The organism is Ciceribacter sp. T2.26MG-112.2, assembly GCF_900492205.1.
Classification (GTDB): domain Bacteria; phylum Pseudomonadota; class Alphaproteobacteria; order Rhizobiales; family Rhizobiaceae; genus Allorhizobium; species Allorhizobium naphthalenivorans_A.
In genome coordinates this window covers 1-56415 of record NZ_UEYQ01000023.1, presented here as the reverse complement: position 1 = coordinate 56415, position 56415 = coordinate 1, and the positions used below count along the sequence as shown (strand labels likewise).

General features: G+C 65.0%; 50 protein-coding genes, 2 tRNA genes and 1 riboswitch (1 of these 53 only partly in view). Of the genes, 22 read left to right on the top strand and 30 right to left on the bottom strand.

Going from position 1 to position 56415, the window contains the following annotated elements:
* A protein-coding gene (locus DYZ14_RS20415; protein ID WP_232365620.1) for a GNAT family N-acetyltransferase crosses the window boundary here: on the top strand, positions 1–356 show its 3' portion. Its footprint begins 154 nt before the window's first position; 356 of the gene's 510 nt are visible here — the last part of the coding sequence; its start codon lies off the left edge, out of view; the stop codon is at positions 354–356.
* 234 nt (positions 357–590) lie between these two features.
* On the opposite strand, the gene DYZ14_RS20410 is transcribed toward DYZ14_RS20415, so the two are convergent.
* The 4 genes from DYZ14_RS20410 to DYZ14_RS20395 form a co-directional block, all read right to left on the bottom strand.
* Entirely contained in the window at positions 591–2807 is a 2217-nt protein-coding gene (locus DYZ14_RS20410; protein ID WP_154722396.1) for an FAD-dependent oxidoreductase, read from the bottom strand.
* A gap of 175 nt (positions 2808–2982) precedes the next feature.
* A complete protein-coding gene (locus tag DYZ14_RS20405; protein WP_154722395.1) occupies positions 2983–4191 on the bottom strand; it encodes an acetyl-CoA C-acetyltransferase in 1209 nt (402 codons plus the stop codon).
* Positions 4192–4357: 166 nt separating this feature from the next.
* On the bottom strand, positions 4358–6151 hold the full coding sequence (locus DYZ14_RS20400; protein ID WP_154722394.1) for an acyl-CoA dehydrogenase C-terminal domain-containing protein: 1794 nt from the start codon (positions 6149–6151) through the stop codon (positions 4358–4360).
* A 202-nt stretch (positions 6152–6353) separates the two neighbouring features.
* Positions 6354–6530 (bottom strand): hypothetical protein, encoded by a 177-nt coding sequence (locus DYZ14_RS20395; RefSeq protein WP_154722393.1) that lies wholly within the window; start codon positions 6528–6530, stop codon positions 6354–6356.
* A gap of 57 nt (positions 6531–6587) precedes the next feature.
* Here DYZ14_RS20395 and DYZ14_RS20390 point away from each other — a divergent pair, with 57 nt between their 5' ends.
* The 3 genes from DYZ14_RS20390 to DYZ14_RS20380 all read left to right on the top strand — a co-directional run bounded on the left by DYZ14_RS20390 (position 6588) and on the right by DYZ14_RS20380 (position 12295).
* Entirely contained in the window at positions 6588–10361 is a 3774-nt protein-coding gene (locus DYZ14_RS20390; RefSeq protein WP_154722392.1) for an SEL1-like repeat protein, read from the top strand.
* 210 nt (positions 10362–10571) lie between these two features.
* Positions 10572–11489: a sulfite exporter TauE/SafE family protein gene (locus DYZ14_RS20385; RefSeq protein ID WP_154722391.1), complete on the top strand. Its 918-nt coding sequence runs from the start codon at positions 10572–10574 to the stop codon at positions 11487–11489.
* A gap of 2 nt (positions 11490–11491) precedes the next feature.
* Complete coding sequence (locus DYZ14_RS20380; protein ID WP_154722390.1) at positions 11492–12295, top strand: TIGR02186 family protein; 804 nt, start codon at positions 11492–11494, stop codon at positions 12293–12295.
* Here DYZ14_RS20380 and DYZ14_RS20375 read toward each other — a convergent pair.
* Entirely contained in the window at positions 12292–12801 is a 510-nt protein-coding gene (locus DYZ14_RS20375; RefSeq protein ID WP_154722389.1) for a winged helix-turn-helix transcriptional regulator, read from the bottom strand. The genes DYZ14_RS20380 and DYZ14_RS20375 overlap by 4 nt on opposite strands.
* 100 nt (positions 12802–12901) lie before the next feature.
* Between DYZ14_RS20375 and DYZ14_RS20370 the strand changes: the two genes are divergently transcribed.
* Both DYZ14_RS20370 and DYZ14_RS20365 read left to right on the top strand, forming a co-directional pair.
* Positions 12902–13462: a dihydrofolate reductase family protein gene (locus tag DYZ14_RS20370; RefSeq protein ID WP_154722388.1), complete on the top strand. Its 561-nt coding sequence runs from the start codon at positions 12902–12904 to the stop codon at positions 13460–13462.
* Positions 13463–13562: 100 nt separating this feature from the next.
* The gene (locus DYZ14_RS20365; protein WP_154722387.1) at positions 13563–14000 is read left to right on the top strand and encodes a universal stress protein; all 438 of its coding nucleotides are present in this window, start codon (positions 13563–13565) and stop codon (positions 13998–14000) included.
* Between the two features lie 63 nt (positions 14001–14063).
* On the opposite strand, the gene pdeM is transcribed toward DYZ14_RS20365, so the two are convergent.
* From pdeM to DYZ14_RS20335, 6 genes are all read right to left on the bottom strand, one after another.
* Entirely contained in the window at positions 14064–14786 is a 723-nt protein-coding gene (gene pdeM / locus DYZ14_RS20360; RefSeq protein WP_154722386.1) for a ligase-associated DNA damage response endonuclease PdeM, read from the bottom strand.
* Between the two features lie 284 nt (positions 14787–15070).
* On the bottom strand, positions 15071–17578 hold the full coding sequence (locus DYZ14_RS20355) for a ligase-associated DNA damage response DEXH box helicase (RefSeq protein ID WP_232365619.1): 2508 nt from the start codon (positions 17576–17578) through the stop codon (positions 15071–15073).
* Positions 17579–17740: 162 nt separating this feature from the next.
* Positions 17741–18379, bottom strand: a complete 639-nt coding sequence (locus DYZ14_RS20350; protein WP_154722384.1) for a YitT family protein — start codon at positions 18377–18379, stop codon at positions 17741–17743.
* A 106-nt stretch (positions 18380–18485) separates the two neighbouring features.
* Complete coding sequence (locus DYZ14_RS20345; protein WP_154722383.1) at positions 18486–18788, bottom strand: hypothetical protein; 303 nt, start codon at positions 18786–18788, stop codon at positions 18486–18488.
* Positions 18789–18850: 62 nt separating this feature from the next.
* Positions 18851–19489: a YitT family protein gene (locus tag DYZ14_RS20340; protein WP_115668526.1), complete on the bottom strand. Its 639-nt coding sequence runs from the start codon at positions 19487–19489 to the stop codon at positions 18851–18853.
* A gap of 116 nt (positions 19490–19605) precedes the next feature.
* On the bottom strand, positions 19606–20550 hold the full coding sequence (locus tag DYZ14_RS20335; RefSeq protein WP_154722382.1) for a class I SAM-dependent DNA methyltransferase: 945 nt from the start codon (positions 20548–20550) through the stop codon (positions 19606–19608).
* 147 nt (positions 20551–20697) lie between these two features.
* Here DYZ14_RS20335 and DYZ14_RS20330 point away from each other — a divergent pair, with 147 nt between their 5' ends.
* Genes DYZ14_RS20330 through DYZ14_RS20320 form a run of 3 tightly spaced genes read left to right on the top strand, consistent with a single transcriptional unit; the run spans position 20698 to position 22851 of the window.
* Positions 20698–20964 carry a DUF6460 domain-containing protein gene (locus tag DYZ14_RS20330; RefSeq protein WP_028738887.1) on the top strand — a complete coding sequence of 89 codons (267 nt, stop codon included), beginning with the start codon at positions 20698–20700 and terminating at the stop codon, positions 20962–20964.
* Between the two features lies 1 nt (position 20965).
* Positions 20966–21472: a CAP domain-containing protein gene (locus DYZ14_RS20325; protein ID WP_154722381.1), complete on the top strand. Its 507-nt coding sequence runs from the start codon at positions 20966–20968 to the stop codon at positions 21470–21472.
* Positions 21473–21510: 38 nt separating this feature from the next.
* The gene (locus DYZ14_RS20320) at positions 21511–22851 is read left to right on the top strand and encodes an MATE family efflux transporter (RefSeq protein WP_154722380.1); all 1341 of its coding nucleotides are present in this window, start codon (positions 21511–21513) and stop codon (positions 22849–22851) included.
* Here the strand turns inward: DYZ14_RS20320 and DYZ14_RS20315 are convergent.
* Positions 22827–23915 carry a quinone-dependent dihydroorotate dehydrogenase gene (locus DYZ14_RS20315; protein ID WP_154722379.1) on the bottom strand — a complete coding sequence of 363 codons (1089 nt, stop codon included), beginning with the start codon at positions 23913–23915 and terminating at the stop codon, positions 22827–22829. The genes DYZ14_RS20320 and DYZ14_RS20315 overlap by 25 nt on opposite strands.
* Positions 23912–24259: a DUF952 domain-containing protein gene (locus DYZ14_RS20310; protein ID WP_154722378.1), complete on the bottom strand. Its 348-nt coding sequence runs from the start codon at positions 24257–24259 to the stop codon at positions 23912–23914. The genes DYZ14_RS20315 and DYZ14_RS20310 overlap by 4 nt, the downstream gene beginning before the upstream one ends.
* A 120-nt stretch (positions 24260–24379) precedes the next feature.
* Here DYZ14_RS20310 and DYZ14_RS20305 point away from each other — a divergent pair, with 120 nt between their 5' ends.
* The 5 genes from DYZ14_RS20305 to DYZ14_RS20285 all read left to right on the top strand — a co-directional run bounded on the left by DYZ14_RS20305 (position 24380) and on the right by DYZ14_RS20285 (position 27660).
* The gene (locus DYZ14_RS20305) at positions 24380–24811 is read left to right on the top strand and encodes a hypothetical protein (RefSeq protein ID WP_445292579.1); all 432 of its coding nucleotides are present in this window, start codon (positions 24380–24382) and stop codon (positions 24809–24811) included.
* Positions 24812–24900: 89 nt separating this feature from the next.
* Positions 24901–25548, top strand: a complete 648-nt coding sequence (locus tag DYZ14_RS20300; protein WP_154722377.1) for a response regulator — start codon at positions 24901–24903, stop codon at positions 25546–25548.
* A 150-nt stretch (positions 25549–25698) separates the two neighbouring features.
* Positions 25699–26361: a S24 family peptidase gene (locus DYZ14_RS20295; protein WP_115668532.1), complete on the top strand. Its 663-nt coding sequence runs from the start codon at positions 25699–25701 to the stop codon at positions 26359–26361.
* Positions 26362–26373: 12 nt separating this feature from the next.
* Complete coding sequence (locus tag DYZ14_RS20290; RefSeq protein WP_154722376.1) at positions 26374–27177, top strand: thermonuclease family protein; 804 nt, start codon at positions 26374–26376, stop codon at positions 27175–27177.
* Positions 27178–27246: 69 nt separating this feature from the next.
* The gene (locus tag DYZ14_RS20285) at positions 27247–27660 is read left to right on the top strand and encodes a tellurite resistance TerB family protein (RefSeq protein ID WP_115668534.1); all 414 of its coding nucleotides are present in this window, start codon (positions 27247–27249) and stop codon (positions 27658–27660) included.
* A 138-nt stretch (positions 27661–27798) separates the two neighbouring features.
* Here the strand turns inward: DYZ14_RS20285 and DYZ14_RS20280 are convergent, their stop codons facing one another.
* Complete coding sequence (locus tag DYZ14_RS20280) at positions 27799–28674, bottom strand: transporter substrate-binding domain-containing protein (protein ID WP_154722375.1); 876 nt, start codon at positions 28672–28674, stop codon at positions 27799–27801.
* Between the two features lie 58 nt (positions 28675–28732).
* On the opposite strand from DYZ14_RS20280, the gene DYZ14_RS20275 reads away from it, so the two are divergent.
* Both DYZ14_RS20275 and DYZ14_RS20270 read left to right on the top strand, forming a co-directional pair.
* Positions 28733–30742: a glycosyltransferase gene (locus DYZ14_RS20275; protein ID WP_154722374.1), complete on the top strand. Its 2010-nt coding sequence runs from the start codon at positions 28733–28735 to the stop codon at positions 30740–30742.
* A gap of 88 nt (positions 30743–30830) precedes the next feature.
* Positions 30831–32069 (top strand): MFS transporter, encoded by a 1239-nt coding sequence (locus tag DYZ14_RS20270; RefSeq protein ID WP_154722400.1) that lies wholly within the window; start codon positions 30831–30833, stop codon positions 32067–32069.
* A gap of 53 nt (positions 32070–32122) precedes the next feature.
* Here DYZ14_RS20270 and DYZ14_RS20265 read toward each other — a convergent pair.
* Together DYZ14_RS20265 and DYZ14_RS20260 are read right to left on the bottom strand one after the other, a co-directional pair.
* A tRNA-Gly gene (locus DYZ14_RS20265) sits at positions 32123–32196 on the bottom strand.
* 66 nt (positions 32197–32262) lie between these two features.
* Positions 32263–33360, bottom strand: coding sequence for a 2'-deoxycytidine 5'-triphosphate deaminase (locus tag DYZ14_RS20260; RefSeq protein WP_154722399.1), 1098 nt, complete (start codon positions 33358–33360; stop codon positions 32263–32265).
* Positions 33361–33435: 75 nt separating this feature from the next.
* Positions 33436–33514, top strand: a riboswitch (SAM riboswitch).
* A gap of 46 nt (positions 33515–33560) precedes the next feature.
* On the opposite strand from DYZ14_RS20260, the gene DYZ14_RS20255 reads away from it, so the two are divergent.
* Entirely contained in the window at positions 33561–34745 is a 1185-nt protein-coding gene (locus DYZ14_RS20255) for an O-succinylhomoserine sulfhydrylase (protein ID WP_154722373.1), read from the top strand.
* A gap of 201 nt (positions 34746–34946) precedes the next feature.
* Entirely contained in the window at positions 34947–35339 is a 393-nt protein-coding gene (gene apaG / locus DYZ14_RS20250) for a Co2+/Mg2+ efflux protein ApaG (RefSeq protein WP_115668559.1), read from the top strand.
* Positions 35340–35390: 51 nt separating this feature from the next.
* Here apaG and DYZ14_RS20245 read toward each other — a convergent pair whose 3' ends face one another.
* From DYZ14_RS20245 to DYZ14_RS20235, 3 genes are all read right to left on the bottom strand, one after another.
* Positions 35391–36380, bottom strand: coding sequence for an Hsp33 family molecular chaperone (locus tag DYZ14_RS20245; RefSeq protein ID WP_154722372.1), 990 nt, complete (start codon positions 36378–36380; stop codon positions 35391–35393).
* A gap of 147 nt (positions 36381–36527) precedes the next feature.
* Positions 36528–37445: an ornithine carbamoyltransferase gene (gene argF / locus DYZ14_RS20240; RefSeq protein ID WP_154722371.1), complete on the bottom strand. Its 918-nt coding sequence runs from the start codon at positions 37443–37445 to the stop codon at positions 36528–36530.
* Positions 37446–37453: 8 nt separating this feature from the next.
* Complete coding sequence (locus DYZ14_RS20235) at positions 37454–38665, bottom strand: aspartate aminotransferase family protein (protein ID WP_154722370.1); 1212 nt, start codon at positions 38663–38665, stop codon at positions 37454–37456.
* A gap of 438 nt (positions 38666–39103) precedes the next feature.
* Between DYZ14_RS20235 and DYZ14_RS20230 the strand changes: the two genes are divergently transcribed.
* Positions 39104–39640: a GcrA family cell cycle regulator gene (locus DYZ14_RS20230; protein ID WP_154722369.1), complete on the top strand. Its 537-nt coding sequence runs from the start codon at positions 39104–39106 to the stop codon at positions 39638–39640.
* A 158-nt stretch (positions 39641–39798) separates the two neighbouring features.
* On the opposite strand, the gene phoB is transcribed toward DYZ14_RS20230, so the two are convergent.
* From phoB to phoR, 7 genes are all read right to left on the bottom strand, one after another.
* On the bottom strand, positions 39799–40482 hold the full coding sequence (gene phoB, locus DYZ14_RS20225) for a phosphate regulon transcriptional regulator PhoB (RefSeq protein WP_115668563.1): 684 nt from the start codon (positions 40480–40482) through the stop codon (positions 39799–39801).
* Positions 40483–40513: 31 nt separating this feature from the next.
* A complete protein-coding gene (phoU, locus tag DYZ14_RS20220) occupies positions 40514–41227 on the bottom strand; it encodes a phosphate signaling complex protein PhoU (RefSeq protein WP_154722368.1) in 714 nt (237 codons plus the stop codon).
* Positions 41228–41273: 46 nt separating this feature from the next.
* Positions 41274–42089, bottom strand: coding sequence for a phosphate ABC transporter ATP-binding protein PstB (gene pstB / locus DYZ14_RS20215; RefSeq protein WP_115668565.1), 816 nt, complete (start codon positions 42087–42089; stop codon positions 41274–41276).
* A 15-nt stretch (positions 42090–42104) separates the two neighbouring features.
* Entirely contained in the window at positions 42105–43442 is a 1338-nt protein-coding gene (gene pstA / locus DYZ14_RS20210) for a phosphate ABC transporter permease PstA (RefSeq protein ID WP_154722367.1), read from the bottom strand.
* Positions 43439–44899 carry a phosphate ABC transporter permease subunit PstC gene (gene pstC, locus DYZ14_RS20205; RefSeq protein ID WP_154722366.1) on the bottom strand — a complete coding sequence of 487 codons (1461 nt, stop codon included), beginning with the start codon at positions 44897–44899 and terminating at the stop codon, positions 43439–43441. The genes pstA and pstC overlap by 4 nt, the downstream gene beginning before the upstream one ends.
* A 70-nt stretch (positions 44900–44969) precedes the next feature.
* Positions 44970–46001, bottom strand: a complete 1032-nt coding sequence (locus DYZ14_RS20200; RefSeq protein ID WP_154722365.1) for a substrate-binding domain-containing protein — start codon at positions 45999–46001, stop codon at positions 44970–44972.
* Positions 46002–46195: 194 nt separating this feature from the next.
* Complete coding sequence (gene phoR, locus DYZ14_RS20195; protein ID WP_154722364.1) at positions 46196–47419, bottom strand: phosphate regulon sensor histidine kinase PhoR; 1224 nt, start codon at positions 47417–47419, stop codon at positions 46196–46198.
* Between the two features lie 246 nt (positions 47420–47665).
* Between phoR and ppk2 the strand changes: the two genes are divergently transcribed.
* Positions 47666–48559, top strand: coding sequence for a polyphosphate kinase 2 (ppk2, locus tag DYZ14_RS20190; protein ID WP_154722363.1), 894 nt, complete (start codon positions 47666–47668; stop codon positions 48557–48559).
* 12 nt (positions 48560–48571) lie between these two features.
* Here the strand turns inward: ppk2 and DYZ14_RS20185 are convergent, their stop codons facing one another.
* Positions 48572–49768 (bottom strand): hypothetical protein, encoded by a 1197-nt coding sequence (locus DYZ14_RS20185; protein ID WP_154722362.1) that lies wholly within the window; start codon positions 49766–49768, stop codon positions 48572–48574.
* 295 nt (positions 49769–50063) lie between these two features.
* Here DYZ14_RS20185 and DYZ14_RS20180 point away from each other — a divergent pair, with 295 nt between their 5' ends.
* Positions 50064–51023 (top strand): NAD(P)H-dependent flavin oxidoreductase, encoded by a 960-nt coding sequence (locus DYZ14_RS20180; RefSeq protein ID WP_154722361.1) that lies wholly within the window; start codon positions 50064–50066, stop codon positions 51021–51023.
* A gap of 135 nt (positions 51024–51158) precedes the next feature.
* Positions 51159–51234: transfer RNA gene (locus DYZ14_RS20175), tRNA-Thr, on the top strand.
* 77 nt (positions 51235–51311) lie between these two features.
* On the opposite strand, the gene cysG is transcribed toward DYZ14_RS20175, so the two are convergent.
* The 3 genes from cysG to nirD all read right to left on the bottom strand — a co-directional run bounded on the left by cysG (position 51312) and on the right by nirD (position 56346).
* The gene (cysG, locus tag DYZ14_RS20170; protein ID WP_445292575.1) at positions 51312–53123 is read right to left on the bottom strand and encodes a siroheme synthase CysG; all 1812 of its coding nucleotides are present in this window, start codon (positions 53121–53123) and stop codon (positions 51312–51314) included.
* Positions 53095–55752: a nitrate reductase gene (locus DYZ14_RS20165; protein ID WP_154722360.1), complete on the bottom strand. Its 2658-nt coding sequence runs from the start codon at positions 55750–55752 to the stop codon at positions 53095–53097. Before DYZ14_RS20165 ends, cysG begins: the two co-directional genes overlap by 29 nt.
* Positions 55753–56016: 264 nt before the next feature.
* Positions 56017–56346 (bottom strand): nitrite reductase small subunit NirD, encoded by a 330-nt coding sequence (nirD, locus tag DYZ14_RS20155; protein WP_154722358.1) that lies wholly within the window; start codon positions 56344–56346, stop codon positions 56017–56019.
* Between the last annotated feature and the right edge of the window lie 69 nt (positions 56347–56415).

The window sequence follows — 56415 nt, the reverse complement described above, 5'->3', positions numbered from 1 at the left end:
GCGGATGGCACTATCTGGGGTTCGGTTATTTCTCCATCGAGGAGCGCGAGACGAAGCGGTTTGTCGGGCAGATCGGGTTTCAGGATCTCAGGCGCGAGATTTCGCCTTCGCTGACAGGGTCGATGGAGGCCGGGTGGACGATCCATCCGCAAGCGCAGGGGCTCGGCTATGCCAGCGAGGCCGCGAAGGGGCTGTTTGACTGGGGGGCCGAGAAATTTGCTGGGAAGAGAGCGACCTGCATCATCGCGCCGGAGAACGGGCCTTCGTTGCGGATCGCGGCGAAGATGGGGATGACGGAGTTTGCCCGCAGCACCTATCAGGACAAGCCGGTGGTGATGTTCGAGCGGGTGTTGTGAGGGCGTGACCGGGGGAACTCCGCGCGTGCGGCCCCCTCATCCGCCCTTCGGGCACCTTCTCCCCGTGGGGGAGAAGAGGAAGTCGAGCGAGACGTAGCGCCTCAGATTAAAAAGAAACCGGCATCTGGCCTTGGGCCAGATGCCGGATGATGTGTCTCACGGACGCGTTGGTGCCTGGCCCCTCATCCGCCCTTCGGGCACCTTCTCCCCGCAGGCGGGGAGAAGGAAGCGGCGTCACGCTGCTTTGGCGCTTTCGCCGTAGGGGTTGAACCGGCCGTAGAAGGTTTCGCCCTTGGCGGCCATGTCCTTGAGGAGCGGGGTCGGCTGGAAGTGGTCGCCGTATTCCGCGGCGAGCTTTTCGCAGAGTGCCACGAAGGTCTTCACCCCCATGCCGTCGATGTAGGAGAGCGTGCCGCCGGTGTAGGGGGCAAAGCCGAAGCCGAGGATGGAGCCGACATCGGCTTCGCGCGGGTCGGTGACGATGCCCTCTTCCATGGTGCGGGCGGCCTCCAGCGCGATGGTGACGAGCAGGCGCTGCTTGAGCACTTCGACATCGACCTCGTCGGCCTTCTTCTGGGCGAACATGTCCTTCAGGCCCGGCCAGAGGAACTTCTTGGCGGGCTTCGCCGGATATTCGTAGAAGCCCTTGCCGTTCTTGCGGCCGCGGCGGTCGAGGTCGTCGACCATCTTGTTGATCAGCGCCATGTGCTTCGGCTCGACCGAGGCTTCACCCAGATCGGCGATCGAGGCCTTGAGGATCTTCTGGGACAGATCGATCGCCACCTCGTCGTTGAGCGACAGCGGGCCGACCGGCATGCCGGCGAACTTGGCGGCATTCTCGATCATGATCGGCGGCACGCCCTCGATCAGCATGTCATAGGCTTCGTGGATGTAGCGGAAGACGCAGCGGTTGACGTAGAAGCCGCGGGTGTCGTTGACGACGATCGGGGTCTTCTTGATGGCCGCGACGTAGTCGAGTGCGACGGCGAGCGCCTTGTCGCCGGTTTCCTTGCCGAGGATCACTTCCGTCAGCATCATCTTCTCGACGGGCGAGAAGAAATGCACGCCGATGAACTGGGCCGGGCGCTTCGAGTTCTTCGCAAGCCCGGTGATCGGCAGGGTCGAGGTGTTGGAGGCGAAGATCGAGCCCTCGGGGAGCACGGCTTCGACCGCCTCGATGACGGACTTCTTCACGTCGCGGTCCTCGAACACGGCCTCGACGACGAGGTCGGCATCCGAGAGCGAGGCATAGTCGGCGGACGGGGTGATGAGGGAGAGCAGCTTTTCGCCGTCTTCCTTCGACATCTTGCCCTTGCCGACGGCGCCGGCGACCAGGCCCTCGGAATGGGTCTTGCCCTTGGTCGCGGCTTCGATGTCACGATCGATCAGGGTGACCGGGATGCCGGCGGCAGCCGTCACATAGGCGATCGATGCGCCCATGAAGCCGGCGCCGACGACGCCGACCTTGTTGAATTCGGACTTCGGCACACCGGCCGGGCGGCGGGCGCCCTTGCCGAGCTCCTGCATCGAGACGAACAGCGAGCGGATCATCGAGAAGGCTTCGGTGGTCTGGACGATCTCAGTGAAATAGCGCTGCTCGACCTTGAGCGCGGTATCGAAGGGCAGCTGCAGGCCCTCATAGACGCTCTTCAGGATGGCGAGGGCGGCCGGATAGTTGCCGGCGGTCTCGCGGCGCAGGATGGCGGATGCGGCCGGCCAGAGCTGGGCGGCAGCCGGCGTCCAGATGCCGCCGCCGGGAACCTTGAAGCCCTTCTCGTCCCAGGGCGCGACGGGCTTCAACCCGTCCTTGATCATCTGTTTGGCGGCCGGGATCAGCTGGTCGGGCTCGACCACCTGGTGGACGAGGTTCATCGCCTTGGCGCGCGAGGCGGTGAGCGACTGGCCGGTGGTCATCATCTGCAGGGCGTCCTGCGTGCCGGCGAGGCGGGCGACGCGCTGCGTGCCGCCGGCGCCGGGGAAGATGCCGACCTTGACTTCCGGCAGCGCCAGCTTCACCGACTTGGCATTGGAGGCGACGCGGCCGTGGCAGGCGAGCGCCAGCTCGAAGGCGCCGCCCATGCAGGTGCCGTTGATCGCGGCGACCCAGGGCTTGCCGTTGGTCTCGACCTTGCGCCACAGCCAGGACATGCGGCCGGCGGCGTCGAACAGCTTCTTGACGGCGCTGTCCGGGTTGTTAGCCTTTTCTTCCTCGAGCATGGCGAACATGCCCTTGATCATGGTGAGGTCGGCGCCGCCGGAGAAGGTCGACTTGCCCGAGGTGAAGACCACACCCTTGACGGCGGCGTCGGCGACGGTTTCGTCCACGATCTTCTCGATCTCGTCCATCACCTCGACGGTGAAGACGTTCATCGACTTGTCGGGCATGTTCCAGGTGACCAGCGCAATGCCGTCGGCGTCGGTCTCGATGGTGAAGTTCTTGTAGGTGCTCATGATGGGATTCCTCTTCCCTTGAAATTCAGTGTTGTGCAGAGCAGCCCCCTCACCCGGCCTCCGCTTCGCTCGGCCACCCTCTCCCCGAGGGGAGAGGGGGAGCGGAGGCGCTGCGGCAGTTGCCCTTCTCCCCAGCGGGGAGAAGGTGCCGGCAGGCGGATGAGGGGGTGCCCCATCAAACCCGTTCGATGATCGTCGCCGTACCCATGCCGGCGCCGATGCAGAGCGTGACGAGCGCGGTGTTGAGGTCGCGCCGCTCCAGTTCGTCGAGCACGGTGCCGAGGATCATGGCGCCGGTGGCGCCAAGCGGATGGCCCATGGCGATCGCGCCGCCGGCGACGTTCATCACGTCGTGGCTGACGTTGAAATGCTGCATGAAGCGCAGGACGACGGCGGCAAAGGCCTCGTTCAGTTCGAACAGGTCGATGTCGGAAATCTTCATGCCGGTGCGGGCGAGAAGCTTCTCGGTGACGTCGACCGGGCCGGTGAGCATCAGGGCCGGATCCGAGCCAATATTGGTGAAGGAACGGATGCGGGCGCGCGGCTTCAGGCCCATCGCCTCACCACCGGCCCTGGAGCCGACGAGAACGGCAGCCGCGCCGTCGACGATGCCCGACGAATTGCCGGCATGGTGGACATAAGTTACCTTCTCGATTTCCGGATGGGCCTGGATGGCGACGGCTTCGAAGCCGCCCATCTCGCCCGGCATCTGGAAGGAGGGATTGAGGCCGGCCAGCGATTGCATGTCGGTGGTCGGGCGCATGTGCTCGTCGCGGTCGAGGATGACAAGGCCGTTCTGGTCCTTCACCGGGATGACCGACTTGGCGAAATGGCCCTTTTCCCAGGAGGCGGCGGAGCGCTTCTGGCTCTCGACGGCATAGGCGTCGACGTCGTCACGGCTGAAGCCGTATTTGGTGGCGATCAGGTCGGCGGAGACGCCCTGCGGCATGAAATAGCCGGGGAAGTTGACGGAAGGGTCCATGTACCAGGAGCCGCCCGCCATGCCCATGCCGATGCGCGACATGCTTTCCACGCCGCCGGCGATGACGATGTCGTCGGAACCGGCCTGGATCTTACCGGCGGCAAGGTTGATCGCGTCGAGGCCGGAGGCGCAGAAGCGGGAGATCTGGATGCCGGGGGCGGAGAAGGCATAACCGGCCTCGAAGGCGGCGGCCTTGGGGATGACGGCGCCGGCTTCCATGACCGGATCGACGCAGCCGAAGATGATGTCGTCGACGGTCGAGGTGTCGAGACCGTTGCGGTCGCGCAGCGCCTCGAGCGTCTTGGCGGCAAGGCGCGGGGTCGGCACTTCGTGCAGCGATCCGTCCTTCTTGCCGCGCCCGCGGGGGGTGCGCACGTGGTCGTAGATGAAGGCTTCAGTCATGATTCTCTCCCTTGGGGCGCGCGGGCGCCGAAATTTCCTTGTCCCTCTTCTCCCCAGCGGGGAGAAGTGCCGAGCGAATGCGAGGCGATGAGGGGGCCGGATGCGCAAGCGCCCCCTCATCCGGCCCTACCGGGCCACCTTCTCCCCGGTGGGGAGAAGGGGAGGATCAGAACGCTTCTGCCGCCATTTCCATGACGCTGTCGGCGCCGGCCTCGATGCGGATCTTGCGCAGCGCGGTTTCCGGCATGATCTTCTCCATGAAGAAGCGGCCGGTCAGAAGCTTGTTCTTGAAATAGTCGGCATCGCCGGTGCCGGCGGCCAGGTTTTCGTTGGCGGCCTTGGCCATTTTCGCCCACATGTAGCCGAGGGTGACGAGGCCGAAGAGGTGCATGTAGTCGGTCGAGCCGGCGCCGGCATTGTCGGGCTTGGCCATGGCGTTCTGCATGAACCACATGGTCGAGGCCTGCAGGTCGTTCAGGCCCTTCTTCAGCGACTTGGTGAAGAAGGCGAGGTTTTCGTCATTGCGGTTTTCTTCGCAGAAATCGCCGATTTCCTTGAACATGGCCATGACGGCGCGGCCGCCATTGGCGCCGAGCTTGCGGCCGACGAGGTCGAGCGCCTGGATGCCGTTGGCGCCCTCGTAGATCATCGCGATGCGGGCATCGCGGACATACTGGCTCATGCCATGTTCTTCGATATAGCCGTGGCCGCCGAAGACCTGCTGGGCCATGACGGCATGATCGAAGCCCTTGTCGGTCAGGACGCCTTTCAGGATCGGGGTGGCGAGGCCGAGCAGGTCGTCGGCCGTCTGCTTTTCGGTCGCGTCACCCGAACGGTGGGCGATGTCGGACTTCAGCGCGGTCCAGAGCGTGAAGGCGCGGCCGGCTTCGGTGAAGGACTTGATGGTCAGAAGCGCGCGGCGGATGTCCGGGTGGACGATGATCGGGTCGGCCTTCTTGTCCGGCGCCTTGACGCCCGACAGCGAGCGGCCCTGGATGCGCTCGCGCGCATAGTTGACGGCGTTCTGGTAGGCGACTTCGGCGATCGACAGGCCCTGGAGACCGACGCCGAGGCGGGCCTCGTTCATCATGACGAACATGGCGGCAAGGCCCTTGTTCTCGGCGCCGAGCAGATAGCCGGTCGCCTCGTCATAGTTCATCACGCAGGTCGAGTTGCCGTGAATGCCCATCTTGTGCTCGATCGCGCCGCAGGAAACGGAATTGCGCGCGCCGACCGAACCGTCTTCGCCCACCATGAACTTCGGCACGATGAAGAGCGAGATGCCCTTGGTACCTTCCGGGGCGCCCTCGATGCGGGCGATCACCAGATGGATGATGTTGTCGGTCATGCCGTGTTCGCCGGCGGAGATGAAGATCTTCTGGCCGGAAATCTTGTAGGAGCCGTCTCCCTGCGGAACGGCCTTGGTGCGCAGCAGGCCGAGATCGGTGCCGCAATGGGGTTCGGTGAGGTTCATGGTGCCGGACCATGTGCCCTCGACCATCTTCGGCAGGTAGGCCTGCTTCTGCGCGTCGGAACCATGCACGAGGATGGCGGCGATCGCGCCCTGGGTCAGGCCCGGATACATCATCAGCGCCATGTTGGCGGACGACATGTATTCGCCGACGGCGGCGTGCAGCGTGTACGGCAGGCCCTGGCCGCCGAATTCCTGCGGCACGGCGAGACCGATCCAGCCGCCCTGACAATAGGCGTCATAGGCCTCCTTGAAGCCCTTCGGCACCGTCACGCTTCCATCGTCGTGGCGCTTGCAGCCTTCCTGGTCGCCGGAGAGATTGAGCGGGAAGAGCTGTCCTTCGGCCAGCTTCGCGGCCTCGCCGACAATGGCCTCGATCATGTCGGGCGTCGCATCCTCGAAACCGGGCAGGTTGTGGTAGCGTTCGAGACCGAGCACGTCGTTCAGAATGAATAGGGTGTCGTTTACCGGGGCCTTGTAGACGGGCATGAATCATCTTCCTCCGAGACTGGATACCGGACGGGGTCCGGGTGGCTTCAGGCTATATATAAAATATTGACGTTTGCGTAAACGTCAATATTTGCCGTCACGTCGATTTTTTGGTGTCCGCTCGATCGACCAACCGCTTCCCCGCCGCCTGCCCCGACGGCTCCCCGGTCGCCAGCCCGACGGCTCCTTGCGACGAAGATAGTCAGCAATCGTTAAAAGTTTTTTCAGGCCGGTTAACGGGTTGTTTACCACGTTTCGTGAATTGTTGCGGGTGAAAGGTGATGATCCGCACTGCGTCGCGCCGCCACCCGGACAACCGGTCGACGTCGATGCCGCGCAGCCCTTCCGGGACACGCCGGAAGGAAGCGACCATCGCCACGTCCGACACTCCGCAGGGCCCATGTGCGGGACGACCTGAACCGAAGCGAGCAAGACCATGAACGGATCGCGATCTACTCCTTCCCGCCAAGGCGGCGCGTCATCGCTCGATGCGTTGAACCGCACGATCGAAGGGCTGGAAGCACGCATCGAGGGCCTGATGGGAACCACGGCGCGCCCGCGCCCGACGGAAGAGCCACGCCGCGAGGGTGTGCGCGAACGGGTCGAGGATCGGCTCTCGCGGTCCGAGCCAGACCATCGACCCGATCCGCTGGCCGAAATCCGCAAGCGCCAGCGCATGCTCGAGGAAAGCCGCTTTCGTCCCGCCGATCGCTCCACCGATCGCCTCGCTGCGCCTGCCCGTAGCGAGCGCATGGCCGAGCGCATCGACCCGGCTGCGGCCATGACGCAGCCCCGTGCCGTTGCCGCCCAGGCACCGGCCGCCTATCCGGCGGACGCCATCACCCGCGAAATCACCCAGGCCCTGCTGGGGCTGCGCCAGGAGCTGAAACAGGACATTTCCGAGGGCCTGGCGCGCGAGATCAGCGGCCTGCGCAACGAAATGCGCGGTATCCGGCAGATCGCCGAAGAGCAGCGTCCATCGGCCGACATGCGCGAGGACATCGCTCGCCTGGCCGAGAGCATTCATCATCTGGGCCAGGTCAAGGCGCCTGGCGCCGACGGCCTGCGCGCCGAATTCGAGGACCTGCGCTCGCTGATGGACGGGCTGGCTCGCGAGGATTCCGTGCGCCACATGGAAAGCCGCTGGGAGCAGATCGAGGAGCGCCTGGAGGACATCGATCCCGCAGCGTTGCGCGACGAACTCGTGCGCCTGGCCGAACGGCTCGACGACATCAAGGCCCATCTCGGCAAGATGGGCGACAATCGCGCCATCCATGCGCTCGAGGACAAACTCGTCACGCTCGCCGCGGCGCTCGAACATATCGGCGCCCATATCGATCCGAGCGAGCGGATGATGCAGGAGCAGTTTGCCGGCATCGACATGCGCCTCGACGAGATCACCCGGGCGATTGCCGCAGGCACGCGCGGCGCCAGCGCCAATCCCGACAACTCCACCTTCCAGCGCATCGAGGACCGGATCGCCGGTCTCGCCCGGCAGATCGAGATTCTCGCCCATAACCCGCAGCCGGAGACGGATGTCGCCGGCGAGCTCGCCAACCGGATCGAAACGCTTGCCGCACGCATCGAGGAACTGACCGCCGAACAGGCCGCCAACCGGCTCGAGGAGCGACTCGACCACCTGTCGCAGCTTCTGGAGCGGGCACAGACGCCGATGCCGCAGCCGGAACTGACGGGCTATCTGGCCGATATCTCGCGCAAGATCGACGCCCTCGACCACGGGGCGATCAACGACCGGCTGGCCGACCGTCTCGACATTCTTGCGCGTCGCATCGAAGAAATTGACGTTGCGGAACCGACCCCGGCACGGATCGACGACAGCGTGCTTCGCCACTTCGAGGAGCGCCTCAATGCCGTCGTCGACCGGCTGGAGGAGACCAGCGCGACACCGGCTGGTGACAATGCCGGCCTGCGCGGCCTTGAAGAGCAGATCGCCCATCTTTCGGCGCTGATCAGCAGCCCCGCCGCCGGGTCCGATACGGCCAGCCCCTTCGCCGGCCGGATCTCGGCGCTCGAAGACTATATGGCGACCAGCGACGAATACATCATCGAGGCGGCGCGCCAGGCCGCCGAAACCGTGATGGAAAGCTATGCCCGCCAAATGCCGGCGGAGCGCGGCGGCACGACCGATGTCGCGGCGCTCTCCGCCTTGTCGGAGCACCTGCGCGAATTGCAGGACTACAGCCGTAATTCCGAGGAGCGAACCCACCGGACCTTCGAGGCCCTGCACGACACGCTGGTGCAGATCGCCACCCGGCTCGACCAGATGGGCGAAGGCCCCGAGCACCCCGCAGCCGCAGCCGCGCCATCGGCGGCTTCTCCCGCGGCTGCGCACCCGGCCGAGGCTGCTGCCATCCAGCCCGCCGCGGCGATGGCGCCATCCGCCGCTGCACCGCAGACGGTCAACGGCCATGCGCTTGAGCGTGAGCAAGTCGATACGCTGCTGATTGGCGAAACACCGATCTCCGATGGTCCGCGCGGCGAAAGGAAGGCCGAGAAACCCGGCCTGCTCGCCGGTCTCGGCAAGCGCCTGCTGCCGGGACAGAAGAAGGAGGAGGCAACCGCATCCGGACGCCGCCACATCGATCAGGCCCCGTCGATCGACCCGGTCGAGGTGCTGCCGCCGGAAGAGGCGAACGAACTGCTGGAGCCGGGTTCCGGCGCGCCCGACGTGCGCAAGATCCTGGAACGCGTGCGGGCCAGCCAGACCAGTCAGGGGGCCAAGGGGAGCCCCGAGGCCGATGCGGACCGCGCCGACTATATCGCCGCCGCGCGCCGCGCCGCCCAGGCCGCGGCCATGGAGATGGAAAGCACGCCGAGGAGCATCACCGCCGCTCCGGCCAACACGGGTGAAAAGCTCTCCAGCCTGGCCCGCTACCGCCGGCCGATCATGCTGGCCGTCGGTGCGATCCTGCTCGCCGCCATGGCGATGCCGCTCATCAACACGCTGACGCGCGGCGAGGCGCCGCCGGCCGCGATCGAGGCTCCGACGGCAGAGGAAAGCAGCCTTGCGCCGTCCGCCGACGATGCGCAGACACTGCCGCAGGCCGCCGCCGCACCTGCATCGGCCGAGGCGCTCGAAACCGCCGCGGAGCCGGAGATCGGCGAACCGTCGCTCACGCCCGAGGCGCCGTCCCAGGCCAGCGCGGCGCTGGTCGAAGGCGCGCCGCTCGGCGAGAGCAATCCCGATCCGCTGATGCCCGCCGGCGAAGGCGAGGTCCAGGTCGACGGGTTTGCCGCGGCACCGGGTACTGCCCCCGCCGCTGCAACCTTGGACACGACGACTGCCGCCCAACCCGCTCCGGAACAGCCCCAGGCGCAGACCCAGGCCGCCGAGATCACCGTTCCAGCGGAAATCACGCCGCCATCGCTCTCGCTTGCCGCCAAGCAGGGCGATCCGCTGGCGCTGTTTGAAATCGGCGCGCGCTACACCGACGGTCGGGGCGTCCCCGGCGATCTCGCCGAAGCGGCCAAATGGTACAAGCTTTCGGCCGACCGGGGTTTCGCCCCCGCCCAGTACCGGCTTGCCAACCTTTACGAGAAGGGCACGGGCGTGCCGCGTGACATCGCCGCGGCGAAGTTGCTCTACGAGCAGGCGGCTGCCGCGGGCAATGCGAGCGCCATGCACAATCTGGCCGTTCTCCACGCGTCCGGCAGCGACGGGGCGCAGGACTATGCCAAGGCGGCAGAATGGTTCGGCAAGGCCGCCGATCTCGGCGTTTCCGACAGCCAGTTCAACCTGGCGATCCTCTATGCCCGCGGCAATGGCGTGCCGCAGGACCTCGAAGCCTCCTACAAGTGGTTCGCGCTGGTGGCCAAGGAGGGCGACAAGGATGCAGCGCAGAAGCGCGACGAAGTGGCCAATGCGATGAAGCCGGACCAATTGGAGCGGGCGCGCGCAACGGTCGACCTGTGGAAGGCCAAGCCGCTCGACGTCAACGCCAATTCGGCCAATGTGCCGGACGAATGGGTCGGCAAGGGCCTGAAGACCGCCAGCGTCGACATGAAGAAGGCGATCCGCAACATTCAGGCGATCCTCAACAAGAACGGTTTCGAATCCGGCACGCCGGACGGCGTGATGGGAGCCAAGACGGTCTCCGCCATCAAGGCCTTCCAGACCTCGATCGGCCAGGAGCCGACCGGCCAGGTGAGCGACAAACTGGTGAACGAACTCCTGGCGCGCAACAAATAAGGGCGATGCGTCATAAAAATGGAAAAAAGCCGGCGTATGGCAGGCACACGAATTGACTCGCCCTGCCTGCGGGCGCAAGAAAGAACTGACATAGGTCAAGTCCGATCAAGGACTTGAGCCTGTTTCGCTTTCTGCCGAACACAGGCGGCATCCCCGACTTGACCCCCTCTTGAACCCGCTCCCGCGGGCCGGCGCATTTGAGGTCTAAGCGTGACGATCTACCTGCCGATCGCAGAACTTTCGGTCAACATCTTCATCATTCTCGGGATGGGTGCGGCCGTCGGTTTTCTGTCCGGCATGTTCGGCGTCGGCGGCGGGTTTCTCATCACGCCGCTCCTGATCTTCTACAATATCCCACCGGTGGTCGCGGTCGCGACCGGCGCCAACCAGGTGGTCGCCTCGTCGGTCTCCGGCGCGATCACGCATTTCCGCCGCGGCACGCTCGACGTCAAGCTCGGCCTGGTGCTGCTTGTGGGCGGCCTGGTGGGGGCCTCGCTCGGCGTCTTCATCTTCTCCTGGCTCCGCCGGCAGGGCCAGCTCGACCTCGTCATCTCGCTGCTCTACGTGGTCTTCCTCGGAGCGGTCGGCGCTCTGATGCTGATGGAGAGCCTGAACGCCATGCGGCGCGCGGCGCGGAACGAACCGGTCAGCCTGAAGCGGCCGGGCCAGCACAACTGGGTGCATCGCCTGCCGTTCAAGATGCGCTTCAAGAAGTCGAAGATCTACCTCAGCGTCCTGCCGATCATCGCGCTGGGCTTCGCCATCGGTATCCTCACCTCGGTCATGGGCGTCGGCGGCGGCTTCATCATGGTGCCGGCGATGATCTATCTCCTGCGCATCCCGACCAATGTCGTGGTCGGGACCTCGCTGTTCCAGATCATCTTCACCACCGCCTACACCACAGTGGTGCAGGCAGCGACCAATTATTCCGTCGACATCGTGCTGGCCTTCATCCTGATGGTGGCCGGGGTGATCGGGGCGCAATACGGGGTTCGGGTCGGCCAGAAGCTGCGCGGGGAGCAGCTGCGCGCGCTGCTCGGCCTGCTGGTCCTGGCCGTCGGCCTCAGGCTTGCCGTCGAACTGGTGCTGACGCCGGACGACCTCTACTCGATCGCGATCGGAGGCTGACGATGCGCCGGCTCCTTTTCGCGCTCCCGACCCTGGCACTGCTGCTATATGGCGGTGTGGCCGCCGCGCAGGTGCCGCTCGCCACCGACATGACCGGCAAGGAGGGCCTCGACATCGGCACCTCCACCAGCGAGATCGCCATCACCTCGGATTTTCGCGGCGCCGATCTCACGATCTTCGGTTCGGTCACCAATAGCGACACGCTGCTGCTCGCCATCGGCCAGTATGATGTGATCGTGACGCTGGAGGGGCCGCGCGACGATACCACGGTACGCCGCAAGGACCGGGTGTTCGGCATCTGGGTCAACCGGACCTCGATGACCTTCGAGCACATGCCGACCTCCTATTCGCTGGCGAGCACGCGGGCCCTGTCGGAGATCACCAAGCCGCAGACCCTGACCGATCTGGGCATCGGCATCGACTACATGGCGCTGACGCCGACCGGCTACCTCAGCAGCTCGGCCAATCTCAAGGATTTTCGCGAGGCCTTCCGCCGCATCAAGCAGACCGGCGGCCTGTATCAGGGGGAAGACGCGGGCGTCCGCTTCGTCAGCTCCAGCCTGTTCAAGGCGACGCTGAGGCTGCCCGCCAGCATTCCCGACGGCGTCCATATCGTCCATGCCTACCTGTTCAAGACGGGCGAATTCATTGCCGAGCGGGAACTGCACCTCAGGGTGATCAAGACCGGCCTCGAAGATTCGATCTCGCGGGCGGCGCACGAGAACCCGCTGACCTATGGCCTGCTGTCCGTGCTGCTGGCGCTGATCACCGGCTGGGGCGCGAGCCTGATCTTCCGGCGGGACTAAGAGACAGCCTTTTCCATCCTCGCCTTGACGTCGAGATAGGCCGCCGTCAGCCGGGCCAGCGCCGAAGGCGTGTCAGCGGGCATGGGCGTGCCGAGATGAAGCGCCCGGAGTTCGGCCATGAAATCCCGCCAGAGGTCTCGCCCGCCCTTTTCCAAAAGTTCGGCGCGGATCGCCAGGTCCTCCGACACGTCCAGATATTTCCGGCCCCAGGCGCCCATCTCGGCAAACAGCGGCACGAGATCGATCGACATTTCGGTGAGGCTGTAGATGCCCTTCTGCTTGTGGCTGGGATCGTCGGCACGGCTGAGCAGTCCCTTGTCGACCAGCTTCTTCAGGCGGTCGGCGAGAATGTTGGAGGCGACCCCCTCCTCGGAATTCTGCAAGAGCTCGCGGAAATGGCGGCGGTTGCCGAACATCACGTCACGGATGACGATCAGGCTCCAGCGATCGCCGAGAATTTCGAGCGTCAGATTGATCGGGCATCCGGAACGGTGGGATTCGGACATGGCATCTCCTGTCGACCAGTTGCGATCTGCCATCAGTTGAGTTAAAAGACAACCGATTGCATATTGAAAGCGGTTTTGAACATTTGCACGGGAGGACAGCATGCGCAAACTGATCATCTGGAACCTGATGACCCTCGACGGCTATTTCGAGGGAAAATCCCCCTGGGACCTCACCTATCACCAGCTCGCCTGGGGCGAGGAACTGAGAGCCTATTCGCTGGAGATCTGCCGACAGGCCGACCTGCTTGTCTTTGGCCGTAAAACCTACGAGGGCATGGCGGCGCATTGGGTCGACGCCACCGAAGAACTCGAGATCAAGGAGTATATGAACTCGATCGCCAAGATCGTCGCATCGCGGACGCTGGCGCATGCCGACTGGAACAACACCCGCGTCGTTCGCGACATCGTCGGCGAACTCGCCACGCTGAAGGCGCAGCCGGGAAAGGACATCTTCGTCTTCGGCAGCGCCGAAATGGCGGACAGCCTGCTGAAGGCGGGACTGATCGACGAGATGCGGATCTGCCTGGTGCCGGTCGTGCTCGGCGGCGGCAATCCGCATTTCAAGCCGGCCGAGACCCCGATGGTGTTCACGCTGCTGGAGGCCCGACCGCTGAAGACCGGCGGTGTGGTCTTGCGCTACGCGCCGGCGCCGGCGAGTTGACGGCGCCCTTGGCGCGAACGGTGCGCGCATGGCGATCGATCAAAGCGCATGCGCCCGGAGCGATTGAGGTGTATAATTTTCCGCCTGGGAGGACATTGCCATGTACAAACACATGCTCGTGCCTACGGACGGGTCGCCGCTATCGACGGCGGCCGTGGAGAACAGCCTTTCCTTCGCGAAGGAGATCGGCGCGAAGGTTACCCTGCTGACAGTGATCGAACCGTTCCACATCCTCTCGGCCGATGCCGAACAGCTTGCCGGGACGCGCAGCACCTATGAAGAGCACGCCAAGGCCGAAGCCGAGAAGCATCTGGCCGCCCTGAAGGAAAAGGCCGGTTCGATGGGAGTCGCCTGCGACGCGGTCCATGCCGTCAGCGGCGAACCTTATCAGTGCATCATCGACACGGCGGTCGAAAACAATTGCGACCTGATCGCCATGGCCTCGCATGGACGCCGCGGCGTCAGCGCCCTGGTTCTCGGCAGCGTCACGATGAAAGTGCTGACGCATTCGAAGATCCCGGTGCTGGTCTATCGGTGACGGCGGGGTCGGCGCGGGGAAATTGGCGGCTCGGGCTCTGACCAGCCCCGGCCGGGGATTAATCTAGCCGATGAGGTTGGCGAAACGCACCGAATAGACCCGGTCGCGGCCGAGCAGGTGGGCGATGAGGGCGGTGCGGTCGAAGAGGCCGGTGAAGGCCTTGTGGCGGAGGTCGAGGCCGCCGGTGAGCACGCCGAAGGCCGGCATCATAAGTCGTATGCCGTCGCTGGCGAAGCAGGGACGGCGCACTGATTTTTCGCGGCGCCGCACGGTGGCGCAAGGATGCAGATGGCCGGCGACTTCGCCTTTGGCCGCGGCAAGGCTCGGCTCGTGGCGGAAGGTCAGCCCGCCATAGGCGAGTTCGTCGACCGAGATGCCGGGCAGGTTGGACGCGCCGTCCGGATCGTGATTGCCGTTGATCCAGATCCATTCGCGGCCGGCTGCCATCAGCGCGATGCGCTGGCGATAGGCCTCGGGCATCAGCGCCGAGCCGACCGGATCGTGGAAATTGTCGCCGAGGCTGACGACGATCTTCGGATCGTGGCGAAGGATCACCCCTTCGAGGATCTTCAACGTCGCGAGCGTGTCATAGGGCGGCAGGAGCTGGCCGCGCCGGGCGAAGGCGGCGCCCTTTTCGAGGTGCAGGTCGGAGACGACCAGCATGGACAGATCGGGAAGATAGAGCGCGCCGGAGGGATCGCAGACGGCGCTCACGCCGTGAAACGCGATCTCCACCGGGGGTGGCGTCTCGTCGGCGGCAAGGCGTCGTGCTGTCAAACTGGTCATTCCGTGTTCCCGGCCGCTTGGGCGGTTATGTGTCATCCCAACGAGGGCGAGAGCGGTCCGCCGTTGCTTCGCCCCCCTCATCCGGCGCTGCGCGCCACCTTCTCCCCGATGGGGAGAAGAGGGTCGAGGTCGGCTCTCGCGGCGGGCCCCATCGACCGTCAAAGCCCGGCCTCTTGCCGAAGAGGCCGGCGGGCGACTGCCCCCGCATTGCCGCGAATCAAGCCCCTCCCCCTTGTGGGGAGGGGTTGGGGAGGGGTCTTCCCCCACACGCAGCCGCATCAACCCTACCCCATGGCCTCGGCGATCAGGTCGTCGGCGGCTTCGGCCAGCAGGTGTTCGTGGGCCTCGCCGCCGGCGACCGATTCGCGGCCGATCTCCAGCATCACCGGCACGGCCAGCGGCGAGATGTGCTCCAGCCGCTTGTGGGTGATGTGGCCTTTGATTCTCTTTAGCATATCGGCGAGCCTGGCAATATCGAGAAGACCGGCGGCGGCATCCTGTCGCGTTGCCTGCATCAGGATGTGATCCGGCTCATGGCTGCGCAGCACGTCGTAGATGAGATCGGCGGAGACCGTCACCTGGCGGCCGCTCTTTTCCTTGCCCGGATGGCGCTTCTCGATCAGGCCGGCAATCACCGCACAGGTGCGGAAGGTGCGCTTCAGCATCCAGGATTCGGCAAGCCAGGCCTCGAGGTCGTCGCCCAGCATGTCCTCGTCGAACAGGTCGGCGAGCGCCAGGCGCCCCGAGGCGATCATCGTGCCCATGTCTTCCAGCCCCCAGATGCCGAGCGAATAGTCGGTGGCGACGAAGCCGAGGGGCTTGGCGCCCAGACGTTCCAGCCGGCGGGTGAGCAGCATGCCGAGCGTCTGGTGGGCAAGGCGGCCCTCGAAGGGATAGGCGACGAGGAAGAAGCGGTTGCCACGCGGAAAGGTCTCGATCAGCAGTTCGCCGCGCTTCGGCAGGACCGATTTTTCGCGCTGGATCTCCAGCCAGTCGCGCACCTGATCGGGCAGGCCCCTGCGACGCTCCGGATCGTCCAGCATGGCGCGCACCTGCTCTGCGAGATAGGTCGAGAGCGGGAACTTGCCGCCGTTATAGGCCGGGATCTTGGGGTCCAGCGAGAAGGCATTGGAGACGAGGCACTCATTGTCGCGCAGGGCCTCGAAGCGCAGCACCTTGCCGGAAAAGAGGAAAGTGTCGCCGGGGCTCAGCTGCTCGAAGAAATATTCCTCGACCTTGCCGAGCATCATGCCGCCGCGGCCGAGCGAGCCCAGATGGTTGCGCTTGACGAGGCGCACATTGAGCATCGGCGCCTCGACGATGGTGCCGAGGTTCAGGCGATATTGCTGAATGACCTGCGGATTGGAGACGCGCCAGCGGCCGTCTTTCGTCAGCCTAATGCGGGCATAGCGTTCATAGGTCTTCAGCGCATAGCCGCCGGTGGCGACGAAATCGACGATGCGGTCGAAAGTCTGGCGCGGCAGCGCTGCATAGGGCGAGGCACTCACCACCTCGGCATAGAGTTCGTCGGCGAGAAAGGGGGCGGCGCAGGCCATGCCGAGCACATGCTGGGCGAGCACATCGAGCGAGCCCTCGCCGACCGGCGGCGTGTCCTGGGCGCCGAGATAGTTGGCATCGAGGGCGGCCTGGCACTCCATGACCTCGAAGCGGTTGGCCGGAACCAGGATCGCCCGGCTCGGCTCGTCCATGCGGTGGTTGGCGCGGCCGATGCGCTGGGCAAGGCGCGATGCGCCCTTCGGCGCGCCGACATGAACGACAAGATCGACATCGCCCCAGTCGATGCCGAGATCGAGCGTCGAGGTGGCGACAACGGCCCGCAATTTGTTGTCGGCCATGGCGGCTTCGACCTTGCGGCGCTGAGCGACGTCGAGCGAGCCGTGATGAAGCGCGATCGGCAGGTTGTCGTCGTTGATCGTCCAGAGTTCCTGGAACAGCATTTCCGCCTGGGAACGGGTGTTGACGAAGATCAGCGCTGTGCGGAAGTCCTTCAGCACCGCATAGAGTTCCGGCATGGCATAGCGGGCGGAATGGCCCGACCACGGGATGCGCTCCTCGGTCGTCAGGATGGTGATGTTCGGCTTCGCGCCGCCCTCGACCGTGATCAGCCCGGCATGGCGCTCGCCCTCGGGCACCTGGGCGACCAGCCAGCGCTGCAGGTCGAGCGGTGAAGCGACGGTGGCCGAGAGGCCGATGGTGCTCAGAGACGGCGCGAGCCTCCGCAGCCGTGCCAGGCCGAGCGACAGCAGATGACCGCGCTTCGAGGTGACGAGCGAATGCAGTTCGTCGAAGATCACATAGCGCAGATCCTTGAAGAAGCGCTCGGCATCATTGGCGGAGATCAGGAGCGCCAGCTGTTCCGGCGTGGTGAGCAGGATATCGGGCGGGTTGAGCTTCTGGCGCTGGCGCTTTCCGCTCGGCGTGTCGCCGGTGCGGTTTTCGATCGAGATCGGCAGGCCCATCTCGGTGACGGGCTTCATCAGGTTGCGCTCGATGTCGACGGCGAGCGCCTTCAAGGGCGAGATGTAGAGCGTGTGGATGCCGGTAAACGGCGTGCCCGGGGCCGGGCGGCGGCGCTCGGCAAGTTCGGTCAGCGACGGCAGGAAGCCGGCGAGCGTCTTGCCGGCGCCGGTTGGGGCGATCAGCAGCAGGCTCTCGCCGGCGCGGGCGCGGGCGAGCAGTTCCAGCTGATGGGCACGCGGCTGCCAGCCCTTTTCCGCGAACCAGCGGAGGAAGGGCTTGGGAAGCGGGATTGCAGCCTCCCCCGGCTTGATGGAATCAGATGTCAGCACGTGCTGAAGGTAGTGAAGCGGACGGGGAAGAAAAGGGCGGCGGCGAAAAGCTCCGCCATGCCTTGCCGCCCATGGTCGCGTGGCATGGCTGCCCATCGGAGACCGACGGGCGTGTGCGCACACCGTCATCGGCCGGAGGCGCACTCACATCGCGATGTAGCGGTCCTTTCGGTGATTGATGGCGAGCGTGAGATTGAGCACGACGGCGCCGACGACCGAGCAGAAGATGATGTAGGGCGTGGCGACGAAGAAGGAGAAGATCAGCACCGTGCCGTCGAACACCAGTTGCACCAGGCCGGCGCGCCAGCCGAAACGGTCCTGCAGGTAGAGCGCCAGGATGCCGAAGCCGCCAAGGCTGGCGCGGTGGCGAAAGAGCGCCAAGAGGCCGGCGCCGATGACCAAACCGCCAAAAATGGCCGCGACCAGCGGGTCGATGTGGGAAATGCCGATGGCCCGCGGCACGGCTTCCGTGAGGAAGGAGGTGAACGCCACGGCGGCGAAGGTCTTCAGGGTGAAGCCGAGCCCGAAGCGGCGGAAGGCCAGCCAGTAGAAGGGCAGGTTGATGACGAAGAACAAAAGCCCGAAGGCATAGCCGGTGGCATAGTGCAGGAGGAAGGCGACACCGGTGGTGCCGCCGGTGAGCAGGCCGGCGCTCGACAGGAGCAGGACGCCGAGCGAGGCCATCATCGAGCCCGCCGCAAGGCCCTGGGCGTCGTCGACCAGCGAATGGCGATCCGGTGTCGATGTCAGCAGTGTCGCAAAGCTCGTTCTCGCCTCGGCCATTCCGGATTCCACCTGTTCTCTCGATCGTTTCTGCCGCATTCCATAGCCCTACCGGGCCGACTGCATCAAGACGGCAGTGCCCTGAACAGGAAGAGAAAAACGCCGGTCAGGGAACGTCGTCCTCGCCGGGCATGCCGCCCTCGCCTTCCCATCCCAGAAGCTGCCCTGTCTCCTGTTCGTTGAACTTCAATCTGAGACCGGGGCCGGCATCGGTCGGGGGCAGGAATTCCACGCCGAAATGCTCGATCGCCTGGCGCAGCTTGTCGCGCGCGGCGGCGTCGAGGTCCGAAAGGCCGTCCTCGAAGTTCGCCAGTGTTTCAACCTCGAGGCCGGCCTTCGTCGCCAGTTGCTGGCGATCGATCTTCGCAAGCGCGCGTGCGGCGTTCACAAGGGACGGGGTCAGGTCCATGGCGGTCTATCTCCTCTGTCGCCGGTCGTCGCACCGAGCTTATCGCAGATCCGCGATACAGACTAGCGCAGGGCGATGTAGCGGTCGGAACGGTGGTTGATCGCGAGGAAGAGGTTGAGCACGACGGCACCGAGCACCGAATAGGCGACGACCTGCGGGCTGACGACGGCAAAGGCGGTGGCCATGACGACGAGGTCGAAGGCGAGCTGGACGAGGCCGGCGCGGATGCCGAAACGATCCTGCACATAGACGGCGAGGATGCCCAAGCCACCGAGGCTTGCGCGGTGGCGGTAGAGCGCCAGAAGGCCGAAGCCCAGCAGCAGGCCGCCAAGCACCGCGGCCCAGACCGGGGCGATGCTCTCGATCACCAGGAAGCGGCTTTCGATCTCGACGAGGAACGAGGTGAAGCCGACGGCGGCGAAGGTCTTCAGGGTGAAATCAAGCCCGACGCGGCGCAGCGACAGGATGTAGAAGGGCAGGTTGAGAACGAAGAAGAGCAGGCCGAAGCTCAGGCCGCTCCAATAGTGCAGGACGAAGGCGAGGCCCGCCATGCCGCCGGTCAGAAGGCCGACCTTGGCCAGCAGATAGAGGCCGAGCGCGGCGATCATGCTGCCGGCAATGAGGCCCTGCAGGTCCTCGGCCGCTGTGTGGCGCGTCGGATTGGAATTCCAGATACCCAGCATGCTCGTCAAATGCGCCATGACACGTCTCCGAAAATGGCCTCCCGCAGTGCAACAAATACTCCGGATGCGCTGAGACGCAAGGGCGATAGGTAAGGAATGCTGACCTATCGATAAGTTCGCAATTTTCGATTCGATCAACGGGCCCGGATCGCAACAAACAGAATGCCGAAGACCGGTTTTCCGCCATCCATGCGAATGGTCGTCCGCTCGATTTCGCGGATCTCAAAGCCGGCCGCGGCAAGGGCGGCACGGACATAGGCTTCCGAATGCGCATAGCGCAGCGAGGGGGCGAGATGAAAGCCGTCCGGGGTGCCGGCATCCTCGACCGAAAAGGCGAAGAGCGCGCCGGGGCAGGCGAGTTCGGCGGCCAGCGAAAAGGCGTTCGTCAGGTCGCCGAGATACATCAGCACATCGGCGGCGGCGACGAGATCGGCGCGGCCGCGCGCCAGACCCTCGGCGAAGAGCTCCGAGCCATCGGCATCGAGCGACAGGTCGGAGCGCGCGAGGTGATCGTAGATCCCCTTCTCCTCGGCCTTGGCGAGCATGTTGGCCGAGAGATCGAAGCCTTCGAGCCGCTCGACGGTTGAGCGGATCTCCACGCCGAACAGGCCGGTGCCGCAGCCGAGGTCGACGGCGCAGTCAAACGGGCCGCCCTCGCCGCGCACCTTGCGCACCAGCGCCGCGAGCTTGCCCGGGACGGAATAGTCGAGGCGTTCGACGAGGGCCTGCTCGAAACGGTCGGCATAGTCGTCGAACAGGGCCTCGACATAACGGCTCGGCGGCTTGTCGGGCGTTTCGGTCGCTCCCAGAAGCGCCAGTTTCAATCCGGCGCCGAAGATGTCTTCCGGATCGAGCGCCAGCACTTGGCGCAGCGCCTCGGCCGCCTCTGCGCCAAGGCCCGCTTTCTCGCGATATTCGCCAAGGCGCAGCCAGCCGGCGGCCCAGGCGGGCGCCAGGTCCAGCGCCTGCTCCATCAATTCGGCCGCCGCCGCAGGATCGCCACTTTCGGCGAGCATCCGGGCATAGTCGGTGCGACGGTCGGCAATGACGTCGCCGGAGGAAAACTGGGTCGGCTGCATGGTGAAATCCCGTGGATCAGGCGGCACTTGACCGAAGAGCCGAAAAAACACAAGAGCTAAGTTGCCCGGCGCAAAGCCCATGCGTTCGCGCGCCTTGCTTGCGGGAAACGGCGCCGCTTCCTATGTGAGGACAAACAGGAGATTGCCATGGCCGATCAGGTCAACAGATTTCTCGGCGACACGCCGGGCCGCACGATTATCAAGCTCGTCGTCGTATCGCTGATCGTCGGCTTCATCATGCATGTATTCGGCATCTATCCGGTCGACATCCTCGAAGGCATCCGCCATTTCTTCATCGAGCTCTGGTATCGCGGTTTCGCCGCGCTCGGACGGGTCGGCGACTATCTCCTGCTCGGCGCGACCATCGTCATCCCGGTCTTCATCGTGCTGCGTCTGATCAGCGCAAGGAACTGAGATGCGGCCTGCGACTGTCCAGCCTCTTCCGCGGCGCACGCTGTTGATCCTCTCGGCCGGCGGCCTTGTCGCCGCGCTTGCCGGCTGCCGCAGCACCGACCTTCTGCCGACCGATGACGACCTCGCCGAGGTGCAGACCGAGGGCGCGCTGCCGATCGTCAACAGCCTGCGGCAGAAGAAGGGACTGGCGGGCCTCGCCCGCAAGCCCGAGGCCGAGGTCGCGGCCCTCGTCCAGGCGAAGCGCATGGCCAAGGCCGGGAAGATGTCGCATCTGATCGGCTTCAACGACAGTTTCCTGGAGCGCATGAAAGAGACCGAGGTGCCGCTGCCGGCGGCCGAGAACATCGCCACCGGCCAGGACAGCGTCGAGCGCGCCGTGCAGGCCTGGATCGATTCAAAGAGGCATCTCGACAACATGCTCGGCACCTATCAGGGCCTCGGGGTTGCCGTTGCGCGTCACCCCTCTTCCGCCAACCGCCCCTATTGGGCCATGGTGCTGTCGGCCTGAGCGATTCCCGCCCCGGCGCAAAGTCAGTGGGCGCAAGCATGGACACGAGAAGCCAGCCGGTTCGGATCATCGAAGTGACGCATCGATCGGTGCTTTCGATCGCCGTGCCGATGACGCTCGGCTATGTCACCACGCCGCTGCTCGGGCTCACCGACACGGCGGTGATCGGCCGCACCGGCGAGGCGGCAGCACTTGCCGGGCTCGCCATTGCCGCCGCCCTCTTCGACCTTTTGTTCGGCAGCCTGAATTTCCTGCGCGCCTCGACCACGGCGCTGGTGGCACAGGCTGCGGGTCGTGGCGACGCGCAGGAACTGTTTGCCGTCTTCTGGCGCTCGGTGGCGCTTTCGCTCGTCTTCGGCCTGTTGATCCTGGGATTGTCGTCGCTGATCATTTCCGGTGGCCTGAAGATGATGGGCGCCGAGGGCCGGGTTGCCGAAGCGGCGGCAACTTACATCGCCATCCGCATCCTTGCCGGCCCGGTGACGCTCATCAATTTCACCCTGCTCGGCTTCGTGCTGGGGCGGGGTCTCGGCTCGGTCGGGCTCGCCCTGCAGATCCTGCTCAACGGCATCAACATCGTCATGTCGATCCTGCTCGGCCTTACCTTCGGCCTCGGGATTGCCGGCGTCGCCTGGGGCACCGTGATCGGCGAGACGGTGGCGGCCCTTGCGGGTCTCGCCTTCGTCTTCTGGCGCTACGGGCAGGCAGCCGTGCCACGGCTTCTTATGCTGACCGACGCAACCAAGCTCAGGCAGCTCTTCCACCTCAACCGCGACATCCTGATCCGCACCTTCTCGCTGATCACCGCCTTCACCGTGATGACCCGGGTGGGGGCGAGCTTCGGTCCTGTGGCGCTTGCCGCCAATGCGGTGCTGATGAACTTCTTCATGATCTCGAGCTTCTATCTCGACGGCATTGCCACCGCCGCAGAGCAGATCGCCGGAGAGACGGTGGGCGCACGCTATCGGCCAGGCTTCGAGCGCGCGGTGAAGCTCACCGGCATCTGGTCGCTCGGGCTGGCGCTGGCAAGCCTTGCCTTCTTCCTTGGTCTCGGACCGTCGATCATCGGCTTCATCACCACGGCACAGGACGTGCGCGCCGCCGCCGAACTCTACCTGCCCTATGCGGCATTTACGGCGCTGACCGGCGCGCTCGCCTTCCAGATGGACGGCATCTTCATCGGCGCCACCTGGTCGCGCGAAATGCGCAACATGATGATCGTGGCGCTGGCCGGCTATCTGGCGACGCTCGCAGCGCTGGTTCCGAGCTTCGGCAATCACGGCCTGTGGATCGCGCTCAACGTGTTTCTGGCGCTGCGCGGCCTGCTGCTGTCGCGGCTCAAGCCCAAGCTCGATCAGACCTTCGCGGCGAGCCAGTAGCCGAGGCGGGTGTCGCGCAGGTCGCGGATCGAGGCGACCTTTTCCCGGTCGAGCAGCGCCGACAGCCCGCGCACGATGCGGGCCGGAAGACCGGGGCCTTCATAGACCATGCAGGAATAGAGCTGGACCAGATCGGCGCCGGCGCGGACCTTTTCCAGCGCCGTCTCGGCCGAGGACACGCCGCCGACGCCGATGATCGGCATGGCCGGGCCGACGCGGTGGCGCATGCGGGCCAGCACCGCCGTCGACTTGTCGAACAGCGGCTTGCCCGACAGCCCGCCGGCTTCGCCGGCGAAACGCGGATCGGTGAGGCCGTCGCGGGAAAGCGTGGTGTTGGAGACGATCAGCCCGTCGAGATCATGCGCCAACGCTTCAGCGGCGATGTCGTCCATGCCCTCCTCCGTCAGATCCGGTGCGACCTTGAGGAAGACCGGGCGGCGCAGGCCGGTCGCCGCGGCCATTTCGTCCCGGGCGGCGAGCACGGCCGACAAAAGCGCCGACAGGCTCTCGCGCGCCTGCAGGTCGCGCAGACCGGGCGTGTTGGGCGAGGAGATGTTGGCGGTGAAATAGGAGGCGACGCCGGCGAAACGGCGGATGCCCTCGACATAGTCGGCGATGCGGTCGGCGCTGTCCTTGTTGGCGCCGATATTGACGCCGACGATGCCGGCCGGCCTGCGGGCCAGCAGTCGGGCAAGGGCGGCGGCATGGCCCTCATTGTTGAAGCCGAGCCGGTTGATCACGGCCAGGTCCTTTTCCAGCCGGAAGATGCGCGGCTTGGGATTGCCGGCCTGCGGCTTCGGCGTCAGCGTGCCGACCTCGGCGAAACCGAAGCCGAGACGCAGAAGCGCGTCGGGCACTTCCGCATTCTTGTCATAGCCGGCGGCCATGCCGAGCGGATTGGGGAATTGGAGGCCCGCGACGGTGACGGCAAGCCGCGGGTCGGCCTTCAGCGCGCAGCCCGGCACGAGGCCGGATTTCAGCGCCGCGATCGACAGGCCGTGGGCGGTCTCGGCGTCGAACAGGAAGAGGCCCCGGCGGGCGATCGTCTTGAAGGCATCGATCATCGGTCCATCTCCGGAAAGACATGCTGGCCGTCCTCGCCGAGCGGCAGGGGCTTTTCCCACAGGACGGCATCGAGCGGCAGGCTGGCGTAGAGGTGGGGAAAGAGATCGCCGCCGCGCGACGGCTCGAAGCGTAGCGCCGCGCCGAGGGCGCCCGGATCGATGGCAACCAGCAGCAGGCCCTCGGCCCCGGCAAAGTGGCGCGCCGCCGTTTCGACCGCCTGGGCGGCGGTGGAAAAATGGATGTAGCCGTCGGTGAGATCGATCGCCGCCCCGCGAAATACTCCGTCGCGGCGCGCCTCATGCCATATTTCGCGCGGCACGATCTTGTATATGATCCGATCCAAGGGCCCGTCCTTCCATCAGCGGAAACTTCCGTTGGCGGTTTGCCGCAAACCGAACGGCTTGTCCACACGCCTGATGCGGCAAGGGACGAGCGGCCCCTGACGAATTCGAGGAGATCGCCGATGCGACCGATGCCGAACCTGCCGAAGACCCTTTTCCTCATTGCCGCGACGGCCACCGCAGCCCCGGCCTTCGCACAGGAAACAGATCTTGCGCGCTTCGCGCTGGAAAAGACCGAGGGGGGCTTCGTCCGCCTCGACCGCAAGACCGGGGCGCTGACGCTTTGCCAGGAAAAGGACGGCGCGCTCACCTGCCGCATGGCCGCCGACGAGCGCGCCGCCTACGAGGAAGACCTTACGCGGCTGGAAAAACGCGTCGAGGCGCTGGAGAAGAGCCTGGCTTCGGGCCGACCTCTGGCGAACGGCGAACCGCTGCCAAGCGACGAGGAGGTCGAGCGGTCGATCGGCATCATGGAACGCTTCATGCGCAGCTTCTTCGGTCTGGTGGAAGAGTTCAAGGCCAAGGAAGACGGCGCAACGCCCGACAAAACATAGACTATTGTTTATGTTCACAGCAGCGGCTAAATAGAGAAAGAGCCGCTTGCGCGGCATTCAAGACTTCGCTCTTGGGAGGGGGCTTCGACATGACGGCATCGACCTTCATCATTGCAGACGACCATCCGCTCTTTCGCGGCGCGTTGCGTCAGGCCGTCAGCCGCATCGAAGGGGAGCAGACAATCGTCGAGGCCGGTGACTTCGAGGCCGCGCGCAAGGCCGCAGCCAACCACCCCGACGCCGAACTGATGCTGCTCGATCTTTCCATGCCCGGCGTATCCGGCTTTTCCGGCCTGATGGCGCTTCGCGCCGAATTCGCCAGCCTGCCGATCGTCATCGTGTCGGCCAGCGACGACCCGACCACCATTCGCCGCGCGCTGGAACTCGGCGCCTCGGGCTTCATTTCCAAGTCGTCCGGCATCGACGACATCCGCGCCGCCATCCAGTCGGTTCTGGAAGGCGACATCTGGACGCCGAAGAACTATCAGGGCGGCCAGGAACAGGACCCCGACGTCGCCGACCTGATCAACCGGCTGCGAACGCTGACGCCGCAGCAGAGCCGCGTGCTCGGCATGCTGGGCGAAGGGCTGCTGAACAAGCAGATCGCCTATGAACTCGGTGTATCGGAAGCCACCATCAAGGCGCATGTCTCCGCGATCCTGCTGAAGCTCAAGGTGGACAGCCGCACCCAGGCCGTCATCCAGCTCGGCAAGATCAACATGGCCATGGTGGCCTGACCCGGGGTCACCTCCTCGAAACCGGCGCTCGATCGAGGATTTTATTCCTTTTCGACTTTACGGACATGACCAGATTGGCTAGAGTTCCGGCATCTTGCCGGGACGGGCCATAGGAGTGCCGTCGTCGCCGGCCCTGGAGCATGAGCGACAATGCTTTCGCATGATACCATCTGGGCCGCGATCGACAGGCTCGCCGAGCGCAACCAGTTGACCCCGTCGGGCCTGGCGCGTCGGGCGGGCCTCGACCCGACATCCTTCAACAAGTCGAAACGGACGGGACCGGACGGGCGCATGCGCTGGCCGTCGACCGAGTCCATTTCCAAGGTGCTGGAAGCGACCGGGACCGGTATCGACCAGTTCATGGGCTTCATCCAGCCGGAGTCGGGCGGAACGGTGCCGAACGGCGCCTTTCCGCCGCAGGCCGGTTCGATCCCGCTGCTCGGCTTTGCCCAGGCCGGCGCCGGCGGTTTCTTCGACGATGGCGGCTTTCCCGCCGGCCAGGGCTGGGACGTGGTCGAGTTTCCCGCCTCGCCGGCGCGCAAGTCCGGGGTTTATGCTCTGGAGGTGCAGGGCGACAGCATGAAGCCGCTCTACCGCGACGGCGACGTGCTGATCGTCGAGCCGGGCGCCCAGGTCAGGCGCGGCGACCGCGTGGTGGTCAAGACCCGCGATGGCGAAGTGATGGCCAAGGTGCTGGCCCGCCAGTCGGCGAAATCCATCGAGCTCATGTCGCTCAATCCGGAGCATCCGAACCGCACGCTCGAGATGACGGAAGTCGAATGGATCGCCCGGATCATCTGGGCCAGCCAGTAGGAAAATCGGCCTATGCGTCCCCTGACCACCTTCGTCATCGGCCTCGCCGGACTTGCCCTGTGGGCGACACTGCTGAGCCTGGCCGGCCGCACTATCGGCGAGCAGCCGGGTGAGACCTTCGAAATCGAGGACATGCCGCCGGAATGGGCCGAGGCAGCCCCTTCAGACGACCCCCTCGCGCCGGCGGAGAGCGGGATGCAGGCGCCGCCCGAGGCAGAGATTGTTCCGGACGCCGACCTGCCGGGCAACCAGCCAACAGGGATGCCGCCGGCCGGCGCGGCGGATCAGGCAAGTCCTTCGCCGAGCGCCACTGACAGCCTCGAGGTGCGTCCGGTCAGCCCCGAATTCTTCGCTTCGCCGCTCAACCAGGCGGCCGGCCCGCTCGAGCGGATCGACCCCCTCCAGCCGCCCGCCGAGAAGACGCCGGAACGCGTCAGGCTGGTGCTTCTGCCGCGGCCGGAATCGGTCGAGGCCGGGCTGATCGCCTTCGGCTCGCGCAACCTGAAGCTCTCCGACATCACCACCACCGACCGCATGCGCGTCTGCCCGACGTCGAAGGGCGGCGACTGGCCGTGCGGCATGGTGGCCCGCACCCAGCAACGGCTCTTCCTGCGCAATCGCACCATCGCCTGCGACGCCGACAGCGCCGAGTGGGAAGGCACGATCGAGGCCCACTGCCAGGTGGGCGAACTCGACATTGCCAGATGGCTCGCGGAGAACGGCTGGGTGGAGGCGCCGGAAGGCTCGCCGCTTGGCGGTCTGGTGGAAAAGGCGCGCAGCGAACGCCGCGGCATCTTCGGCGACGACCAGCGTTGAGACGGGCCGGCTTGAAAGCGCTGGCGGCAATCCCTAATCTGCGAGAAAACAACGAGGAATACCCAAGAGATGACAACACCCGTAACGCCGCATGACGCTCTGATCTTCGTCATGGTGATGGCCTCCGCCGTCGACAATTCGATGAACGACAAGGAGTTGCGCCGCATCGGCCAGCTGATCGACCTCTTGCCGATCTTCGACGGGTTCGACAAGGACGGGCTGATCGAGGTTTCCCAGCGCTGCGCCGACATCCTGGCCGGCCCGGAAGGTCTGGACATCGCGCTCGAGGTCATCCGCGACGCCTTGCCGGCCCACTCCCATGATACGGCCTATGCGCTAGCCGTCGAGGTCATGGCCGTCGACATGGCCGTAAAGCCCGAGGAGATCCGGTTGCTGCAATTGCTTCGCGACCGGCTGAAGCTCGACAAGCTGACCTGTGCGGCGATCGAGCACAGCGCGATCGCCCGCTACCGCCCGCTCTGATACTCAACGCCCCGGTGTACTCCGGGGCAGGGTCGGCTACGGCAGGTCGCGTGGATTGATATTGACGCGACCTGCGACAGGCTTCTGTTTTTGCATGTCGTCTTGGCAAGACCGCTGCTCAGCTTCGCGAGACATGCTCTAGAAAAGCCCATAGGGAAAATAGCGCAGATAGATCTCCTGGAGCCGGCCATTGCGCGACAGTGCCGCGAGCGCACTGTCGAAGGCCGAGGCCAGCGCCGGGTCGTCACGCCGGACCATGATCGTCAGCCCCTCCCCCAGGAAGCGCTCGGACAGATAGGCGCCGCCGAGAAGGGCGCAGCAGCCACCCGAGGCCTCGCCGGCCGTCCAGAAGGACAGCTGCAGCGAATCGGCGAAGACCGCCTCGATCTTCTTGCCCTTCAGATCCTCCAGCATCCGGTCGCGATCGGCAAACCCGACAGGCTCGATATTCGGGAAAAAGGCCCTCAACATCGCCTCGTGCGCCGTGCCGCTGACCACGCCGACCCGACGGCCGAACAGGGCGTTGGCGTCTTCTCCGGCGAAAGCCGCCTGCTTGTGACGGGCAAAGCGCGCCGGCAGTTGCATATAAGGCCGGCTGAAGGCGAAACGGCCGCGCAGATCGTCGTTCACCGCAATCCCAGCCATCACAGCGTCGCCCTGGCCGCCGTCGAGCGCGCCCTCCAGTTCGGCAAAGGGCAGCGCCTGGATCTGGCATTTCGCCTCGATACCGAGTTCGGCGCAGAGGGCGCGGGCCAGTTCGACATGAAAGCCCGAGAGCCGGCCCGTCTGGTCGGCAAAATTGAAGGGCGGAAAATCCGTCGTCGTCAGGAAACGCAGGCGCAAAAGGCCGGACAGGTCGGGGCGTGGCAGACGCTCGCGCGCATCGAAGAGCACCGGCAGATCGTCGGCCCGCGACGATTGCGGCGTGCCCAAGGCCACAAGAAGCGCACACGCGATTGCAACTAAAATGCGGGCCCCCTGAAAATGCAGGGATGAAACTAATGCGTGTATCATTATGATCCGCTTCGGGGATAGCTGGGACGTCATCGACTGATGACGGTGTAACAGAATCATGCTGCTCGGGGAATATGGCGGCCGTTCGGAAGCGGCCGCCGGGGGATTCAATGCTGCATTGCATGGAGTGCCTGTCCCCGGAGAACCGGCCGGGGACGGCGCGGGCCTTGCCGCGCTGCGCGGCGAAGCGCTGGTGCTGAAATCGCTCGGGCTTGCCAAACCCCTGATCGCGCGCATGGCAAGGCGAGCGACGAGCCATGGCACGACGATCGAGGAGGAACTGCTGGCGAGCGGCCACGTCGAGGAGGCGGCCTATTACGGCGCCCTGGCGCGGCTGGCCGGTCTCGCCTTTGTCGACACGATCCCGGACGGCGCGGTGGTCGACAGCCCGGGGCTGGACAGCCAGCTCACCCGCCCCTGCTGCGTGCGGCTTCACGACAAGGCCCGCCCCCCGCTCACCCTGATCGCGCCTCAGGCACGACGCATAGACCATCTTCTATCCAGCCTTTCCCGCCACCCCGCCCTTCGCCAGTCGCTGGCGATCGCCACGCCATCGACGATCCGGCAGGCGGTCTGGAAGACGGGCGCAGAACGACGCGCACGCGCGACCGTCAGCCGGCTGTTCGAGGAGAGCCCGGCTTTTTCGGCCCGCACGGTGCTGACCGGGCACCAGGGCTTCTGGGCCGGCGTCGCCCTCAGCGGCACCTTCGCCTTCCTCCTTATCGTGCCGGCCCTTGCGGCGGTTCTGCTCCACCTGGCGCTCTCGCTGCTCTATCTGGCAGCGCTATGCCTGCGTCTCGCCGCTTTGGTCCATGGGCATCGAACCGCGCGAAAGCGCCCGGCCCAGCCTCCGGCGCTCGCGATCGAGGGCGCCCTGCCCGTCTATTCGGTGATGGTGGCGCTCTACCGCGAGGCCGAGATCGCTCCACAACTGCTCGCGGCGCTGGACCGTCTCGACTGGCCGCGTTCCCGGCTCGACATCAAGCTGGTCTGCGAGGCGGACGATACCGAGACACTCTCGGCCATCCGGGCGCTGAAACCGCCCCGTCACATCGAGATCGTCGAAGTGCCGCCGATGACGCCGCGGACCAAGCCGAAGGCGCTCGGCTATGCGCTTCCCGGCGTGCGCGGCGATTATGTGGCGATCTTCGATGCCGAGGACCGGCCGCATCCCGACCAGTTGAAGGAAGCCTACCACACCTTCCGCGCGGCGCCGGAGGACATCGTCTGCCTTCAGGCGCCGCTCGTCATCGCCAACATGCACGAATCCTTTACCAGCGCGCTGTTTGCCCTCGAATATGCCGCCCTGTTTCGCCGCATGCTGCCGGTTCTGGCGCGCTATCGCATGCCGCTGCCGCTCGGCGGCACCTCCAACCATTTTCGCACCGGCCCCTTAAGGGCAGTCGGCGGCTGGGATCCGTTCAATGTTACCGAAGACGCCGATCTCGGCATGCGGCTCTACCGCTTCGGCTACCGTTCGGCAACGATCCGCCGGCAGACGCTGGAGGATGCGCCGACGACGACCGGGGTCTGGCTCGGCCAGCGGACCCGCTGGTTCAAGGGATGGTTGCAGACCTGGCTGGTGATGATGCGCGATCCGCGCCGGACGATCGACGAAATGGGACTGGCCGCCTTTGCGACGTTCCAGCTGCTGATCGGCGGCATGCTGATCTCGGCGCTCAGCCATCCGCTCATCATCGTCTTCCTTGTCTCCTCCTGCATGGCGATGCTGCAGAAGCCGGCCGAGGCGATCGGCGCCTTCGAGGCTGCGCTCTTCGTCATCGACCTCACCAACATCTTCGGCAGCTATGCCGCCTTCGTGGCCCTGGGCCTGACGACAATGACCGCTCACGAGCAAAGGCTGATCGGCTGTCGCTGGATGGGCGTCCCGCTCTACTGGATGATGACCTCGTTCGCCGCGTGGAAGGCGGTCATCGAATTGCGCTGCAAGCCGTTCTTCTGGAACAAGACACCGCATCAGCCGCGCCGAGCCACGGACTCAGCAGAGAGCCGGGAGGGAAGGCAACAGGCAGGCGAACCCCAACTCTCCGGCACTGTCGCGACTTGACCCCGATCCGACGAGAGGGCACTGCTTTTGCAGTGCAACCGGCCATCCAGGAGAGGGCTAAGTGGCGGGGACGGACGCAAAGGGCGAAATGGCCCAATGGCGAAGGCTGCCGGGGGCGATCTGGGCGATCGGCTTCGTCTCGCTGTTCATGGACATTTCCTCGGAGATGATCCACGCCGTGCTGCCGCTCTACCTGGTGACGGTGCTCGGCACCTCGACGCTGACGGTGGGCATCATCGAGGGCATCGCCGAGGCGACCGCGGCGATTACCAAGGTGTTTTCCGGCGCGCTCAGCGACTGGCTGGGAAAGCGCAAGTTGCTGGCGGCCCTCGGCTACGGGCTTGCCGCCCTCACCAAGCCGATCTTCCCGCTCGCAACGAGCATCACCTGGCTGATCGCCGCCCGCTTCATCGACCGCATCGGCAAGGGCATCCGCGGCGCACCGCGCGACGCGCTGGTTGCCGACATATCCCCGCCGGACCTGCGCGGCGCGAGCTTCGGGCTCCGGCAGTCGCTCGACACGCTGGGCGCGCTGCTCGGTCCCCTGCTTGCCATCGCCTTCATGTGGGCCTTCAGCAATGATTTCAGCCTCGTCTTCTGGATCGCCGTCATTCCGGCCTTCATCTCGGCCGGGCTGATCATCGTCGCAGTGAAGGAGCCCAAGCGGGAGGCGCCCCTGCGCAAGGTGCGCATGCCCCTCAGCCGCCACGAACTTGGGCGGCTCAGCGCCGATTACTGGTGGGTGGTCGCGGTCGCGTCCGCCTTCACGCTCGCCCGGTTCAGCGAGGCCTTCCTCGTGCTCAAGGGGCAGGATATCGGCCTGTCGCTCGCGCTCGTTCCGGTGGTGATGGTGGTGATGAATGTCGCCTATTTCCTCTCCGCCTATCCGGTCGGCGCGCTTTCGGACCGGATGAGCCGGACGAAACTGCTCGTCTTCGGCCTTGCCCTGCTGCTCGCCGCCGATCTCGTGCTCGCCTTTTCCTCAAGCCTGACCGGTCTCGTGCTCGGCGCCACGCTCTGGGGCCTGCATATGGGCTTCACGCAGGGGCTGCTTTCGACGCTCGTTGCCGATACTGCACCGGCCGAACTCCGCGGCACGGCGTTTGGCGTGTTCAACCTCATCACCGGCGTGGTGCTTCTGGCCGCAAGCGTCATCGCCGGCCTGCTGTGGGATGCGACCGGCCCGAGAGGCACATTCCTCGCAGGCGCCGGCTTCACCCTCATGACGCTTGCGGGACTTGCGTTTTTGGAAGCCAGGCGTCGGCGCAACGCAAACGGGGCGGCTAAAAGCGCAAACGACAAACAGACGCCAGAAAACGCACGGTAAAACCGTGGTTTGCTCGCGGCGGCACAACGGACCCAGGTCACTGGAAGGGTAGCTGGAGCGGGTGAAGGGAATCGAACCCTCGTATTCAGCTTGGGAAGCTGCTGCTCTACCATTGAGCTACACCCGCGCGGCCCGCACAGTTCCAACAGATGCGGCGGCCTGTCAAGAGCGAAAGCCGTCGATCAACCGCGGTTCAGCCGAGACGGAAATGCTTGGACAGCTTCAACCCTTGCGCCTGGTAGTTGGAGCCGAGGCCGGAGCCGTAGAGGCCTTCCGGGCGTTCCTGCATGTGCTCGTAGACGAGGCGGCCGATCACCTGGCCATGCTCGAGGATGAAGGGAACTTCGTGACTGCGCACTTCGAGCACGGCGCGGCTTCCCGAACCGCCGGCGGCGGCATGGCCGAAACCGGGATCGAAGAAGCCGGCATAATGCACGCGGAACTCGCCGACCAATGGATCGTAGGGCGTCATTTCTGCCGCATAGAGCGGCGGCACATGCACCGCCTCGTTGGAGACGAGAATGTAGAACTCGTCCGGATCAAGGATGAGTTCGTCGGCGCCGCGGCTGTAGAGCGGTTCCCAGAAGTCGAGTACGTCGTGGGCCGCCTTCTTGTCGACGTCGATCACGCCGGTATGGTGCTTGCCGCGATAGCCGATCAGGCCGTCATCGCCGGTGCCCTTCAGGTCGATCGACAGAGCGATGCCGCCGCCCGAGACGTTGGGCGCTTCGCTGGCGACCAGCGTTTCCGCCGCATGCAGGTCGAGCAGTTCGCGCTCGCCGAGCAGCGCCTGGCCGACGCGGAAGCGGATCTGCGACAGGCGCGAGCCGCGCCGAACGATGACCGGGAAGGTGCGCGGGGAAATCTCCAGATAGAGCGGCCCCTTGTAGCCGGCCGGGATCTTGTCGAATTCCTGGGCGTAGTCGACCATGACGCGGGTGAAGATGTCGAGGCGGCCGGTCGAGCTCTTCGGATTGGCCGATGCCGACATCGCGGCCGGCAGGTCGAGGCTCTCCATCAGGGGCACGATATAGACGCAGCCGGTCTCCAGAACGGCGCCGTTTTCCAGATCGATCTCGTGCAGGGTCAGCCGTTCGAGCTTGTCGGCGACCGTGTGGGCGCGCCCCGGCATGAAGCTCGCACGCACGCGCAGGGCCTTTGCGCCCAAGCGAAGGTCGAGGCTGGCGGGCTGGATCTGGTCATGATCGAGCATCATCTCGCTCATCAGCCGGCCTTCGCCGAAGAGCGTGCCGATGGCGCTGTCCGAGAGAATGCCCGTGGTCCTGGTCATCATTTCGTCTTCCTGTTTGGGCCAGACAAAACCAAAGTCGAGGAATTGACGCAAGCCCGCGATGGGCGTATGGCAGGCTTATCCCGTGGTGATTTGGCCGGTCGGCTTGCAGCCACGTTAAACAAATGGCTAAAGTGACCGGGTGCTAGAAACCGGTCCGATTTCGCGACCGGTTTTTTGTATTCGAAAGGCTGAAAGGCATGAGCAAGAACTGGCGTCCGGCAACCCAACTGGTCCATGGCGGAACTCTTCGCTCGCCCTATGGCGAGACCTCCGAGGCGATCTTCCTGACCCAGGGCTTCGTCTATGAAAGCTCGGAAGCGGCGGAAGCGCGCTTCAAGGGCGAGACGGACGGCTATATCTACGCTCGCTACGGCAGCCCGACCAATGACATGTTCGAAAAGCGCATGTGCCTGCTCGAAGGCGCCGAAGACGCCCGCGCCATGGCCTCGGGCATGGCCGCCGTCGCCGCCGCCGTTCTCTGCCAGGTGAGGGCCGGCGACCACATCGTCGCCGCCCGCGCCCTGTTCGGCTCCTGCCGCTATGTCGTGGAAACGCTGGCGCCGCGCTACGGCGTGGAATGCACGCTGGTCGACGGCCGGGACCTCGCGAACTGGGAAGCGGCGATCCGGCCGAACACCAGGGTGATGTTCCTCGAAAGCCCGACCAATCCGACGCTCGAAGTGGTCGATATCGCCGGCGTCGCCAAACTGGCCGACCAGGTCGGCGCCACGCTGATCGTCGACAATGTCTTCGCCACTCCCCTCTTCCAGAAGCCGCTCGAACTCGGCGCCCATGTCGTCGTCTATTCGGCGACCAAGCATATCGACGGACAGGGTCGCTGCCTCGGCGGCGTCGTGCTCTCGTCGAAGGACTGGATCACCGAGAACCTGCAGGACTATTTCCGCCATACCGGCCCCGCCATGTCGCCGTTCAACGCCTGGACGCTGCTGAAGGGTGTCGAGACGCTGCCGCTGCGCGTCAAGCAGCAGACGGCCAATGCCGCGGCGATCGCCGACTTCCTGGCCGAACAGCCGCAGGTCGCCAAGGTGATCTATCCCGGACGCGCCGACCATCCGCAGGCCGACATCGTCGCCAAGCAGATGACCGGCGGCTCGACGCTGGTCGCCTTCGAGCTGAAGGGCGGCAAGGATGCGGCGTTCAAGCTGCAGAACGCGCTGGAGATCGTCAAGATTTCCAATAATCTCGGCGATGCCAAGAGCCTGATCACCCATCCGGCCACCACGACGCACAAGAACCTGACCGACGAGGCGCGCGCCGAACTCGGCATGTCCGGCGGCACGGTGCGTCTATCCTGCGGCATCGAGGATACGCAGGACCTGCTCGAGGATTTTGCCCGCGCCATGGCGAGCGTCGGCGCCTGAGCCGCGGGAGGCCGGCCGTCCCAAGAAAAGTCCGGGTACGCCGCTTGCGTGCCCGGACCGAGGTCCTTAACCCCAACCATTAGCATTAACAGTGAAATCTGGGCCGCGCCGACCGCATTGGCCGGCTGGTGCGCTTGTATTTTTCCTTCATCGCGCCATGCTGTAGGCTATGCTTAGCGAAGCTTTAAAAAGGTCCCGTGCATGTACCGCGCCGTGACACGCGACATCGAGGTCAGTGTCGAACCCTATTATCTGGAGGAGCAATCCGATCCGGAGGACAGCCGCTATGTCTGGGGCTACCGCATCGTGATCGCCAACCACTCGACAAGGCCGGTGCGGCTGATGCAGCGCTATTGGCACATCACCGACCAGAACGGCCAGGTGGACGAAGTGCATGGCCCCGGCGTCATCGGGGAGCAGCCGCGGCTGAGACCGGGTGACACCTATGAATATTCCTCGGGCTGCCCGCTCGATACGCCGTCGGGCATGATGTTCGGTCACTACCAGATGGAAGCCGACGACGGCGAAGTGTTCGAGGTCGCCATTCCGGCCTTTTCGCTGGATGCGCCGGGCATGGTCCGGGTGCTGAACTGAAAACGGCAGGGTCAAAGACCCTGCCGCTCACATCATCCAGTTCGGCGCTGCTCAGGCGTTCAAGACTTCCGCCGCTTCATAGCGATAGGTGGTCGAGCAGAACTCGCAGGTGACCGTGATCGCGCCGTCCGTCTGGCTGGCATCGATCTCCTCCTGCGAGAAGCTCGACAGCACGCCCTTGATCTTGTCGCGCGAACAGCTGCAGCGATCATAGACGGCATGCGGGTCATAGACCCGAACACCGCGCTCGTGGAACAGCCGGTAGAGCAGGCGTTCCGCGCCGATCTGCGGATCGGTCAGTTCGTCGGCATCGATCGTGTCGACGAGCGCGCGCGCTTCCGCCCAGGCATCGTCCTCCGAATGCGGCCGGTCGCCATTGTCGCCGTCGCCGCCATGCAGGTCGGCGTGACGCATGCGATCGGGCGCCTCCGGCAGGAACTGGGCGATCAGGCCACCGGCTCGCCAGGTGCGGCGCGGACGGCCCTCCTCGTCGCGATCGAAGAACTCGGCGGCACCAAGGCGAACCCGCGTCGGGATCTGCTCCGACTGGCGGAAATAGACGCCGGCAATGTCCTCGAGCGAGGCGCCGTCGAGCGGTACGATGCCCTGATAGGGCTGCATGAAATTGCCCTGGTCGATGGTCAGCGCCAGTACGCCCGCGCCCAGCAACTGCTCGGGCGAGGTTCGACCGGCGGCGACCGCCTCGGCCAGACGCTCCTCGTCGAAGCGGGCATAGGCGCGGACATTTTCCGGCGAGGCGAAGTCGGCGACCAGCAGATCGACCGGACCGTCGCTCTTGGTCTGGACGGTGAACTTGCCCTCGAACTTGAGCGAGGTGCCGATCAGCACGGTGAGCACGATCGCCTCGGCCAAAAGCCGCGCGACCGGCTCGGGATAGTCGTGGCGGGCAAGAATGGCATTCAGCAAGGGACCGATCTGCACGGCGCGACCGCGCACGTCGAGGCCTTCCACCTGGAAGGGCACGACCCGGTCATCACCGGCGAAACCGAATTCGCCAAGCTCGGCAGGCCTGTTCATCATCATTGTACTCCTGGCGCCTTGGCGCTCGAACATTAAGAGGCGCTCAGCCTCTTTCTCAACGGCTCAAATGGGAACCGGGCGGAAAAAGATCAAGCGCGGCGAAACCACTTGTTCCGCCGCGTGATCTGCAACCTTCCGCAGCCGCGATCAGATGGCGCCGAGGCACCAGGCCAGGATCGACTTCTGCGCATGCAGGCGGTTCTCCGCCTCGTCGAACACCACCGACTGCGGGCCGTCGATCACCTCGTCGGTCACCTCCTCGCCGCGGTGGGCCGGTAGGCAATGCATGAACAGCGCGTCCGGACCCGCCTGCTTCATCAGCGCGGCATTGACCTGGAACGGCTGGAAGACATTGTGGCCGCGCGCCTTGTGCTCCTGGTTCATCGAGATCCAGGTATCGGTGACCACCGCGTCGGCGCCGGCAACCGCGCGCTCCGCCTCATGGCACAGCATGATCTCGCCGCCATTGTTGCGCGCCCAGTTCAGGATCTTGTCGTCCGGCTCGGAACCGAGCGGCACGGCCATGTTCATCCGGTAGCCGAAACGGGCCGCACCCTCGACCAGCGAATGCAGGACATTGTTGCCGTCGCCGGTCCAGGCGATGGTCTTGCCCTTGATCGGGCCGCGATGCTCCTCGAAGGTCATCACGTCGGCCATGATCTGGCAGGGATGGGTGCTGTCGGTGAGCGCATTGATCACCGGCACGGTGGCGTGCTCGGCCATTTCCAGCAGCCGCGAATGGTCGGTGGTGCGGATCATGATCGCGTCGACATAGCGCGACAGAACCTTGGCAGTGTCGCCGATGGTCTCGGCGCGGCCGAGCTGCATTTCGGTGCCGGACAGGAACAGCGTCTCGCCGCCGAGCTGGCGCATACCGACGTCGAAGGAGACGCGGGTGCGGGTCGACGGCTTTTCGAAGATCATCGCCAGCATCTTGCCGGAAAGCGGCTTTTCGGCGGTGCCGGCCTTGGTCGACTGCTTGCGCGTCTTGGCGTCCTCCAGGATCAGCCGGAGGTCGGGTGCCGTCATGGCGGAGAGGTCGAGAAAATGCTTCGGAGATGCCATGTCTTTGCTTACCTGCCCTGGTTCGATGACGCCGCTTTGAGCTTGCCCTGCAGATGCTCGGCCGCCTGTTCGATGCGCTTCAATCCTTCCCGCGCCTCTTCGACGGTGACGATGAGCGGCGGCAGAAGGCGGATGACGTTGTCGCCGGCGGGAACGCCCAACACATGCTCCTCGCGCATCGCCATCAGCAGGTCGGTGTTCGGCACCTTGGCCTTGATGCCGAGCATCAGGCCCTCGCCGCGGATCTCCTCGATGATGTCGGGATAGCGGTCCTTGAGCGAGGCCAGCCCCTGGCGGAAGACCAATGCCACGTCGCGGACGTGTTCGAGGAAGCCATCCGCCAAAACGACGTCGAGCACGCCATTGCCGACGGCCATGGCGAGCGGATTGCCGCCATAGGTCGAGCCGTGGGTGCCGGCCTTCATGCCGGAGGCGGCCTCTTCGGTGGCGAGGCAGGCGCCGAGCGGGAAACCGCCGCCGATACCCTTGGCAACCGCCATGATGTCGGGCGTGATGCCGGCCCACTCGTGGGCGAACAGCTTGCCGGTCCGGCCGACGCCGCACTGGACCTCATCCAGCACGAGCAAGAGGCCGTTATCGTCGCAGATCTGGCGGAGCGCCCGGAGGAATTCGTTCGACGCGGTGCGCAGGCCGCCCTCACCCTGCACCGGCTCGATCAGGATCGCGGCCGTCTCGTCGGTGATCGCGGCCTTCACCGCGTCGAGATCGCCGAACGGGACCTGGTCGAAGCCGGGCGCCTTGGGGCCGAAGCCTTCCAGGTATTTCTCCTGGCCGCCGGCGGCGATCGTCGCGATGGTGCGTCCGTGGAAGGCGCCTTCGAAGGTGATGATATGAAAGCGTTCGGGATGGCCCTTGACGAACTGGTAGCGGCGCGCCGTCTTGATGGCGCATTCCAGCGCCTCGGCGCCCGAATTGGTGAAGAAGACGCGATCGGCAAACGTCGCCTCGGTCAACCGGCGACCGAGCGTCTCCTGGCCCGGGACATCATAGAGATTGGACAGGTGCCAGACCTTGCCGGCCTGGGTGGTCAATGCCTCGATCAGATGCGGATGGGCATGGCCGAGCGAATTGACCGCGACCCCGGCGGCGAAATCGAGATAGCGATCGCCATCCTCGCTATAAAGCCACACCCCCTCGCCTCGCTCGAACCGCAAGGGCGCGCGCATATAGGTCTGATAGAGAGGCGAGGCTTCGGCCATGGTGAAAACACTCCTTCGGGAGGGCTTGACGGGACTAGGGACGCTTCTTGACTTCCGGCGAACAGCGCCTTTCAGAAATCAAAAATGCCGCCTTGCGGCGGCGGGGGCACTATCGACATTTCGGCCTTGCCTGTCAACGAAACAGCGCGCAGCGCCTGAATTTTCGGCCCGCTGGGAACCCTGTCGAGCGTTTCGTGCGCAACCCGCGGCGGCGACGCGCCAGGGTAGCAAGTTGGGGAAAACCTCAAAATCGATTCGCGATGATTCGCCCGACTCTTGTCACGGAGTCAGCCCGGCACTAGGTTAATACTCAATAAAGAAACTGCATGCGGCGGAACCAGTCACCGACAGTATCGAGGCGAGTTTGTTTCGGATAGCTCCGAAGCAACGGTGAGCGATTCTGCCATCACATATCGCGAGCGGCGGAGAGATAACGGCATGAATTGGACGGATGAGCGCGTCGAGAGACTGAAGCGGCTTTGGTCGGAAGGCTTGAGCGCGAGCCAGATCGCGGCACAATTGGGCGGCGTCAGCCGCAATGCCGTGATCGGCAAGGTGCACCGGCTGAACCTGCCGGGCCGCGCCAAGGCCGGCGGCAGCACTGCTGCTTCGCGGGCGGCCAAGCGTCCGGCGCCGGCGCCGCGCCCGGCAAACTATCCGTCTCGCGTCACGACCCGCACGGTTGCGCGGGCGGCCGGATCGAACATGCTCAAGGAAGAGATCGAGATCGACGGCGACGAGACGATCGAGATCCGTCCGGTCGGCAATGTGGTCCTGCCGATTTCGCGCAAACTGGTGCTGACCGAACTGACCGAGCGTACCTGCAAATGGCCGATCGGCGACCCGATGAAGGACGATTTCCACTTCTGCGGCTGCGAATCCGCCGATACGTCGCCCTATTGCAGCTACCACGCCAAGCTGGCCTACCAGCCCGTCGGCGAACGCCGCAAGGCCGCAAACGCGGCAGCCCGCTAAGGCGGATCTGGCCACAAACGCACCGGGCGGCTCGCCGCCCGGACCCAGCCTTGCCTGCAGACAGAACAAGACCCTTCGGCCGGTCACCGGGCCGGTGAACGAAAAAACGGGCCACGCGGGCCCGTTTTCTGTTTGTCCGTCGGAGTCGATTGCTCCCGTCAGGCTTCCATCGAATAGCCGGCGCCGCGCACGGTACGGATGACGTCCTGCAGATTGGAAAAGTTCAACGCCTTGCGCAGGCGACCGACATGCACGTCGACGGTGCGTTCGTCGACATAGATGTCATGGCCCCAGACGCCGTCCAGCAATTGCGAGCGGGAAAAAACACGACCAGGCGAGGCCATCAGGAATTCCAGCAACCGGAATTCCGTCGGGCCAAGGCGCACTTCGCGGCTCTTGCGATGAACGCGATGGGTTTCGCGGTCGAGCTCTATATCGCCGCACCGCAGCACGCTCGACAGGACTTCTGGCCGGGCACGGCGCAGCATGGCCTTGACGCGGGCCATCAGCTCGGGCGTCGAAAACGGTTTGACGACATAGTCGTCGGCGCCGGTCGCAAGCCCGCGGACCCGCTCGCTCTCCTCGCCGCGCGCGGTGAGCATGATGATCGGCAGGCGCTCGGTTTCGGGCCGCATGCGCAGCCGGCGGCAAAGCTCGATGCCGGAGACGCCCGGCAGCATCCAGTCGAGGATCAACAGGTCGGGCACGCGTTCCTGCAGGCGAAGCTCTGCCTCGTCACCCCGCAGGATCGTTTCGACCTCGTAGCCCTCCGCTTCGAGATTGTAGCGGAGCAGCACGCTGAGGGCTTCCTCGTCCTCGACGACAGCGATTTTAGGCAGCATGTGGGGCGACAACCTCTCGAATGCGGCGGGATTATTCGGAAACGGCGCCGAAGGAGGAGGTCATGTCATCCTTCGGCCGCTCGCCCTCGGGCTGGGCGCCCGTGGTCATGTAGTAGATGGTCTCGGCGATGTTGGTCGCGTGATCGCCGATGCGCTCGATGTTCTTGGCGCAGAACAGCAGATGCGTGCAGCTGGTGATGTTGCGCGGATCTTCCATCATGTAGGTCAACAGCTCGCGGAACAGCGAGGTGTACATGGCGTCGATTTCCTCGTCGCGATCGCGGATCGACTTCGCCTTTTCGGCAGACCGGGTGTTGTAGACGTCGAGCACTTCCTTGAGCTGGATCAGCGCCAGTTCGCTGAGGTGCTCGAGGCCACGGGCCAGCTTGCGCGGCACGCCGGTTGCCTGCACGGCCATGACGCGCTTGGCATTGCTCTTGCCGAGGTCGCCGACGCGCTCCAGGTCGTTGGCGATGCGCAGGGCGCCGATGATCTCGCGAAGGTCGGAGGCGACCGGCTGGCGGCGGGCGATCGTGACGATCGCCTTTTCGCCGATCTCGCTCTCGGCGGCATCCATGATGACGTCGTCGGAGATGACCTTCTGCGCCAGGGCGGCATCGGAGTTGACCAGAGCGCGAACGCTGTCGCCGACCATCTGCTCCGCCAGGCCGCCCATCTCGGTGATGCGGCGCATCAGGTATTTCAGTTCTTCGTCATAGGCGGTGTAGATATGCGATGGCGACATGTTCGTTGTCCTCGAAATTGAAATCCGCTCTCAGGCAGGCGCCGGATCAGCCGAAACGGCCCATGATGTAGTCCTGGGTGCGCTGATCGTCCGGATTGGTGAACATCTTGTCCGTGTCGTTCTCCTCGACCAGCAGACCGAGATGGAACATCGCGGTGCGCTGCGACACGCGGGCGGCCTGCTGCATCGAGTGGGTGACGATGACGATGGTGAAGTTGGTCCGCAATTCGTGGATCAGTTCCTCGACCTTGGCGGTGGCGATCGGGTCGAGCGCCGAACAGGGCTCGTCCATCAGGATGACTTCCGGGCTGACGGCAATGGCGCGGGCGATGCACAGGCGCTGCTGCTGGCCGCCGGACAGACCGGTGCCCGATTCCTGCAGGCGGTCCTTCGCCTCGTTCCACAGGCCGGCCTTCTGGAGGCTGCTCTCCACGATCTGATCGAGGTCGGCCTTGCTGCGGGCCAGACCGTGGATGCGCGGTCCGTAGGCGATGTTCTCGTAGATCGACTTGGGGAACGGATTGGGCTTCTGGAAAACCATGCCGACGCGGGCACGCAGTTCGACCACATCGATGGACGGATCGTAGATATCCAGGCCATCGAGCGTGATCTTGCCGGTAACCCGGCAGCCGTCGATCGTGTCGTTCATCCGATTGAGGCAGCGCAGGAACGTCGACTTGCCGCAACCGGAAGGACCGATCAGGGCCGTCACGGTGTTCTTGCGAACATTCAGATTGACGTCGAACAGGGCGCGCTTCTCGCCGTAATACACCGACACGTCCTGGCCGATCATCTTGTGGTCAACTTCGGTCATTTTCTGTTCCAGTGCCTTCTCAACAGCTGCGTCGGTCAATACATTCATCTCTCTTGGCTCCCGCTACCAGCGTCGTTCGAAGCGGCGACGTAGAACAACCGCAATGATATTCATGGCCAGAAGGAACACCAGCAGGACAATAATCGCACCCGACGCGCGTTCGATAAAGGCCGGGTCGCCCCTCTGGGTCCAGTTGTAGACCTGCACCGGCAGCGCCGACGCGGGATCGAAGAAGCCTTCCGGCGGTCCGGCCGGAAACTCGCGGACGAAGGCCACCATGCCGATCAAAAGCAACGGGGCCGTCTCGCCAAGCGCTCGGGCCAGGCCGATGATCGTTCCGGTCATGATGCCGGGCATGGCCAGCGGCAGGACGTGGTGAAAGGTGGCTTGCATCTTGGAGGCGCCGACGCCAAGGGCAGCGTCGCGGATCGACGGCGGGACCGCCTTGAGCGACGCGCGCGTGGCGATGATGATGGTCGGCAGCGTCATCAGCGTCAAGACCAGACCGCCGACGATCGGCGCCGACTGCGGCAACCCGACGAAGTTGATCAGGACCGCAAGGCCGAGAATGCCGAAGACGATCGAGGGCACGGCAGCCAGATTGGCGATGTTCACCTCGATCAGATCGGTAAAGCGGTTCTGCGGCGCGAATTCCTCCAGATAGATCGAGGCAGCGACGCCGAGCGGCAAAGAGAGCACGAGCACGATCAGCATCATGTAGGCGGAGCCGATGATGGCGACGCCGAGGCCTGCCGCTTCCGGACGCGTGTCGGAGGCATCCGGGGCGGTGAAGAAGCCCCAGTTGAACTTGGTCGTCAGGATGCCTGCTTCCCGCAGCTTGTCCGCCAGCATCAGCTGTTCGGGAGAGACGTTGCGGTCGAGCTGAGCACTCGCCATGCTCACGCGCCCCTTGTAGTAACCGTCGATACGTCCACCGGCGAGCAGGTCGAAGCGGACGGTCTGCCCGATGACCGAGGGGTCGGCGAGAACATATCTGCGCAGGTCCGCCGGCGCTTCCTTGGAGACCATTTCCGCGGCCGACTTGGCGTTCAACCCGTCGACGGCAACGCCCTTCGCAGCCATGGCGTCGACGAGAGCCTTTTCGATCAGCGGTGCGTAACCGAAAGTCGAAATCTTGGCGATGGCATCCGGATCGCGCGTGCCGTCCTTGTCCAGTCTTGCCGGATCCAGAAAGATATCCAGGCTGATGTAGGTCTGGCGAAAGGCTGACAAGCCACCTGTGAAGATCGACGTCATCAGGACGACCAGGGCAAGAACACCGATCGCTACCGCCACCACACCGAGCCGGCGAAAACGCCGCTCGGAGGCGTTACGGCGCTCGATTCTTGCCCGGTTTATCAGCGCCGGCTTTCCAATCGTCTCTACCGTAAAATCGGTCATTCGTACTGCTCCCGGTATTTGCGGACAATGTAAAGGGCCAGCACGTTCAGCCCAAGCGTCAGGACGAAGAGGGTAAGGCCAAGGGCAAACGCGACCAGCGTCTCGGGGCTGGCGAACTCGGTGTCGCCCGTGAGCTGGCTGACGATCTTGACGGTCACCGTCGTCATGGCCTCGAAAGGATTGAGCGAGAGTTTGGCGGAGGCGCCCGCGCCGAGCACCACGATCATCGTCTCGCCGATGGCACGGCTTGCCGCGAGCAGGATGGCGCCGACGATGCCGGGCAGAGCGGCGGGCAGAACGACCTGCTTGATCGTCTCTGACTTCGTCGCGCCGAGCGCGTAGGCACCGTCGCGAAGCGCCTGCGGGACTGCATTGATGATGTCGTCGGACAGCGAACTGACGAAGGGAATGATCATGATGCCCATCACGATACCCGCCGTCAGCACCGATGACGAAGAGGTTCCCACGCCCAAGGGCTGAGCGACCCAGTCTCGCAGGAACGGCCCAAGAGTGACGAGCGCAAACAGGCCGTACACGATCGTCGGGATGCCTGCGAGAACCTCGATCGCCGGCTTGACCACGCTGCGCGCCGTCGGACCGGCGTATTCGGCGAGATAGATGGCGATCATCAGGCCGAGCGGTACGGCAACGATGAGCGCCACCATCGAGATGTAGAAGGTGCCCCAGAGCAGGGGAAGAATGCCCAGTTCGGAGCCGCCGCGGAACTGGGGGTTCCAGACGGTCGAGAAGAAGAATTCGCTCGCCGGATAGATCTTGAAGAAGGAATAGGTCTCGAACACCAGCGAGGCGACGATGCCGATCGTCGTCAGGATCGCAACTGTCGATGCCGCGATCAACAACGACTTGACGAAGCTCTCGCTGATGGCGCGCGCGCGCAGATCCGGGGCAATGCGGCGGTAGGACCAGAGAGCCAGGCCAGCCGAAAGCGCAAGCACGAGGACGGCCATGGCGGCATTGCCGGTAGCGGAACCGAGACGATAGACCTTGGCTGCCTCGAACACTTCGTTTGGCACTTCGCTGCCCAGCGCGACGCCGACATCGGCCAGAAGACTACGGACATTGGTCTGGTCCGCACGCATGGCGGAAAGCTGGCCCTCGTCGAGCTGGCCGCGCGCCAGCACGGCATCAAGGCCATCGGCGATGCGACGCACATCGGCCATCACGAGGCTGCGCGCCCCACCGTCTGGAATTGCGCTGTCCGGGATCATGCCGCTAACGCGGCTCTCAATGATCGCAGGCTGCACGAACAACCAGGCGACAAGCACGACGAGGGAAGGAATGGCCGCGAACAAGGCGACGGTCTGGCCATAGTAGCCAGGAAGGGAATGGAGCTTCTTGCCGGTCGACGCAGAAAGCGACAGCGCACGACGCTGGCCGATGACGTAGCCGAGGGCGGCAAACACCGCAACGACCAGGATAATGATGCCAACGCTCATATCGCCCGCAACCTCCGGAAAAAGAAAAAACCGGCGGCGCGATCATCGCGCCGCCGGGCGGTCGTATGGATTAGTTCAGCGGGCCCATCGGGGTGCGAGCCTTGACGGCCGCCTGGGTCTTGGCAAGTTCCGGATCCGATACGAGGCCGTAAGCGGCCAGCGGGCCATTCGGGCCAGCCATTTCGTCGGAAACGAAGAACTCGACATATTCCTGCAGGCCCGGGATTACGTCGAGGTGGGCGTTCTTGACGTAGAAGTAGAGCGGACGCGAAACCGGATATTCGCCGGAAGCGATCGACTCAACCGACGGAACGACGCCGCCCATGGTGCCGACGCGCAGCTTGTCGGTGTTGTTCTGGTAGAACGACAGACCGAAGACGCCGATGCCATTCTTGTTGGCGTCAACGCGGGCGAGAGTCTCGGTGTAGTCGCCGTCGATGTCGACAGAGACGCCATCGGTGCGAAGCGCCATGCAAGCCTTGTCGACCTTTTCAGCGCCGGCAGCCTTATGGGCTTCAGCCGTGCCGTTTTCTTCGCAACCAGCGATGAGAACCTTCTCGTCGAAGACTTCGCGCGTGCCGTGCTTGGTGCCCGGGATGAAAGCGAGGATCGGCTGAGCCGGCAGGTCGGCGCGGATTTCATTCCAGGCCTTGTACGGGTTGTCGATCAGCTTGCCATCCTTGACGACCTTGGCAGCCAGAGCGGAATGCCAGTCGGCCGGGGTGAAGGCGTATTCCGGGCCATTGATGTCGGAAGCGAAGACGATGCCGTCATAGCCGATCCGGACTTCCTGGATTTCCTTGACGCCGTTGGCTGCGCAGGCGTCGATGTCCGACTGCTTGATGCGCGAGGAAGAGTTGGCGATGTCGATGGTGTTCTCGCCCACGCCTTCGCACAGCTTCTTGCGGCCGGCGCCCGAACCGCCGGATTCAACGACCGGGGTGCCGAAGTCGGTGTTTTCGCCGAAAGCTTCTGCAACGATCGAAGCATAGGGCAAAACGGTGGAGGAGCCAGCGATCTGGATCTGGTCACGAGCGACAGCGGCGCCTGCAAAGGCGACCGAGGCAACAAGGGCTGCTGCCGAAAGTTTCAAAACGTTCATCTAGAATTCTCCCGTTATTGGGCTGGTGGGTCGATGCGACCATGTTCAGCGGCGACCGCCGAAGATCAGCACGCCGTTCTTAGCGGCCGTTCCCCCAAGTTTTTATGTCAGTTCCATGAAACATTTATGACAATCTATCTTATTGATTTTACATCGTCATATTACGATCTCAACACAAGCGGCCGGGTTTTATGTCAAAAACGCACGGCAAACTCCGTTCCCTGGCCGATTTCCGACTTCACGACGAGCCGGGCGCGGTGGCGCGTCAGGATGTGCTTGACGATGGCCAGTCCCAGACCGGTGCCTTTCTTCGAGCGACTGTCGGTCACGCTGACCCGGTAGAAGCGCTCCGTCAAGCGCGGAACATGCTCCGCCGGGATGCCCGGACCATGGTCGACGACGCTGACCTCGACGGGGGAACCCGCCGGATTTCGCACATAGACGTCGACCACCTTGCCCTCCTGGCCATACTTGCAGGCATTCTCGATCAGGTTTTCGAACACCTGGACGAGTTCGTCGCGGTCGCCGAGCACCTCGACCTTTCCCTCCGGGACGTGCAGGCGGATCTCGACGTCCAGGTCCGAGGCGAGCGGTGCCAGGCTGTCGCGTACATGCCCGATGACCGGCACGAGATCGACCTTCTGGTCGGGCGCGATATGGGCCTTCAATTCCAGCCGCGACAGGGACAACAGGTCGTCGACCAGGCGGCTCATGCGATTGGCCTGTTCCAGCATGATGGCGAGAAAGCGTTCCTGCGCCTTGGGGTCGCCGCGAGCGGGACCCTGCATGGTCTCGATGAAACCGCGCAGGGAGGCGAGCGGCGTGCGCAGTTCATGGCTGGCATTGGCGACGAAGTCGCTGCGCATACGGTCGATGCGGCGCAGTTCGGAGATATCCTTGAACGACAGAAGGAACAGGTCTTCGCTTGCGCCCTCGATGCGAAGCGGCGAGGACCGCACGATATAGACACGCTCGGAGGGCAGCCGTTCGGAATGCTCGATCTGGTTCGGTTCGTCGGTGGCGATCGTCTCGCGCACCATGTCGAGAACGCTCGGTGAGCGGAAACGCGCCGAAATATGGAGGCCGGGCTCGAGCGCGCCGAACGCCTTCTCCGCCGCGCGGTTCTGCTCCCGCAGCATCCCATCGCGGCCGAGGACGAAAACCGGCAGGTCGATCGCGCCGATGACGGCGGAGATGACCGGTCCGGAGGCATCTCCCTTGGCCGCCGTCACGGCAGGACCGGCGCTCGCAACCGACGGCGCTTTGGGCGCCTCCTCGCGCTCGCGCAGCACGATCGCCAGGAGCGAAAGGGCGAATAGGATGGCGGCGAAGACCGGTTCCGCGCCCGCGAGGTAGGCCGCGACGGAGACGAGCGCCGCCACGACCAGATAAGCCCAGCCGGAGGCGATGCGGCCCATCACAAGTCTCCAGCCAAAGGAATTTCCGGTCAAGAAGCGTCCCGCCCTGATGGTTCGTATCTCATCGTCAAACTGTCCTCATAGCGCCGATTCATGACAGATGTTTGCGGGCCGCGCCATTGCCGGCTCCCGTTTTCCCCCGCCGAGGCCCTGTCAGCGAATATCAGCAAGGGCTTGAATCGGTGCACCAAATATGGCCTGACTAGTCACCGCCCGGCGCCGGCCGCGGCAATCGGGAGAGACATCATGGACAATGAACCGCAAAGCCGCGCCGTCGAACTGAAGATCGACGGCGAGACGCGCATCTTCGACATCGACGATCCCGCCCTGCCGAAATGGATCGACGACAAATCGCTTGCCTCGGACAATTTCCCTTACGACAAGAAGATGGACGAGGACGAATACGAGGATCAACTCGAGGACGCGCAGATCGAGCTGGTGAAACTTCAGTTCTGGCTGCAGCGCACGGGCCAGCGTTTCATGGCGCTGTTCGAAGGGCGCGACGCCGCCGGCAAGGGCGGCACGATCAAGAACATCCTCATGTACATGAACCCGCGCTCCGCCCGGGAGGTCGCCCTGTCGAAGCCGACGGAGACGGAACGCGGACAATGGTATTTCCAGCGCTATGTCAGCCATTTCCCGACGGCGGGTGAATTCGTGCTGTTCGACCGCTCCTGGTACAATCGCGCCGTCGTCGAACCCGTCAACGGCTTCTGCACCACCGAGCAGTATGAGAAGTTCCTTGAGGAGACGCCGCGCTTCGAGAGCCTGATCGAGCAGGACGGCATTCACTTCTGCAAGTTCTGGCTGAATATCGGCCAGGAGATGCAGATCGAACGCTTTCACGACCGACGGCATGATCCCTTGAAGATCTGGAAGCTTTCCCCCATCGACATCGTCGCGCTCGGCAAATGGGACGAGTACACCGAAAAGCGCGACCGCATGCTGAAGGAAACCCATACGAAACACGCGCCGTGGACGATCGTCAGGGCCAATGACAAGCGCCGGGCGAGGCTCAATGTCATCCGGCACATCCTGCATTCCATGGACTATGACGGAAAGGACGAGGGCAAGGTCGGCAAGCTGGATGAGAAGATCATCGGCTCCGGACCGGACTTCCTCGACGGCAAGCGGAAGTGAGCGGCAAGCCGCTCACTCGCCCGGCAGGATGCGCACCGAATAGAGCTGGACGCCGCGGCCGGCGCCGGACAGATCGCCGTTCAGCAGCAGCCGGCCCGGCGTGCCGGGCGCCATGGCGCGCTCGAAGGAGACACGGAACAGGACGTCCGACCTTTCCGGATTGACGGTGAAGCGATGGCGCGCGCAATCGCCGAGACGGCCGAACTCGCAGGTGACCGAGATCTGCACCGGCTTGTCGTCGGCCGATTGCAGCGTCAGCGCGATGGTCGAGGTCCGGCCGGCCATTTCCCGCAACACCTCGGCGGGAACGGTTATCTCCGCGCTGCCGTCGGCATCGGCGCTGCGCGACACGATCTGGATGGCCGTGCCGTCGCTCGCCGCCACGACATCGACCAGCGCATTGCCGCGCGGGCGGATGGCGGAAATCTGCTTGGGCTCGAAAACCTCGATCCAGTTTTCGGAGAACCCGCTTTGGGCGTCCAGCGTGCGCGGCGCGGCAGTGCTCTCCGGGGCCGGCTGCGTCGCCGTGTCGGTCCCGGTGAAATCCTCGTCCTCGGCACGCGGCGGCGGATTGGGAACGCTGGTATCACGCTCGGCCACCGACAACATTATACCAGACGTATAGATCCACCACGCGCCCATGCCGAGGGTGGAAACGACGATAGACAGGATGAAGAGGCGCGAGAAGAGACCGCGCCGTGGCTTGCGTGGACGCATGGGTGCCTCGGCGCGCACCTCGAGCACATGATCGACCTGTTCGCCTGAGGGCTGCCGGGCCGGCTGGCCGGCATCCGGCTCTGTCCGGTGACCGCGCGTCGCCGTCAGCCCCTCGTCGACCTCGGCCGGACGCGGGGAGGCATGGGACGTATCCCCAACCGGCGGCACGGCCTGGGGTGGCTGGGCAAGGGGCGGGGCAACTGGCGCGACCGCCGACGAGGCGGGCGTCGCGGCACCGGCCGGACGCGTCGGCGCCTCGGCCGGACCGACGGCATGGTCGAGCCGGCCGCGCTCTTCCTGCTCGATCGCGTGGATCAGCATTTCGAGCCGGTGACGCTGCTGGGCGATCGTTTCGGGATCATTGATGTTCTGCTTGCGCAACCCGCTTTCCAGCGCCTGGCGCGCCGACTGGTAGATCCGGGCGCGGGTCTCCGCATTGGTGCGATCCGAGCGCTCGAGAGCGTTTCTGATTGCCGTTTCCAAACCGTTCAAGGGCGATCCTGCTCCTGCCGGCGGTGTTTGTTCCGCCCGTGGTCCATGCCTTAACGATTCGGTAACGGCTGGAGCCGCGATCCGCAAGCCCCGCGACCATGCTTACACCGGTTAGGCAGAAGAAAGTGGTGGCCCGAAGGCATCGCCATCGCGGGTTTCCTCACCGTTTCTGGGGCTATCCGGCGGAAGGACTGGCGGAACGCTGTATGGGGCTGCGCCGACGGTCTTTTCCTCACGCGCGGCTTCTGCTAGCTTATTGACGTTTCCGTAAACGTAACATCTAGCGAGGCTTCCCATGGCTCTTCCACCGATCCTTTCCGATCATCTCCGACTGCCCGTGGTGGCCTCGCCGCTGTTCATCATTTCCCATCCCGCGCTGACGCTCGCCCAGTGCAAGGCCGGCATTGTCGGCTCCTTCCCGGCGCTCAACGCCCGTCCGGAGGCGCAGCTCGATGAATGGCTGGCCGAGATTACCGAGGAACTGGCGAGCCACAATGCCAAGAACCCGGAGCGCCCGGCCGCCCCCTTCGCCGTCAACCAGATCGTCCACCCCTCCAACAAGCGGCTGGAACATGATCTGACGATGTGCGTGAAATACAAGGTGCCGATCGTCATCTCCTCGCTCGGCGCGGTGCCCGAGGTGAACGCCGCCGTGCATTCCTATGGCGGCATCGTGCTGCATGACGTCATCAACAACCGCCACGCCAATTCGGCGATCCGCAAGGGCGCCGACGGCCTGATCGCGGTGGCGACCGGCGCCGGCGGACATGCCGGCACGCTGTCGCCCTTCGCGCTCATCCAGGAAATCCGCGAATGGTTCGACGGGCCGCTGCTTCTGGCCGGCGCGATTGCGACCGGCGGCGGCATTCTCGCGGCCCAGGCAATGGGTGCCGACATGGCCTATATCGGCTCGCCCTTCATCGCCACGACCGAGGCGCGGGCGTCGGACGCCTACAAGCAGGCAATCGTCGAAGCCCATGCCAACGACATCGTCTATTCCAACTATTTCACCGGCATCCACGGCAATTATCTGAAGTCGTCAATCGTCGCCGCCGGCATGGACCCGGACAACCTGCCGGTCGCCGATCCGTCGAAGATGGACTTCGACAAGGCGACAACCGGCGCCAAGGCCTGGAAGGACATCTGGGGCTGCGGCCAGGGGATCGGCGCGGTCAAGGCGGTGGAGCCCGTCGCAACGGTCGTCGATCGGCTGGAGAGCGAATACAAGGCGGCGCGCGCGCGCCTGGCGCTCTGACGCCACCCATCGGCAGCGCCAAGGCGGCTGACGCGGGAAAACCGCAAGAGCCGAAAATCCCGGCTTGAATTTCCGGCGCGATGCCTGTATCAGCGCCTCCAGATCAACGAACCGCACGCGCTGCGGTTCGCGTTGGCCGCTTTAGCTCAGGTGGTAGAGCACATCATTCGTAATGATGGGGTCGCAGGTTCGAGTCCTGCAAGCGGCACCATTTTCCCATTGTCCATTCCTGACACATAGGTAACATCGTGTACCTAAGACATGGGTGACAACCTCGTGCCTGGCCGGTCATTGCACCTGCACCTGCCGCGCCACCATCCCGGCATGTTCGGCTGACCGCACGACGGCCCTGAGACTGCCGCCGATGGCGATCAGCACCGGGTCGTCATGGCCGATGAGCGCGATTCCCTCACCGATATTGTCCAGCGTGCCGCGCCATTGGCGTTCCGTCGGGCGGCTGACATTGCTGACGATGACGACGGGCGTGGAGGGCGATGCGCCTTGGCCCATCAACCGTTCAGCGATCAGGGGTGCGGTGCGGCCGCCCATATAGAAGACATTGGTGGTGTGCGGATCGGCGAGCGACGACCAGTTCATGTCTTTCGGCAGGCCTCCGTCGCGCGAATGACCGGTAACGAAACGGACGGACTGCGCATGATCGCGATGGGTGAGCGAAAGGCCGAGCCGCGCGGCCATGGCGCTGGCGGCGGTGATGCCCGGTACGACATCGACGGGAATGCCCTCCTCCTCCAGCCTTGCGATCTCCTCCCCTGCCCGGCCAAAGATCATCGGATCGCCGGATTTCAGCCGCACCACGCGTTTGCCGGCCTTGGCGAGCCTGACCATCATGTCGTTGATGTCCTCCTGCCTGCAGCTTGTCCGGCCGCCGCGTTTGCCCACCAGCAAGCGCTTTGCCTCACGGCGGGCAAGTTCGAGCACCTCTTCGGAGACGAGATCATCGAACAGGATGACATCGGCGGCCTGAAGCGCGCGCACGGCCTTGAGGGTCAAGAGTTCGGCATCGCCGGGGCCGGCACCCACCAGCGTCACTCGGCCGGTGGCCGGCGCGCGCCCGAGCCTTTCGGCATCGGCGAGAAGGGTCCGGGCGGCATCCTCCCCGGGCGGCTGGTTTCCGGCAAAGGCGCGGTCGACGAAGCGTTCCCAGAAAGCGCGGCGCGGCTGGCCGGGGGCGAGCCTGTCGCTGACGCGCTCGCGCAGCGACTGGGCAAGCTCCGCCCATTGCTTCAGTGCCGGCGGCAGCAGGGTCTCGATGCGGCGGCGGATCGCCTGGGCGAGGATCGGGGCGGCACCATCCGTGGAGATCGAGACGATGACGGGCGAGCGGTTGACGATCGAGCCGAACTGGAACTGGCAATAGGCCGGCTTGTCGATAACGTTGACCGGCACGCCGGCGGCAACGGCGGCGGTGAAGAAGGCGCGCGCCTCTTCGTCGGTTTCGCAATCGGCGAGGGCGAGCGCGGCGCCGGAGAAGATGTCAGAGTGCCAGGGGTGGGGATGATGGAGGATCCGGCCACGGCGCGCATGATTACCCCCCTCTGCCCTGCCGGTGTTCGGCGCTGCAATCGATTCACTGGATCGATTGCTCCGCTGCGCGGAACACGCTTCACCCCCCTCATGGGGGGAGATCGGCTGAACGGCATCCGCCGTCACCCAGTTCTGACCCTCGCCCGGGGCCGGAGATGTTTTCACGACACATGGCTCGGTATCTCCGACGGAGGACGGGGAGCGACCACGGCGCGTCTTGCCGATCTCCCCCCTTGAGGGGGAGATGTCCGGCAGGACAGAGGGGGGCGGCGATTGGATACCTTCGGGGAAGCAAGCGACCGTCTCCCCAATCAACCCTCGCATGACCTCCGACACCTCGTCCTCGGCGCAATAGACATGCACCTCGGCCCCGCTGGCGGCGAGCAGTTCCGCCTTCCAGGCGGCGGCGTCCGAGCCGCCGGCGACGACGACGCGTTTTCCTTCCAGCGACCAGAAGACCGGCAGCTTGGCGAGCGGAGCCATGCGGGATTGGGCTCGGCGGGCGGGCACGGGCGCCGCATCCCCGTCATTCAGCGGCAGCGACCTGGCATCCATCGATGATCCCCCTGATTTCGGCGCGGCAGGAGCCGCAATTGGTTCCGGCATAAAGCGTCTCGCCGATCGCCTCGACGGTGCCGCAGCCGCCACGGACGGCCGAGACGATCTGGTTGACGCCGACGGAAAAGCACGAGCAGACGGTGGCGCCCGGATCGCCCCGCCCGGCGCCGGGGCGGCCGGCGATGACGGCAAAACGGGTGCGGCTATCGACATGCGGTTCGGAGAGCTGCGCGACAGCCCAGTTGCGCGACACCGAGACCGGATCGGGCGCCAGGAACAGGGCGAGCAGCAGGGCATCGCCATCAAAGAAGGCGATGCGGGCCTCGCCGCCGGCGCGGTCGCTGTAGCCGAGGCTTTGAGCGGCATCGGGCAAGGCGAAACGGGCGCGGCACCAGGCCTCGACGTCCGCGAGCGGCGCATCGAAGGCGAGTTCGACGCGCCAGCCGTCCTCGGCCCGGGCGAGCGCCCAGTAGGTCGCGTCGAGGCCGGTGGGCTTCGCCGCACTCACGGCAAAACCATAGGCGCCGGCGGCAAAGCGACGGGCCGTAACCGCGCCGTGCTTGGAGGCAGGCTGGCCGGAGACCGGATCGGTGATTGACGGCAGCAGCGTATCGACGCGAGCGCGGGCGGAGAACTCGTCCGTCCAGTGCATCGGCACGAAGACGCCGCCCCTCGCCTGCCGGGCAGTCAGCAGGGCGCGCACGATGGTATGGCCGTGAGGGCTTTCGAGCCGCACCAGATCGGCATCGGCTATGCCGAGATTGGCGGCGTCATCGGGATGAATCTCGACGAAGGGCTCGGCCAGATGGGAAGACAGGCGGGCGCTTTTGCCGGTGCGGGTCAAGGTATGCCAGTGATCGCGCACCCGGCCGGTGTTGAGCACCAGGGGAAAGTCGGAGGAAATACGGACCGGTGCTTCGGCCTCGACCGCAACGAAGCGAGCCTTTCGATCGGCATGATAGAAGCGACCATCGGCGAAGAAACGGGTCTCCTGCCATCCGGTTCCAACCGGCTGCGGCCACTGGAAGGGTTTTAGGTCGGCAAAGCCGGCCTCGTCGATGTCGCCATGGGCGCCGATGTCGAAATCGCGGGCGCCATCGTTTTCGAAGGCCGATAGCGCCGCGTGCTCGGCGAAGATCTCTGCCGGCGAAGCAAAGGCGAAGGCTTCGGCAAAGCCCATGCGGCGGCCGACCTCGGCGAGCTGCCACCAGTCCGGCCGGGCATTGCCGGGTGCGGGCAGGAAGGCCCGCTGGCGCGAGATGCGGCGCTCGGAATTGGTCACCGTGCCGTCCTTCTCGCCCCAGCCGGTGGCGGGAAGCAGGACGTGCGCGAGCTTCGTGGTGTCGGTGTCGCGGACGATGTCGGAGACGACGACGAAGGGGCAGGCCGCGATCGCAGCCTTGACCGCATCGGCGTCCGGCATGGAGACGACCGGATTGGTCGACATGATCCACAGCGCCTTGATGCGTCCGTCGGCCACGGCCTCGAACATCTCGACGGCTTTCAGGCCGGGCCTCTCGGCCATCGTCGGCGCGTTCCAGAAGCGCCGGACGCGGTCGCGATGTTCCGGGTTTTCGATCGCCATGTGGGCGGCGAGCATGTTGGCCAGCCCTCCGACCTCGCGGCCGCCCATGGCATTGGGCTGGCCGGTGAGCGAGAACGGCCCCATGCCGGGCCGGCCGATGCGGCCCGTCGCCAGATGGCAATTGATGATGGCATTGACCTTGTCAGTGCCGATGGAGGACTGGTTGACCCCCTGGCTGTAGCAGGTGACCGTCTTTTCCGTGCGCTCGAACAGGGCGAAGAATTCGCGGATCTGCATGGCCGGCAGGCCGGTCGCCTCGATCATCTCGGCCATGGAGAGCGACGAGGCGGCGGCAAAGGCCTCGGCAAAGCCGTTCGTATGGGCGCCGATATAGTTCTGGTCGAGGGCGGGGCTTCGGGCGAGATGGGCAAGCAGGCCGTTGAACAGGGCGACATCGCCGTCGGGTCGAACGGCCAGGTGGAGGTCGGCAATGTCGCAGGTCATGGTGCGGCGCGGGTCGATGACGACGATCTTCATGGTCGGGCGCCGGGCCCTGGCGGCGGCGATGCGCTGATAGAGGACCGGATGGCACCAGGCGAGATTGGAGCCGGTGAGAACGATCAGGTCGGCCAGCTCCAGATCTTCATAGGTTCCCGGCACCGTGTCGGCGCCGAAGGCGCGGCGATGGCCGGCGACCGAGGATGCCATGCACAGGCGCGAATTGGTGTCGATATTGGCCGAGCCGATGAAGCCCTTCATCAGTTTGTTGGCGACGTAGTAGTCCTCGGTCAGCAGCTGGCCGGAGACGTAGAAGGCGACTCCGTCGGGGCCGTGTTCGGCGATCGCCTGCGAGAACTTCTCCGCCACCAGATCGAGCGCCGTGTCCCAGCCAGCCGGCGTACCGTCAATCTCGGGGGTCATCAGGCGGCCATCGAGATCGAGCGTTTCGGCGAGCGCCGAGCCCTTGGAGCACAGGCGGCCGAAATTGGCCGGGTGATCCGGATCACCCTTGACGCTCACCTTGCCGGTGTCATCGACGCTAGCGATCACGCCGCAACCGACGCCGCAATAGGGACAGGTGGTGCGGGTTTCAGCGGGCATGGATGCCACTCCCTGGAGAGGTTGTGGTACCCCCCTCTGCCCCAAGACCCTTCGTTCGCTTGGCCGTTCGATTTCCGAGCTCGTCAGCCTGTCTCGCGGTTGGCGTTTCTGGCTGATGGGAAACGGCACAAACGCACCGGGTGGCCGACGCAGCGCAACAACAGACGAAGCTGGTGGCGAAGCCTCGCCGCAGTCCGATCTCCCCCCTTGAGGGGGAGATGCCCGGCAGGGCAGAGGGGGGTAACGCGGCCGCAGACATCATCGTTACTCCGCCGCCATCATCAGGTTTTCCAGTGCGATCGAAAGGTGGCCGTCCTCGTTGCGTACCGGGATGGTCCTCACTTTGCCCTCGTCGGCGCCGAGCGCGCGGCCGGTTTCAAGCGAGATCACCCAGTTGTGCAGCGGGCAGGTCACTGCCTTGCCGTGGACGATGCCCTGGCTCAGCGGTCCGCCCTTGTGCGGGCAGTGGTCCTCGATGGCGAAGACCTCGTTTTCGGCCGTGCGAAACACGGCGATCTTGCCCTCCGGGGTCTTGACGCAGCGGGCGCCGCGAAGGGGGATTTCGTCGATATGGCCGATGGTGATCCAGGTCATGGGTTTCGTTTCCTTTTTTTCGAAAGCCTTGCGGGATGGGCACCCTCCCCTTGAGGGGGAGGGTCGGAC

Excerpts from the sequence above, each read along its gene's own strand:
- DYZ14_RS20410 (WP_154722396.1), bottom strand. The coding sequence starts at position 2,807 with ATGAGCACCTACAAGAACTTCACCATCGAGACCGACGCCGACGGCATT.
- DYZ14_RS20405 (WP_154722395.1), bottom strand. The coding sequence starts at position 4,191 with ATGACTGAAGCCTTCATCTACGACCACGTGCGCACCCCCCGCGGGCGC.
- DYZ14_RS20400 (WP_154722394.1), bottom strand. The coding sequence starts at position 6,151 with ATGCCCGTCTACAAGGCCCCGGTAAACGACACCCTATTCATTCTGAAC.
- DYZ14_RS20390 (WP_154722392.1), top strand. The coding sequence starts at position 6,588 with ATGAACGGATCGCGATCTACTCCTTCCCGCCAAGGCGGCGCGTCATCG.
- DYZ14_RS20380 (WP_154722390.1), top strand. The coding sequence starts at position 11,492 with ATGCGCCGGCTCCTTTTCGCGCTCCCGACCCTGGCACTGCTGCTATAT.
- DYZ14_RS20375 (WP_154722389.1), bottom strand. The coding sequence starts at position 12,801 with ATGTCCGAATCCCACCGTTCCGGATGCCCGATCAATCTGACGCTCGAA.
- DYZ14_RS20370 (WP_154722388.1), top strand. The coding sequence starts at position 12,902 with ATGCGCAAACTGATCATCTGGAACCTGATGACCCTCGACGGCTATTTC.
- DYZ14_RS20365 (WP_154722387.1), top strand. The coding sequence starts at position 13,563 with ATGTACAAACACATGCTCGTGCCTACGGACGGGTCGCCGCTATCGACG.
- pdeM (WP_154722386.1), bottom strand. The coding sequence starts at position 14,786 with ATGACCAGTTTGACAGCACGACGCCTTGCCGCCGACGAGACGCCACCC.
- DYZ14_RS20350 (WP_154722384.1), bottom strand. The coding sequence starts at position 18,379 with ATGGCCGAGGCGAGAACGAGCTTTGCGACACTGCTGACATCGACACCG.
- DYZ14_RS20345 (WP_154722383.1), bottom strand. The coding sequence starts at position 18,788 with ATGGACCTGACCCCGTCCCTTGTGAACGCCGCACGCGCGCTTGCGAAG.
- DYZ14_RS20340 (WP_115668526.1), bottom strand. The coding sequence starts at position 19,489 with ATGGCGCATTTGACGAGCATGCTGGGTATCTGGAATTCCAATCCGACG.
- DYZ14_RS20335 (WP_154722382.1), bottom strand. The coding sequence starts at position 20,550 with ATGCAGCCGACCCAGTTTTCCTCCGGCGACGTCATTGCCGACCGTCGC.
- DYZ14_RS20330 (WP_028738887.1), top strand. The coding sequence starts at position 20,698 with ATGGCCGATCAGGTCAACAGATTTCTCGGCGACACGCCGGGCCGCACG.
- DYZ14_RS20325 (WP_154722381.1), top strand. The coding sequence starts at position 20,966 with ATGCGGCCTGCGACTGTCCAGCCTCTTCCGCGGCGCACGCTGTTGATC.
- DYZ14_RS20320 (WP_154722380.1), top strand. The coding sequence starts at position 21,511 with ATGGACACGAGAAGCCAGCCGGTTCGGATCATCGAAGTGACGCATCGA.
- DYZ14_RS20315 (WP_154722379.1), bottom strand. The coding sequence starts at position 23,915 with ATGATCGATGCCTTCAAGACGATCGCCCGCCGGGGCCTCTTCCTGTTC.
- DYZ14_RS20305 (WP_445292579.1), top strand. The coding sequence starts at position 24,380 with ATGCGACCGATGCCGAACCTGCCGAAGACCCTTTTCCTCATTGCCGCG.
- DYZ14_RS20300 (WP_154722377.1), top strand. The coding sequence starts at position 24,901 with ATGACGGCATCGACCTTCATCATTGCAGACGACCATCCGCTCTTTCGC.
- DYZ14_RS20295 (WP_115668532.1), top strand. The coding sequence starts at position 25,699 with ATGCTTTCGCATGATACCATCTGGGCCGCGATCGACAGGCTCGCCGAG.
- DYZ14_RS20290 (WP_154722376.1), top strand. The coding sequence starts at position 26,374 with ATGCGTCCCCTGACCACCTTCGTCATCGGCCTCGCCGGACTTGCCCTG.
- DYZ14_RS20285 (WP_115668534.1), top strand. The coding sequence starts at position 27,247 with ATGACAACACCCGTAACGCCGCATGACGCTCTGATCTTCGTCATGGTG.
- DYZ14_RS20280 (WP_154722375.1), bottom strand. The coding sequence starts at position 28,674 with ATGATACACGCATTAGTTTCATCCCTGCATTTTCAGGGGGCCCGCATT.
- DYZ14_RS20275 (WP_154722374.1), top strand. The coding sequence starts at position 28,733 with ATGCTGCTCGGGGAATATGGCGGCCGTTCGGAAGCGGCCGCCGGGGGA.
- DYZ14_RS20270 (WP_154722400.1), top strand. The coding sequence starts at position 30,831 with ATGGCCCAATGGCGAAGGCTGCCGGGGGCGATCTGGGCGATCGGCTTC.
- DYZ14_RS20260 (WP_154722399.1), bottom strand. The coding sequence starts at position 33,360 with ATGACCAGGACCACGGGCATTCTCTCGGACAGCGCCATCGGCACGCTC.
- DYZ14_RS20255 (WP_154722373.1), top strand. The coding sequence starts at position 33,561 with ATGAGCAAGAACTGGCGTCCGGCAACCCAACTGGTCCATGGCGGAACT.
- apaG (WP_115668559.1), top strand. The coding sequence starts at position 34,947 with ATGTACCGCGCCGTGACACGCGACATCGAGGTCAGTGTCGAACCCTAT.
- DYZ14_RS20245 (WP_154722372.1), bottom strand. The coding sequence starts at position 36,380 with ATGATGAACAGGCCTGCCGAGCTTGGCGAATTCGGTTTCGCCGGTGAT.
- argF (WP_154722371.1), bottom strand. The coding sequence starts at position 37,445 with ATGGCATCTCCGAAGCATTTTCTCGACCTCTCCGCCATGACGGCACCC.
- DYZ14_RS20235 (WP_154722370.1), bottom strand. The coding sequence starts at position 38,665 with ATGGCCGAAGCCTCGCCTCTCTATCAGACCTATATGCGCGCGCCCTTG.
- DYZ14_RS20230 (WP_154722369.1), top strand. The coding sequence starts at position 39,104 with ATGAATTGGACGGATGAGCGCGTCGAGAGACTGAAGCGGCTTTGGTCG.
- phoB (WP_115668563.1), bottom strand. The coding sequence starts at position 40,482 with ATGCTGCCTAAAATCGCTGTCGTCGAGGACGAGGAAGCCCTCAGCGTG.
- phoU (WP_154722368.1), bottom strand. The coding sequence starts at position 41,227 with ATGTCGCCATCGCATATCTACACCGCCTATGACGAAGAACTGAAATAC.
- pstB (WP_115668565.1), bottom strand. The coding sequence starts at position 42,089 with ATGAATGTATTGACCGACGCAGCTGTTGAGAAGGCACTGGAACAGAAA.
- pstA (WP_154722367.1), bottom strand. The coding sequence starts at position 43,442 with ATGACCGATTTTACGGTAGAGACGATTGGAAAGCCGGCGCTGATAAAC.
- pstC (WP_154722366.1), bottom strand. The coding sequence starts at position 44,899 with ATGAGCGTTGGCATCATTATCCTGGTCGTTGCGGTGTTTGCCGCCCTC.
- DYZ14_RS20200 (WP_154722365.1), bottom strand. The coding sequence starts at position 46,001 with ATGAACGTTTTGAAACTTTCGGCAGCAGCCCTTGTTGCCTCGGTCGCC.
- phoR (WP_154722364.1), bottom strand. The coding sequence starts at position 47,419 with ATGGGCCGCATCGCCTCCGGCTGGGCTTATCTGGTCGTGGCGGCGCTC.
- ppk2 (WP_154722363.1), top strand. The coding sequence starts at position 47,666 with ATGGACAATGAACCGCAAAGCCGCGCCGTCGAACTGAAGATCGACGGC.
- DYZ14_RS20180 (WP_154722361.1), top strand. The coding sequence starts at position 50,064 with ATGGCTCTTCCACCGATCCTTTCCGATCATCTCCGACTGCCCGTGGTG.
- cysG (WP_445292575.1), bottom strand. The coding sequence starts at position 53,123 with ATGGATGCCAGGTCGCTGCCGCTGAATGACGGGGATGCGGCGCCCGTG.
- DYZ14_RS20165 (WP_154722360.1), bottom strand. The coding sequence starts at position 55,752 with ATGCCCGCTGAAACCCGCACCACCTGTCCCTATTGCGGCGTCGGTTGC.
- nirD (WP_154722358.1), bottom strand. The coding sequence starts at position 56,346 with ATGACCTGGATCACCATCGGCCATATCGACGAAATCCCCCTTCGCGGC.